The sequence below is a fragment of the Runella sp. genome, from assembly GCF_027484545.1.
GTDB lineage: Bacteria > Bacteroidota > Bacteroidia > Cytophagales > Spirosomataceae > Runella.
In genome coordinates this window covers 1-57,671 of the sequence record NZ_JAIXST010000304.1, presented here as the reverse complement: position 1 = coordinate 57,671, position 57,671 = coordinate 1, and the positions used below count along the sequence as shown (strand labels likewise).

Below are 57,671 nucleotides of genomic sequence, written 5' to 3'. Positions count from 1 at the left end.
CTATTTCAACGGCTTCATTGCCAAGTCAGTTGAACAATGCAACCTTAAGACCGGAATTTACCTCTGAAATAGAGCTTGGTACAGAGTTACAATTCTTGAATAACCGCATTGGTGTGGATTTGGCGTATTTTAATCGTAATTCTACCGATTTGATCGTTACACGTCAATTGCCAAACACTACTGGTTTTAATACTGAAATCACCAATGCCGGTAAAATCACAAATAAAGGCTGGGAATTGGGCTTAACGCTTGTTCCTGTGAAATTGCGTAACGGCTTTACATGGACTTCTTTCGTAGCTTATACCCGCATTCGTTCAAAAGTGGAAGATGCTGGCCCAGGCGGTGAAATCTTCATTGGCGGTACTGGTCTTTCTGCTTTGGGTACTATTTTCCGTAACGGATTGCCTTATGGACAAATTTATGGTTCAGTAAATGCCCGCGACGAAAACGGTAATTTGTTGATTAACCCCAATACTGGTTTGCCAATCCGTGCTGCTGGTTCGACTATTATTGGTGACCCTAATACCAAATATACAGTAGGTTGGACCAACACTATTTCATTCAAAGGCTTCAATTTGAACATTCTGATTGATTACAAAGCGGGCGGAAGCTTGTTCTCTTCTACGGCGGCTTCGTTGTTGTTGCGTGGTCAGTTGAAAAACTCGGAAGATCGCGAAGGTATGCGCGTAATCCCAGGTGTATTGGGAGATCCTACAACTTATAAGCCTTTGTTAGGTGACGACGGCAAGCCAATCAAAAATACTATTGCAATGTCAGCGTTCCAGTACCACTTCTCTGATGGATACGGTGCTTATGGTTCGGATGAGGTAAACATTTACGATGCGTCGGTAATACGTATTCGTGAGGTTTCTTTGGGCTATGAAGTTCCAAAAACATTCCTGAAGAAATACGCGAAAGTATTTGGTGGACTTCGTTTGTCGGCATCAGGTCGTAACTTGTGGTTCTACGCACCAAACATGTTGCCGGGCTTGAACTTTGACCCTGAAATCTTGTCGAACTTCTCGGATTCCAACATTCAGGGATTTGATTTGGGAGCTTCGCCTTCGACTCGTCGTTTTGGTATCAACTTAACTGCAACGTTCTAATTTTAAGTATTGAGTATTAAGTATAAAGTAATGAGTATATAGAAATGAGAAAAATCTCACACTACTCACTACTCTATACTCACTACTCACTACTATCATTAATCACTCAAAAGACACAAACTAATGAATTATAAAAATAGCATTAAAACACTGGCTTTGGGAGGACTTATTGCGATTGCGAGTTCTTGCCAACTGACAGAATTGGATATCAACACTGACCCCAACCGCCCTGCCACGGGTTCGTTGGCGCTGTTATTGCCTGTAGCAGAAAATGCGGCTGTTGGTGCACACCTTGCCGTTAATGATGCAGCAATGGGTTTTGCAGGTCTAAGCACAAGTTCTGATTCTTACAATCTTAGCAATACCTCTTTTCAGGGTACTTGGAATGGTAACTTCAGAGCATTACAGACCATCGAAGAAATGTTGAAAGGCTCGGCCGATGGTAAAAATCCAAGATACCGTGGCATTGCCCTTACGTTGAAAGCATTTTCTGTAGGCCACATGGTTGATATGTTTGGAGACATTCCCTATAGCGAAGCTTGGAAAGGCAACGCTGCCGAGCCCAACAAAACGCCTAAGTTTGACAAGGATTCAGAGATTTACGAAGACTTACTAAAGTTGTGCGACCAAGCCATAGTAGAATTGGCCAAGCCACAGCCTGTAGCGGTACAAAATGACTACATCGGTGGTGGTAATGCTACTACTTGGACGCGTATCGCCAGAACAGTAAAACTTCGTTTGTTGCTTACGTCTCGCAAGGGCCGTGCCAATGGTAACGCAGAACTAAAAGCAGCTTTTGAGGCAGGTGGTTATATTACTACTGCTGCTCAAAACTGGTCTTACTTGTTTTCTAAACAAGTGGCTCCTGAAAGAAACACACACCCTTGGTACGGTACTTACGCAGGTCTTGGTGACCCAGGCTATATCAACCATCAATTGATGGGTGAGATGATTTTGAACAAAGACCCACGTTTGCCATTCTATTTCTACCGTCAAACAAGCCGCGTTTTAGACCAAAACAACCCAACCGACCGTGGTACAACTCCTTTTGGGGGTTCTTACTTGCCTTTACGTGCCACGTTCTTGGATGAATACAAAAGAGTTTTTGGCTTTACGGGTAATTTGCCAGCTTCTGAGATAGCGTACATTGCAGGCTATTTTGGCCGTGACCGCGGAGATGTATCAGGGGCAGCAGCCGATGGCCCGTTGCGTACTACGCCGGGTTGCTATCCTGCGGGTGGGGTTTATTCTGACAAAACTGTTCCTGCGGTAGCATTGACAGGACAGGCGGCCCTCAATACGGGTGGTGATGGTCAATGGCCTATTATTCACAGTTGGAATACGAAGTACTACCAAATTGAGGCAATTTTAGATAATACGGGTGTGACGGGCGATGCCAAGGCATTGTTTGAAGCAGCTATGCGTGAGCAAATTGCGGTGGTAGTAGCACAAGGTTTGAAATCAGATCCAACCCGCGCCAAAGCACCAGCAGCGGCTGATATTACTGCTTACGTGGATGAGTGGTTGAAACTATACGATGCTGCTGCTACAAATGCAGCTAAATTGAACGTAGTAGCCAAGCAAATTTGGTTCTGCTCATGGGGACAGGGAATGGATTTGTGGAATTTCCAGCGCCGTACGGGTTACCCAATCCAAAGCCAATTCAGACAGTTTTCGGTAGGTATTATGACACCCATCTCTAAGCCGCCGCGTCAATACGCTTTGCGTTTGCCTTATCCACAATCGGAAGGTGCATTGAACCCTACGAATGCTCAGAAATACATTTCGGATGTCATTTTTGACCGTGATCCAATCTTCTGGGATAAAGTGAAAGTGAAGTGGGAGTTTTAAGAAAGTGACGAATTTTAAATGGAGAATGTCGAAACACATTTGACATTCTCCGTTCCTCAAAACCTAAAGAAAGATAAACAATGAAAAAAACACTTATATATTCATTATCACTCGCGATTTTCCTTCTGGTTGGTTGTCGTGATGAATCGCTTAACCCCAATAAACCTTGGGAACCGGGTGTTCATGGTTGGGGCGTTTTTGACGGAGTAGCAGAGGCCGGAAAAGCTAACATTGCCGCCAATGCGAAAACTTTTCCGCTTACGGCTCAGGATGCTGCTAAAATTGACTTCAAAATCCGTTGGGTATCGCTGGATAATCAATTGACGGTTAATAAAATTGTAATTAAAGTAGATATGATTGAGTCTTACACGGATCCCGATGGTAACCCTAAGACGGTTTCTTTGGGTAGTGGAGGAAAAGTTGTAAAAACGATTGACGCCCCAACTGCCAATCGTCAGTGGAACTCGTTCAGTATCACTCCTGCGGAGATTTATAATCTCTACAAAGATGCTACAGTAAAATACGATAAAGTAAAAGATGTGAAGGTATTTGAAAACCCAGCACGCCCTCGCCCTGCGGGAGCACGTTTACAGGGAGCAAGAACAGGCGCTGCTGCTGATGCTTTTGTTGTAACTTGGGAATTGACTACCAGCACAGGTCTTGTATTTAAAGTATGGAACGAAGACAGTATCTGTCTTGACCCAACTCCGGTATCACAAGCCAATGCAAACTGCCGTTTGAACTTCATTGTGAGGTAATATTGGTTTTGTCTCTTTTTAAAATAGCAGATTCTTCGGAGTCTGCTATTTTTGTTTTTGGGCGGGTTTTGTTTTATTTTTGGAAAGTGATTGATAATTTAATCAGAAATGGAAGTAAAAGAAGAAGTAAGACGAATGAGTCGAAAAGTGGCTACTTTGGAAGATATCATATGCCTAAAATAATTATTTACCGATTTTTGCAATTCTTTTTTTATTCTTATGATTTACAAGAGCGTTTGCATTTGCACGTTATCAGAGGCAAAAAGGGATATCAAAGGGCTGCTAAGATTTGGATAGAAAATGGAATTGAGGCTTTTGAGCAAGGAGAGTTAACAAATTCAGAAATAAATACTGCTTTGGAAGTTATTAAGGGAAATTTGCCCCAAATCTTAGAGCATATTGAACGTTTTAAGAATGGCGAAAAAGTAGAAATATTAAACATTTACAGCTTATGACGCAATTACAGGGCTATATTGGTATACAACCTACTATCAAAAAAATAGGCTTTACATCACGGGGTAAAATGTCGGTAGAATTTTTAGACGGACGGAAAATTGTAACACCATTAAACCGTTTTCCGTCTATTGAAAAACTATCTGCTCAACAGCGTAAAGCGTGGCAGATTATTGATGGGATTATGTTTTCTTTTGTGGATTGTGACGAAGTTTATCACATATCACAGCTACTTGGTAAAGACGAGTTTGAGAAGTAAATGCGCAAACGCTGTTGGTAGTGTTCTCCCGTTGGTGGTGAGAACACCACCAACCCGTACATAGCTTTGAATAGCAGATTCTTCGGAGTCTGCTATTTATGTTTTAAATTTATCTTTTAACATAATTTATGAAGAGGGCAGTTTTCGTTTTTTGGATAATAACAACAACAGTTTTAGCTCAAAAAAAGCTGACCTTTTATGAACACATCCAGCCCATTATTGCCAAAAATTGCGCAATATGCCATCGTCCGGGAGGTATCGGGCCGTTCAGTTTGCTTACGTACGAAGACGTTGCCAAACGCTCCAAGTTTGTGGCGAAGGTTACCCAAATTAAATACATGCCTCCTTTTCCTGCCGATAGAAGCTTTCAACATTATGCCAATGAACGAGGATTAAAAGAAGAGGAAATTGAACTGATTCAACAGTGGGTAGCGCAGGGAAGTATCGAGGGAAAAAGTGTAAAAAGGAAAAAGGAAAAAGGCGAAGACATAGATGCCCGTATGGACGGCCCCGCCCTCGCCGGCATGACAAAGCGGGCGCCGGATTTGATTCTGAAAATGCAGAATGCGTTTACCGTTCCCAATACAGGGATAGAAGAATTTCGGTATTTTCACGTACCTACGGGGCTGAAAGAAGAGGTGATGGTGGAAGCCATTGAATTTTTGCCGGGCAATCGAAAGGTCGTACATCACAGCCGCGTGATGGTTGATACGAGCGGACACATGGGAGGCTTGGAAGGAATGCATGGCACCGACCCTAAACTGGCCGAATTTCAACGTATTCCGATGGCCGACGAATTTCTGTACGGTTGGGTACCCGGAAATGATCGAATTCAATTTCCCGAAGGAGTGGCAAAGAAAATTAAGGCAAATTCAAATTTGATTTTATACCTGCACTATTCTCCGTCGGCTACTGTCCAGACCGACCAATCGGAGATTAATCTGTATTTTTCTCAAAAGCCCGTAGAACGCGAAGTTAAATCGCTGATTCTCCATGAACAGCACATCACCAACCCACCGTTTCTGATAAAAGCCAATGAGAAATCTACGTTTTATATGAGCACCCAACCCTTGAAGGAAGATATATCGGCTATTTCGGTTTTACCCCACATGCACTTTCTGGGCAAAACCTTCAAAGCTTTTGCCATCACTCCCGACGGTGATTTAGTACCGTTTATCAAAATCGACAATTGGGATTTCAATTGGCAAATGACCTATCAATTTGATTCTTTATTGCACGTTCCGAAAGGCTCAGTTATTTTGGCGGAAGCCACTTATGACAATACCGAAGAAAATCCGTTGAATCCGTTCAAACCTGCTCGCGACACTACTTTTGGGTGGAATACTACGTCCGAAATGATGGAAATGGTGATTTATTACGTTTCATACCTGAAAGGTGATGAAAAGGTAAAACAGGCCCCCAACCCCAAAGGGGGGTAAATCTGATTCACGGATTATACAAAATAGCTTTATCCACTTTGGCAGGCAGAGGCCCGATTGTGCTGATTTTCAACGCTGCAATATTGGCACCCGCCTGCGCACATTCAGCAGGTGATTTGCCATCTAACCAAGCTGTCAGAAATCCTGCCCAATACGAATCCCCGGCGCCCGTCGCGTCTTTGACCTCAATAGGACGGCCCGCAATTTCTACACAGTCTTTTCCGTAATTCGACGAAACAATACTGCCTTTGCCCCCCAAAGTTAAGCAAACCAATTTCGCGCCCATTTCGTGGAAAGCAGCAATAACTTCCTCATTGGTTAGAGCCTCTCCGAAAATTCGTTCGGCATCATCTTCGCTTAGTTTCACAAAAGCCCCATTTTGGCAATAATTCCTGATAACCTGTTGCGCTTGACTGCGATCAGGCCAGATGGAAGGTGCATAATTGGCATCCAAACTTACAATACAGCCGGCAGTTTGTGCCCGCGAAGCGGCCTCTACAATGGCAGTTTGAGCAGGTTCCTGACTCAGTGCAAAACAGGTCGTATGAAAAAAGGATGCATTTTGAAGTAAGTCATCGGAAATATGCTCGGATTGAATCATCCGGTCGGCCGTTCGATAGGCAATAAAATCAGGTGTTCCTTTGGTGCGTGATACGAGTACAATACTAGTTGGGGCAGAAGTGTCCTGGGCAATAAAAGTAGTATCAACACCTGTTTCCGCTACTTTTTCGACCAAATACGCTCCTACATTATCATTCCCGACACAGGCTACCAACGCAGTATTATTTCCCAAGCGTGCCATATTAGCCGCGAGATTGGCGGGACTCCCGCCCTGAAAACGTCTGAAGATTTCTGTATCTGAAAGATTTTGCGTAAATTCAGTTCCAATTAAGTCCGCAAGCAGTTCACCCACAGCGACTAAAGCGTATTTTCGATTCATCATAGGTTTTAGGTAAGAGGTTGCAAGTTAGGAAGGGTTTTGAGATTTGCAAAAAGAGAATTTTGTCATACATTTTAATCGCAATCATTGACTGACTCCTTGCACGATTGTTTCCATTCCATTCACTTTCATTCAAATTACCTACTTATTAATTTCAGCTTTATGTGGCTTTTTTGCCCAAATAAGCCCATAATCCATCTGTGTAGAAAAAGAATCAAGGGAGGGAATCAAGCCTGCATTGTGCAATAATTGTCGATATTCCCAGCGGCCGTAAGCACGGCCTTTGGTTACCCAAAACAACTGCGCTGAATAATCCGTCACGGCCAACGGCCCATCCAACTCATCGTTTAGAAAGGCATCGTGAATCCACAACTCGCCTTCCGGTCGAAGAGAAGCGGCAAAACGATGAGCAAGCACCTGACAGGTTTCCGTAGGCCAATCATGAAACAAACTGGCTGCCAGAAGCAGGTCGGTCTGCGGCAATTCATCCGCTAACATATCACCCGGCATAAATTGTACCCTTTCCTTTACACTGACTGCCCGGGGTAGGCCGCTTTGACAAAAAGTTTCCAATACTTCTTTCGCCACGGTCAACACCGCCGGGCGATCGAATACAGTGGCAGTTGCCTGAGGATTTACCAATAACCACTCGTAGGTAAAGTAGCCTGTTCCACCAGCTACATCCAGCAAATGACCGCTGTGTTTGGGAAGCTTTTCGGCTACCAAAGGTGCTAAACACTGTGCCCGACCAGCCAAGGCCATGGTCAGAAAACGAGCGACTTCCGGATCATCCATCGGAGAAGGCACATCGCCTTCTTTTACATAGGCAATTCCCGTGGGTTCCGGTTGTGGCAGCCCATCGTTACGAAGCCGCTCGGCCATTTCAATGACACCGGGATCATTCTTTTCCAAACCCACATAATCCATGAGCGTTGGGGTAGCTCCGCGCGTCAGATGTCGTCCTATGACAGTCAGGTGAAGTTTTCCGTCCGAATCATAAGCCAATAGCTGCATCGCACACAGTGCTGGAAACAGCACCATGGCCGGACGTTCCCGAAGTCCAAGACGCTGCTGTAAATCAGCGAAGGAAAGAGGCCCGCCTATGAGAGACTCAAAGACATTCAGGTGATGCACGGCCGCAATCAGCAGGCGTGAGCTATACATGGCCCGCGCATGTCGGGTAATAGGGGCCAGGTCAGGAGAAAGAGGAATTGGCATACGTCAGCGATTAAACCGCTAAATTCAGAAATTTATGCAAATTCTTATTGCTTGCGAGGTTAAAGCCTCTAATTATCTTCTTCAAAACAGTGTTTTTTAGTAAGTTTGGATTCTACTAAATCCTAACTCTATGAAATTTCGTCTACACCTGACCTTTCTCTTATTTTCCGTTTTCATTACAATGGCCCGGTCCCAAACAGGACTCAATTTAGACGTCGTTAAATCGTATCCTTTTCCCAACGAACTCACCGCCGCAGCCACTGGCTCCCGCATTGCGTGGGCTTTCAACGAGCAGGGACAACGCAACATCTACGTAGCCGAAGGACCCGATTTCAGCGCCCGCCGCCTGACCAATTATGTACAAGACGACGGTCAGGAATTGAGCAGCGTTGCGCTTTCGCCGGATGGAAAGTGGGTGATTTACGTGCGGGGCGGTGACCATGGCTCCAATTGGGGTGATGAACTGCCTGTCAATCCTACCTTCAGCCCGACCCCTCCCAAAGTACAGATCTGGGCCGTTCCTTTTTCGGGTGGTGAGCCCAAAGCGCTGGGAGAGGGAGAAGAACCGGTCATTTCACCCAAAAGCGATAAAGTGGCCTTTGCAAAAGGCGGACAAATCTACACGGCTCCCATCGACGGCTCGGCATCGCCCGTGATGCTGTTTTCGGCCCGGGGCACCAATGGCTCGCCCGTTTGGTCACCCGATGGAAGTCGTTTGGCATTCCAATCCAACCGCGTTGACCACAGTTTTATTGGAGTTTTCACCGATGCCAAGACCCCAATTAGTTGGATAGACCCTCAGTACAAGCGTGACAGTTCGCCGAGGTGGTCACCCGATGGAAAGAAATTGGTTTTTGTTCGGGCAAATGGCTTAGGAGGCAAACCCGATTCTATCCTCGTTAGAAAACACATTCCGTGGTCGATTGTCACGGCAGAGGTTAGCACCGGGCAGGCAAAAACGCTCTGGACAGCCCCAAAAACACTGAGTGGGTCGGTGCCCAATACGCACGGCGGCACCAACTTACACTGGGCCGCCGACCGCATCGTTTTTCTTTCCTACCAAGACGGATGGCCTCATTTGTATTCGTTGACCGAGCAGGGCGGCAAACCTTTATTGCTCACTCCGGGCAATTTTATGTGTGAACATATCCAACTGAGCGCCGACGGTAAATCATTAGTTTTTGCCGCCAATGCCGGCACTGACCCGTTGGATATTGACCGGCGCCACGTCGTCAAAGTCTCGGTAAGTCAAGCAGATATGAAGGTCATGACTCCCGGCGCAGGTTTGGAGTGGTTTCCTGTTCTTACTGGCGATGGACAGACCTTAGCATTTGTGAGTGCGACGGCACAACGCCCTCCCCTCCCCTGCGTAATGCCAGCCAATGGCGGCACAATCAAGTTACTGGCTACGGACCGTTTACCTGCCAACTATCCCGCAGCCGATTTAGTAACGCCCAAACAGGTCGTGTTCAAATCGTCGGACGGAGTGACGGTGCATTGCCAACTCTTTGAAAAAGCGGGCGGATCGGCCAAAAAACCAGCCATCATTTACGTACACGGCGGGCCACCTCGCCAAATGCTGTTGGGGTGGAATTATTCCGATTATTATGCCAATGCATACGCCATGAACCAATACTTGGCGAGTCGTGGTTTTGTAGTCCTTTCGGTCAACTACCGCTTGGGAATTGGGTACGGTTATGAATTTCACAACGCCAAAAACGGGGGTTCAAACGGTGCATCCGAGTACTTGGATATCAAAGCGGCGGGCGAATGGTTGGCTAAACAAAGCCAAATAGACCCCAAGCGAATCGGTATTTACGGCGGCTCTTACGGCGGCTTTCTAACTGCTCTTGCGTTGGGGCGTGATTCAAAACTGTTTGCCGTGGGGGTTGACATTCACGGTGTACACGACCGCACCGTCGAGCGCGCCCGCAGCCTCGTCCTCCCCGACCAATACGAACGCGCTCCCGATGCGGATCGTGCGTTGGAAGTAGCCTGGAAATCTTCCCCCGTGGCCTACGTCAATACGTGGAAATCGCCCGTGCTCTTTATTCACGGCGACGACGACCGCAACGTACGGTTCAGCCAAAGCACCGACTTGGTTCGTCGTTTGGAAGAATTGGGGGTGCCTATGGAAACGATGGTGATCGTGGATGATACGCACCATTTTATGATGCACGCCAACCAAGTCAAAGTAAACAAAGCCATTGCCGCCTTTTTTGAGAAAAAATTGTAAGGTAATCAGGTACGTAGTACCAAAATAGTTGTAGCAGCAGAATTAAAATCAACAAGCAAATAGGTGCAGCGCACCGAAATAGCTATTTCAGGTGTAGTTATTTCGGTGCGCTGCACCTTTAGTGGCTTGTTCGGGTGTACATTTCTTTGCTACAATTATTGCGCTGCTATGCAGCTTTTCCTGTTACTATTTTTACTTCAGCAAACTATCCAACGCTGAACGATAAATTGGCGAACTGTTCAGGTACAAATGATGCCCGCCGGGAATGGTGGTTAACTTCACTTTGGCAGGACTTTCAGGTGCCGGAGTTGACAAAAGAAGAAGGCTGTTTTTGTAAGGAACTGTAATGTCTTTGGTACCGTGAAAAAGATGGATAGGGCAATGAATATGCGCAAAACAGCTATCCGTTCTGAACTTGTAGCGCGTGAGCCATTCATACGGAAAAATCGGCAATTGAGTGCGCCCCAACGTTGGCATACTGGCGTAAGGCGCCTCTAAAATCAGCAATTTAGGACGGTTATTGGCCGCAATGCGCGACGCCATTCCTGTTCCCAACGAATAACCATACACCACAATAGAGTCTTCTGAAAACTGTTTTTTCAGGAAATCATACAGGTGCTGTGCATCCCGATGAAGGGTGGCTTCGGAGCGCTCGCCAGTGCTTTTGCCGTAACCGCGATAGTCGTACATCAACACGTTGTAGCCCCTGCTCGTAAATCGTTCGGCATATTCACGGCCCCACCGAGCCAAATTGTCGCGATTTCCGTGAAAAAACAACACGACCGGCCCCTTTTGAGAAAGTGAATTACTGTCTTTGCTAAACCACAGGGCATTCAATTTTACGCCTTTTTCGCGTTCAAAATTGATTTCCCGAAACGGCAAGGCAAAGCGATATTCGTAATCGGCGGCTAAGGTTGTGGGTCGAAATAAAGCGAAAGGATGAAACGCCCAAATCAGCAGTGTAGATACAAAATAGGTAAGAAGAACATATTTAAAAAAACGAAGCATATAAAACCGGTTGTTATCCTGACCCATGAACACTCTTTAGACACTTTCAGCACGACAAATTACAAAAAATCAAGTTAAAGCTTTAACTTCGTCATAAATCAAGAAACTTTCTGAAAATCAACGCCGTTATCTATACCCGTTTAACCAATAACGGTTAACTATTAATCCCGAATGAATTCGGGACGGAATCGTAAATGAATTCAACCGCAAAAAAACAGGAAACAGCCGTGTTGGTCGCCGTTACTACTCAACGGCAGACCGCTGCACAAACCAAAGAATACTTGGAAGAGTTGGCTTTTTTGGCCGCTACGCTGGGTGTACAGACCGTAAAGACATTTACTCAAAAACTCGAATATCCTGATAATCGGACGTTTGTGGGCAAAGGAAGACTCGAAGACATCAAAATTTTCGTGACTGACAATCCCGTGGACATGATTATTTTTGATGACGAACTCATCCCCTCGCAGGTGCGCAACCTGGAGGCGGAGTTTAAAGATATAAAAGTACTCGACCGCAGTTTATTGATACTTGACATTTTTGTGATGCGGGCTCAAAGCGCACAGGCCAAAACTCAAGTGGAATTAGCTCAATATCAATACATTTACCCTCGCCTTACCCGTATGTGGACCCACTTGAGCCGCCAAAAAGGGGGCGTCGGGATGCGCGGTCCGGGGGAAAAAGAGTTGGAAACTGACCGTCGTATCGTGCAGGATCGGATTGCTTTTTTGAAGGAAAAACTCGAAAAAATTGACAAACAAAGCGTGACCCGCCGCAAAGAACGTGACCGTTTGGTACGCGTAGCTTTGGTGGGCTATACCAACGTGGGCAAATCCACCCTCATGCGACGCTTGGCCAAAGTGGACGTTTTTGCCGAGAATAAACTCTTTGCCACCGTGGATTCTACCGTGCGCAAAATGGTACTGGAAAACATTCCGTTTTTGCTGACTGATACCGTTGGGTTTATTCGTAAGCTGCCCACTACGCTCATTGAGTCGTTTAAATCTACATTGGACGAAGTACGCGAAGCGGATATTTTGTTGCACGTGGTGGACATTTCGCACCCTTCTTTTGAGGAGCAAATTGAGATTGTCAACCAAACTTTGACCGAAATCAAAGCCGCCGACAAGCCTACCATCTTGGTTTTCAACAAAATAGACGCCTATCATCCCAAAGCGGCAGATTTTGACGAGGTGATTGAGACGCCCGAAGGCGAAATCATCATTGAGCAAACCAAAGAAATGGTATTGGCCAAATTGAAGAAGAGCTACCTGACCGGCAAATCTGACCATGTTGTCTTTATTTCTGCTGAAAACAAGGAAAATTTGGAAGAATTACGGGCTACGCTCTTTGAATTGGTGAAGACCAAACACTTCCAAATCTATCCAAATTGGACCAAGATGAATTTCTTCGACGGAATGCCGCCCAACTTTGATATTGCGGAATAGTTTTCAGAAATTTGCACAAATTCAGATTTCGTAATTCAATGGAACGCCGCCCGATAAGCATTTTCCAAACGCTTGATACGACGGCTGACCAATGTAAAAAATAGACTTCGTAGTTCAACGGATAGAATAAGCGTTTCCTAAACGCTTGATACGGGTTCGATTCCCGTCGAGGTCACATCTTCAAATTATTGTTTCAAAACGCTAAATATGGCTGAGATTACACCTGACTTGCTGATGCTAAGAGTTGCTTTTACATTCAGTAATTTGAGTCGGAGGTTTCGCTGTAGCAATACAATTCATATTTGGAAGCTAACTTAGAATTTTGTTGTTCTTTGATAGTCGCTACATTTGTCTTAAAATCTGAACTAAAACTCACATGTTGGTTTTTCCCATTTTTGTGTTTGTTTTAGACAGCAATCTCCAATTTATTGTGCCTGCCTAAATTCTGGGAAGCATTATAACAAATTTTGGTCTTAAAATTCTTAGAATAAAATGAGCAGAATTAGAATAAAAAATTTTGGTCCAATAAAAGGCGGTTACCAAGAAAATGATGGATGGATTGATATTAATAAAGTTACGGTACTTATTGGCAATCAAGGAAGCGGCAAGAGCACAATTGCAAAGCTCTTCTCAACATTAAGTTGGATTGAAAAAGCTTTAGTGAGGGGAGACTATAATTCAAAGTGGTTTACCCAACGAAAGCGATTTCAAAATGTATATTGTAAATATCATCGTCTTGAAAATTATTTTTCTGACAGCAACAGCGATTACCAGACAGAAATTGAATATCAGGGAGAAGCCTATCATATAGCTTATAAAGCAGGAAATTTAACTGTTAATGAGAATAAAACAGGGAAATATTTGTTACCTCAAATCATGTATGTACCGGCAGAACGTAATTTTATAAGCACTGTAAGGAAACCTGACGTCTTGAAATTTTCCTCTGAATCTTTAGTTGAATTTGTTACTGAATTTGATAATGCTAAAAATCAAATGAGAGGAAATTTAAGTTTGCCTATTAACAATGTAGATATAGAATATGATAAATTAAATGATATTATAAATATTAAGGGAGAAGGCTATAAAATAAGATTAACCGAGTCATCGAGTGGGTATCAATCATTGGTTCCTCTATACCTTGTCAGTAGATATTTAGCTAATAGAATCGAGAGTAGGACGAGAGGCGGTACATATGATAAGGAGGAATCTATGAGCAGTTTTGAATTAAAACGTTTTAGCGAAGCAATTACAAATTTATTTCAAGATGCCAAACTAACTGATGAACAAAAAAGAGTTGCGTTATCTGCAATATCAAAAAGATTTAACAAAAGATGTTTTATCAATATAGTTGAAGAACCGGAACAAAATCTATTTCCTACTTCCCAACAAAAAATACTGAATAGCCTATTGGAGTTTAATAATATGGACGAAGCCAATAAATTAATTATGACGACACATAGTCCATATTTAATTAATTATTTAACACTTTCAGTAAAGGCAAATATGCTGGCAGAAATGATTAAAACGGAAAAAAATCTAAAATTATTAAATGAGATTGTTCCATTATTATCAACTGTGAAGCCAATTGATTTAATTATTTACGAATTGGATGAAAAAGAAGGAAGTATCAAAAAATTAGAAGCATATAATGGTTTACCATCAGATGAAAACGAATTGAATGAAAGACTTGGAGATGGGAATGAACTATTTGCGCAATTATTGGAAATTCAACAAAATTTATGAGCATTAATTTAGCAGTTGAAGTTTGTAAAACTCATTCTAACAGAAAATTATTCGGGCTTTGTGATGATCCGCATCCAGCTAAAAATCCTGCATATATTGATGAGTCTGATGGAAGTAAATGGATTGCTGTTGTAGTGAACGAAGACAGAAATCATGTAATATTTACTGCAATTGATAATTGTATCGCTGTTAGTAGAGAAGATGGAACTATGGATAAACGTTGCGATGGTGTTTTGATTTATGACAGGGTTATAATTTTTATTGAATTGAAAGAAAGAGGAGCATTAGGGAATTCATGGGTAAAAGATGCTGAAAAACAAATACGTACTACAATTGGCAATTTTGGGGATTCAGATGAAGCGGGAGAATACACAACAAAAAAAGCATATATAGCCAATAGTGAACATCCTAAATTTAAGGAGAGCCAGATAAGACGTATGGAACAATTTCTTAATGATACAGGATATGTTTTAAGAATAGAGAATAGGATTATCCTTTAATAATTAAGGAATGGAGTCGTATTTATATGTTTACCAAAGCCTTTGCGCAAACTGTATCCGAAGTCCTCAAATCAGTTAAAGAAATTAGGGATTCATTTTGAGATAAATTACTCATTATTAAAGTAATACACAAAATATTTCTCAAAATCATTGAACATCTTCTTGAATACAAAGCCTCTCAAATGAGCTTTTTAAGAGGCTTTGTATTTGTAAATAGGTGGATTCCTACTAAAGCCTCCTCACTAATTCCCCCCATAATCACTCTTCCTATCACGCCAAACCGAATGCGGATGCGTCGTACCGGGAATATCACGGCTCGGCTGCGCCGAATACTCAATCCAAATACTCGGTCCGTCGATGCGAACGTAATCACCCACTTGGTTCATCGTGCCGCTTCCTGCGTAGGCTACGTAGGTCTCGGGCAATTCGGCCGTGTACTTTTTCATCCATTCCTCGGCCGTTTCCGCATCCAAATCCCGAACGTAGCTTTCCATGGCTTTTTTCACCCATTTTTGCTGCGCACTGCTCAAATCCCCCACCTTTACACCCTGTTTTTCCAAAGGAAACTTTCCGTCCTGATTGGGGCCTAACAGAATATTGTTAAAGGACAAACGCAGCTTGGCCGTCGTTTTCTCCTCTTCCTTCAACGAACCAATCAGGGTGGCAAACGCGTCTTTTTCCTGTTCGAGCGGTTGGTATTTCTTGCCGTTCCATTCAAATACCGAGGGTTCAACCCCTCGGAAGGAAGGCGTCGCACCGATGATTTTTCCGCCTTTGTAGGTATTGGCAAACGCATAATGATGCCCGCCGAATTGCAACTCCCAAAGGTCGGAAGTACTTGGTTTTCCGAGAAAGGCGATAAAGAAATTGCCCGAACTGAACAGCTTCGGATTGTTGGTATGCTGTCCGAAAAAATCATCGGCCGCTAAGTTGCCTTCCATTTCCCCAAATCCTTCCTGCTCCGATTCGTGCGACAAAACCGCCGACATCAGTGCCTTGGCCGCCGCCAATTGCGCCGGATTGAGCAGCCCCAATCGAATCCCCACGCGTGTCGGTCTGAATTCAGGAAAATTGGACCACTTCACCGCGTTGCTTTTGGTATATTCCAATTGAAGTTGAGCGGTTTGCTCGGCATTCAGGGTCGCTTTAAAGGCTTCCGCAAAACAAACTACTTTTGCGGTTCCTTTTTCCTTGGCGCAGTCAGCTGAAACAGGAGCGATTTGGGACACAATTTCGTTCTCATTTTAAGAAGAAAACAAACCTAATAAAGGCAGTAAGATTGCTCCGTAAAATGCAAATGCTTTCATGGTTTTTATCGTTTAATTGGTTTGCCAAGTTTTAGCTATTAGAACCCCTATCCCCAACCCTTGCGGTCCGCCGCCGCGGCCCCTGTGAGGGAAAGGGAGTTCTGACAAGTCCCTCCCTCACAGGACGGTCCGCCGCAGCGGGAGGGATTTAGGGTGGGGTTCATCAGGAAATAAGTTCAGTAATAAAATTCGGTTTTTCCTGAATACGCTCTACCATCCATGCCAACGCCAACAGCATCATGACAACGGCACCCGCCTGTCGGACGAATACATAATAGCGTGTTTTGGAAAGTAAAAGCAGGACGGGAAACACCAACAAAATGAGAAACAATTGCATCAGTTCGATGCCTACATTGAATCCTAAAATACTCAAAATCATCTGCTTGGCAGAAAGCTGCAAATTGGTCAATGTTTCGGCAAACGCTAATCCGTGAATCAGGCCAAAGCCTCCGACAATAAAAACTTCCCACTTGGGGTACAAGGGGCGAAAGGCATGAAAAGCCGACACCAAAATAGTGACGGCAATCAATACTTCAATCGGTTTACTAGGAAAATGCAGCCATTGTACCGAACCTAACAACAGCGTCAGCGAATGCCCAATGGTAAAGGCAGTGACGATTTTAAGTACAGCCCCCCAACCCCCAAAGGGGGAGCCTTTCTTACTCCCCTTTGGGGACGGTCGCAGTGGCGCACCACCGCCGCACGGGATGGGGGGCTGTATTGCTCCCAACAGCAAAGTCAGCAAAAAAAGAATATGATCGGTTCCTGCGGCAATGTGCGAAATCCCCAACGATACCATGTTTTGGAAGCCTTTCCAAGTGCTGCCCTGCTGTAAACTCACCTGAAAAGGATTCAGTTTTCCCTGCACAATATCCCATTCGATGACTCCCACTTGTTGCGTGGTGGTATCTTCGCTCACCAAGCCCCGTTCCCAATCCTGTCGAACGTTTACCAGCACTTTATGACTCGCTACCTGATGCAAAATTACGTCGTAATCAAAGTAGAAATTCCGAAGGTCGTAGTGTTCCGGCGGGGTCATTTCAAACCGAACAATCAATTCTTTGTAATCGCCCGTCAGTTCGTTTTTGGTTTCAATGACTTTCATTTCACCCAACGTCACCATCCACGGTTTTCCTTCAAAACTGCGGGGACGAATGTGCTGCTTCAGATACATCCGAAGGGCATCGCCCAGTCGTTCTACCAATCGTTCCGAACGGTCATTAACGCTCATCCCGATAGCCGATTGCAGTTCTCCCAGCGGCAGCATGATTTCGCCCGAAATGGACTTTTCGTGCACATTCAGTATTACCATGGAGTTGGGCATCGGATGCGCAAACAGCCCCCCCTGCCCCCAAAGGGGGAGTAAAAACAGGCATAGCCAAAAGAGTCTGAAACATGCTCTAAAGAGCGCAGTTCCCCCTTCGGGACGGTCCGCCGCGCGGGTTAGGGGGCCGTTAATTTCCACCATAATCGGCTTTTCTGTCTCTCCAAACGGAGTGCGGGTGATTGGCATTTTTCACAATAATACCGCCTTGCATCGAAAACTCAATCCATACACTCGGTCCATCAATCAAGACATAATCCCCTTTTTCGGTAAGTGCTGTAGTGCCATAATACGAAATGTAGGTTTCATCAATTTCTGATTTGTACTTGGCATACGCCGCAGCCGACGCTTTATTGTCCAGATCGTCGGTATACGTTTTAATGGCCGCCAATACCAAGTCCTTCTGAGTTGATGTCAGATTTCCTACTTTTACTCCTGTTTTTGTCGTTGGGAAACTGCCGTCTTTTTGTGGCCCTACAATCAAATCATTTTGAGCCGCCGAACGCTTGGCAGTGGTGAGTTCGGTCGAACCCAGCCCTTTCAGCATCGCCGAAAGGGTATTCAATTCCTGTACAATAGGTTGATAAGTAACGGTTTTCCATGCAAAACTTGGGAAGGGTTCTGTAGAACGGAAGGAACCCCCGTCATTTTTCCGCCATTGTACGTTTGAATGATGGTTCCGTGGTGACCGCCGATTTGCAAACACCACAATCCCGTAGCACTTGGTGTGCCAATAAACGCAATGTAGTAGTTGCCTGAGCCATAGTCTGAACCACCGCCGATAGAATTCAAGTAATCGTCAGCCGCCAAAATGCCTACGTATTCTGCATTTCCTTCGTCTGCTCCTGACCCCGTAGCCGCTTTCAGCAAATTATAGAAAGCCGTCCATTGAGCAGTACTGAAAGTAGTGGATTGCAACCCTACTCTGCCTTTGTATAACCCTTCGGGCAAATTGGACCACTTCTGTGCGTGGGCTTTGTTGTACGAGTCTTGCAGGGAAGTTAGCTGTGTAGAAGAAAGCGTTGCTTTAAATGCATCGGCCGTAGCCACGATGTTGGCAATATCCGTATCAAAGGCCCAAGCCGTTCCGCCCGTAGAGGTAGCGGCCGCACTGACGGTCAACGAAAGTGTACAACTCTGCCCTCCCAGAGAAATGGCAAAAGAGGCCGTTCCGGCGGCCGAAGGTGTTCCCGTGATGGGATACGTCACCGAGCCAGCGCCCGAAGCCAACGTTCCTGCGGCCAACGTAGCGGTCAATCCTGTCACACCCGTGGAAGAAATGGCCGAACCGGCCGAATAGGCCACTGCATTCCCACCCGTGTAAGGCACGGTGGCCGTACCCGTAAAAGCTGTTCCGGCCGCAGGTGTTCCTGAATACGTAGCTGACGAACATGTTAACGCCGAAACCGTAGCCGACGAAGGCGTGGGCGTATCGGTAGATTCATTACAACCGACCAAAAGTACAAGGACTATGGCGACTGTGCTTGCGAGAAAATGGTTTACTTTCATAATCATTTAGTTTTAGTAATTGCTTACGTAGCTATATGACGCTGAAAAAGAAGTATATGTTGAGACAAACCTCTTCTTTGAAAGTGAAAAGGAAAAAAAGGCAGGTGAATCGTCGTTTCAGCTTTTTTCGTACCACCGTTTGAAAGCCGTTACTTTTTCTTTGCTGACAATAATGTCAAAGGGAGCGGCGGGTTGAGTACGGATGACGATTCGGCTGTTGGCGTAGGAACTGATTTCTGTTACACATTCCCAGGAAAGAATAAATTGCCGATTGGCCCTGGTAAATTCTTCTGGATTTAACTGAGTTTCCAATTCTTCTAATTTAAAATCAATCACAAACTTTCGTCCGTCGTGCAACTGCCCGTATACCAAGCCGTTATCAATAAAAAAGTACGCAAACTCCGTTGTTTTAACGGGAAGTAATTTATCCCGAAAACGCACCAAAAAACTCTTCCGATACGCTTTCGGTGTAAAGGTATGTTGTCGAATCAGTTCGTTCAGCGCTTCCCGATTGAACAGTTGTTGGTTATTAAATTTTTCGATGGCAAATCGCACGGATTCTGCGTCAATCGGTTTCAGCAAATAATCAACACTGTTCAACTTAAAAGCCCGAATCGCGTATTCGTCAAACGCCGTGGTAAAAATAATCGGAGCTTTGATTTGAATCTGTTCGTAAATTTCAAAGGACAGGCCGTCAGCTAACTGAACATCGGAAAAAATAAGATCAGGGCTTTCGTGGGTTATAAACCATTTTATTGCCTCCGTCACGGTTTCAATGACTACCATAATTTGGTGCGTTATCCCCAATTGATTCAGCAAAAATTTCAACTGATTGGCCGCTGCCACTTCGTCTTCAATGATGACTATGTTCATGCAATCAGAGGTAAAATAACGCTGAATTCTCCATTCTGCCGAATTTCAATTTCGCGGTCGGTTAACAATCGAAATCGTTCGTTGAGATTCGCCAATCCAATACCCGTCCCTTCGGAGTTAGGCTTGAGGTTGAGCGAATTACTGATGTTGATTCTGTTACGTTCGGCATCCGTGACAATGTTGATTTGCAAAGGACTGCCCGAAGAAATGATGTTATGCTTCACTGCATTTTCTACCAACAACTGAATTGACAGCGGCGGAATTCTAAATTTCTCGGGATGTTCGATCGCACGGTGGACATTCTAATTATCCCCAAACCGCATTTGAAGCAAAAAAATAAAACTGTCGGTCAATGCCATTTCTTCTTTGAGCGACACGAACGATTGCTCTTGCATACTGAGCGAATACCGCAGTACCTGCGACAGTTTTTGCAGATACAGTTGGCTTTTGTTTTTGTCTTCGTTGATCAGCCAACTCAGGGTATTCAACGAATTAAATAAAAAATGAGGGTTCAGTTGATTGCGGAGCGCCGTGAGTTGAATCTGTAGATTATCGTTTTTCAACTGCTCGTTTTCAATCAGTATCTCATTTTTTCGCTCGTTTTCCGTGAGAAATCGACTGAAAAAATAAGCAATTCCTGCCAGCAACCCTCCCCGCATGACAACCGAAGGAATCATTCTGACCGGCAAATCGATAACAATCATATTAAAGGCCGATAAGATGACCGCAAAACCCACAAAAAGAAGAAATCCATCTGACCATTGCTTTTTTGTACTCAGATTACGCTTTGAACTTCGATAAATGAAGTTAATAAATAGGAAAGAATACGTCATGCAAAGAACAATCTGCATAAAGACATCTAATTGCGCCAGCGATGACTTGCTTAAAAGAGGTAAATTCAGAAAAATGATGGGGAAGTTCACAAACAAAGCCCCGAAAAGCGATACTCCCCAAATGAAGTGGCGTACAGCAGGATTTTTAGCCATTTGATATCTAATAAAAAATTAGTCAAAGGTATTCGTTTGGGTGAATCAGTCAAGCAGAATCAAAGTAAAAAGGAAATAATTGGGCTTCAACGGGAATAAACAAAAAGAGGCTGCCCTTGGGAGGCAGCCTCGAATTCTTTCAAAGAATTGATGCTATGGATTAGCCAATTTCAATCAAACGGGGAGTTTTTTTGGCTTCTTCTTTTTTGGGAAGTTCGATGCTCAGAACTCCATCCGTGTAAGCAGCGCCGATTTTCTCGCCATCTATGCTGTTGGGCAACGTAAAGGTCCGACGGAAGCTATTGAAACTAAACTCTTTACGAGTGTATTTTTCGGTCGTTTCTTCGATTTTCTGTTCTTTTTGCGCCGAAATCGTCAAGACGTTGTTCTCCAAATTGATTTTAAAATCTTCCTTTTTCAAGCCCGGAGCAGCTACTTCAAGGCGGAAGCCACCCTCGTGCTCAGCAATGTTGACGGCAGGAACACCGTAATTGGTTAAAGTGGCAGGGGCAAAAATGTCATTGAAATCTTTGCCAAATACACTGCCTAATAGAGTAGGAAAATTTCCGTTGGTTTTTACTAAAGTTGCCATGGTCGTTATTGTTTTAAGGTTTTGTTTTAAATCTTTGCGCGGATTCTCTTTTATTTGTTCTACCGCTGCAACGTCTCTAAAAATAAAACTTTTGTACCACCAGGAAATAACAGCAAACAAAATGACAAAATGTCTTGTTTTTGTAATTTTTACAGGTTTTTAAATGACAAAATGTCTTTTTTTCGTAAATACAGCAATTTAACCCCCTAACCTATGTTTTCTACTACATTCGTTGAAGCAGCCCGCCAAGGCAAAAACAAGTTTCTTTTATACGCAGGTGTATCTCTTTTGGTCATCGTTGCCAATATGATTGGCTCCCTTCCCGGCGCGTGGGTAATGATTGATCAGAAAGCAAACCGCTTACATCTGCCTGTTTATGGCGTGATAACCATTCTATTAATGGGCTTTGTGGTTTCACTGATTGCCTTGTGGCTTTGTGTAAAATACATTCATCAGCGCAATCCCCTGACGATGATTTCGCCAACCGCCGTTGTTAATTGGGAACGAGTACTCAAATCCGGAGGGCTGTGGCTGTTTTGCTCGGTAGTGGTGGAACTTGTCACCTATTTGCTTTTCCCGGACAAATACCGTCTAAGTCTTAATTGGGCGGATTTTTTACCTTCGTTGGTGATAGGATTGTTATTGATTCCCCTTCAAACCTCGTTTGAAGAACTATTTTTCAGAGGCTATTTGATGCAGGGAATCGGCTCTTGGAATTTGTGGGCAGGAATTGCCATTACTTCTGTCCTATTTGGATTGGCACACAGTTTCAACGACGAAGTAGAAGCCGTTGGGTCGTTGGGAATCGCGATGATCTATTACATCGGCGTGGGGCTTTTCTTCTCTCTATTAGCCGTTTATGACAAAACCCTCGAACTTCCGCTCGGCATTCATGCCGCCAACAATATCTACGCTTTTCTGATTGTAGGCTATCCAAGCAGCTCCATGCCCAGCGCCACGATTTGGATGACCACCGAACTCAATTTCCCTTTAATGATCGGACAGTGGGTAGTAGCATTGGTTATTTACCTCTTACTCGCCCCACGTTTTTTGGGGCTTAAAAGCTAACTGTTTCCACCACTGAGTAACAGTGAGTTATGCACATCGGACCGCCGATGCGGAGTTCCACTAAGTAAAAAACTCAGTGACAAACTCCGTGAAACTCTGTGGTTTAAAATCTATTTTAGGAGCAGGGAAGCAATCACTTTTACCAATTGACCCCACTTTCACCCAATCCCAATTTCTTGGTAAACTGAGAAGACAACTTGGATTTGCTTGAAATATAACGCACGCTGGCACCTATAAAAGGCGCAATACCGGGGTTTTGAGTCCCTAAGTTTTCCCGAGCGGAGTTGAACGTTCGTAGCTGACGGAAGGTACCCAATCCTGCTTCTAACGAAACATTAAAGACGCCCAACAAATGAGCATTGGCCGCTACGGAGAATTTTACGTGTTGGTAATTACTGCGATGAAGCGATTTCTCAACGATCGTTACCTCCTGAAAACCACCGCTATAACCATCAAACGCTCCAATCATATCTATATTAAACCACTGATTCACTTTGTAGTTTACATCTGCCCGGAAAGGAAGCAATGCTGACACACGCCACTCTTTACCTAGACGTTTATTAATACCGAAAACGGGAATTAAGCGCAGTTTCTGATTAAATATCAGTACTGTTCCGTAGGCAATTTGTGTATGTAGTCCCAATATCCGCATCCGGGCAGCACCACCCCAAAAGAAAGGTTGCGGTATAAAAAAAGTCTCGTTCGATTCCGTCAATCCCAAGCCACCACCATAAATCCAAAGTCGGTCGCGCAAACTGGCTTGCAACATCAACGCCCCCACCGAAATAGTCTTGTAGCTGGCGGGATCAATGGTTCCGTTCAGCGTAGGATTAATTTGGGAAGCATTGGCCAACATCAGAAAATGCCGCGCCCGAAGGTCAAATTTTTTGCGCAAATTAAACGATACATCCACTTCACTGCGCAAAGGAATTAACGCATTGAACGAAGTACGGGAAAGACCGTAACGCTGGTTATTGCCCATGTTGGCATCCGCCATAAAATCAGCGCGGAGGGTAGCATTGGGATAAAAAAGGCGACTTAAGGCAAAGTGCTGAGCACGAACTTGAGAAACAATTACTATTAAAAAAAGAGGAACGCACAGACGGAAGTTAGTCATAAAAAAACCTATTTAGTGGAATTAACGCGCAAAAATGCGCGATATTGCGAAAAAAATGCAATCATTTGTTTCTCATACTAAACCCTCATACAGTTTTATAAAAATAATAGCTCCCCCATTGGGGGTGGGGGGCTTTTTATACACATGAACCTAACCAATAAAATAGTCTGGATTACGGGAGCCTCGTCAGGAATCGGCGAAGCATTAGCTCACGAGTTTGCCAAAGAGGGTGCCAAATTAGTGCTTTCAGCACGAAGAATTGAAGAATTGGAGCGCGTAAAAAAAAGCCTGAACCTGCCCGACAACTCCGTTCTGACATTACCTATTGACATGCTTCATGCGGAAGAATTTGCCGCAAAAACACAAACAGTACTTGATTTTTTTGGCAAAATAGACGTATTGGTTCCCAATGCAGGCATCAGTCAGCGTGAAAAGTTTTTAGACGTTGCTCCTCCTGATTTCAAAAAATTGATGGATACCAACTTTACCAGTGTGGTACTGCTCACTCGGGAAGTACTTCCACTGATGGTGGCCCAAAAATCAGGAGGTATATTAGTGACAAGCAGCGTAAGCGGTAAAATCGGAACCTCTTACCGTTCGTTTTATTGTGCTTCCAAACACGCCGTTCAGGGCTTTTTTGATTCACTTCGCGGCGAAGTATGGCGCGACGGTGTTCAGGTCACGGTGGCTTGTCCCGGCTACATCAAAACCAATATTTCATTGAATGCCATTGGCAAAGACGGCAAACCGTTTGGCAAAATGGACCAAAACCAAGCCAAAGGAATTCCCGCTGAGGTCTGCGCCCGAAAAATGGTCAACGCCCTTAAATCAGGCAAACACGAAATAATCATTGCAGGTTTTATGGAAACGCTCGGAACCTATCTCAAACGTTTCGCCCCGGCGCTTTTGTGGCAATTCACCAAAAACTACAACATCAAAGCGGTAGAGGAATAAGCAGACTTTGCGGTCCGCCGCCGCGGCAAGTTTACTCCTAAAGTGACATTTAAACTTGGAAAGTCTTATTCTGCTTCAAAACTTACCAATTCAACAGCGCCGACACCGCGTCATCTCCTACGGCAGCATTGGCGGGGCGTGGGTGTTCGGCATTAAATACCGCTAACTCTTTACGGTCGAGCACTTTGGCAAAACTTTCATCAATGCTTCCATCTGCTTTGGTGGCTTTCGACAAGTCCAATTTAAGGTGCTTGGCTAAAAACGTATAGGCGGCAATGCGCTTGGAAGGGCCATAATCGTGCTTTTCAGTAGGAAGATGTACGTTTTCGACCAAATTCTCTTTGCCGTATAGGGCGTAGATTTTTTGTAAGTGCGGGTATTCCACGTTTGGGTTATTTTTGGTCCAATCTGCCCCGTCGGAGACGATAAGCATGGGACGAGGAGCAGCTAAAGCTGCAATTTCAACGTTGTTGGTCTGAAAATCGCCTTTTTTGTGAACCGGCATTCCGCTTTCACACACACAGCCGCCAAAAAAATGAGCGGAAACCATCACGACCGGCACCGTCACTTTGATACGTGGATCGAGGGCGGTTAACATAAAGGTCTGCGTTCCTCCACCGGATTCGCCCGTTACACCCACTCGATTTTTATCAATATCAGGCTGCGCCAACAAGAAATCCAAGGCACGAATGCTATTCAACACCTGCAATTTAAACGCTTTCAGAATTTTGTGCTGACTCTGTTGGGCATCGCTGTAGCCAAGCATATCATACGCAAATACCACCGCACCCATACGGGCTAAACTCGCGCAGCGAAGTTGAACGTATTCCAAATAACGGGCATCCGAATTTTCTATATGTCCATGCGTACACAATATTGCGGCAAAGGGCCCCTTCTGATTGAGCGGGCGATAAATATTGCCCGTCAAATAATAGCCTTCCACCGTTTCAAACGCCACGTTTTCTACCGTATATCCATTCATTTCGCGACGGCTGTGTATGATCGGTTTTGAAGCGGGACGGGCAGGCAGTTTTTTCAGTTCCCCTCCTTCCAAAATTCGATTGCGAATTTGCTCGGCACGCGCTTCCCATTCCTTTTTGGAAGTAGGGACGTGTTTTGCCAAAAACTCTTTTCCCTGTGGCTCAGTGAAATAAGCCCCTTGACAAAGCTCAGGAGCAAATTGAGAAAAAGAAAGTTGAGAAAAAATACAGGCAGTTATTAATAAGAGAATACGTTTCATAAGATAGCAAGGATGTATTACTACCCAAAAGCCCTCAATGCCTCCATCCTACCGTTTTGATAACTTAGATGCAGGCATACCACTACAATAATGGCCATTTTCAACAACCGTTACAATCGTATCCACTGTACCTAAAAACCCTAACTTTTGCTGAGAAGTAATTCCATTTTGGTATCCACCTTTCCCGAAACAGCGAGAATCTGCTCATTGGGAAAAGATGTTGCATCTCCATCAAAATCACCGATGTGGCCGTAGTGTGAGCCAAGTGTGAGTTTTGGTTTCATTGGTAATCCCTGTTTTAGTGTGAAACTATCCGAAAAAAAGCCGCTATTCTTTTCATTTTGGACTTTACAAATAGTTTTTTGAAATATCATTTTGTAAAGTTCATATCTTTGAAAAAAAACTATCAATTATTAGCACATTTTCCAAATTTAAGTAGTATTTTTAAGTATAAGATTATGATATTATGCTATTTTTGTGAAAATTAGTTTCTATAATTATTATTTTTAATATAAAATAAGTATTTATTAAAAATTTCAGTTTTCATTTATATTGAAAAATATTTTACTTTTTCAAGAATTACCAGAAAGTAAACCAGTGCATATTACGTTTTCAAATTAGGGATATTCATAACTGTATTTTTTATGACCTACAACGGCATTCAACTCCTTATTGGCGAGTGCCTAACAAAAATTAACCCCGTTGCGCATTATGTACAAACCCTCACTGGGCTTTGCCTATTTCATAAAAAAACCTTTTCGCTCGAAACGGGCCTCAACCTGCAAGGCGAAGAGTATTATATTAACGTTTATCCCGTCAAAGTAGAAGGCGGATTTGTATTTATTGGAGTCTGAAAAATAGTGTCGAGTACAGAGTGCAGAATGTCGAATAACTAAGTATTACTTGACATTCTGCATTCGACATTTGACATTCAAAACTATGCCACTACGCGTCCCGAAACGATTTACCCGTCTGTACATTACTGCCCTATCGTTGGTTGCTTTTCTGACGATACTGGGACAGATCTTGATCCAAACTACCCTCGAAGACGAACTTCATGACCCATGGCTGGTCAATTATGCCGGCAGGCAGCGTTTTCATAGTCAACTCATTGCCAAAACAGCCCTTCTGCTTACTCAACGCCCCGATTTAACAAATAAAGAAATTCAACTTCAGGAACTGAAACGGGTTTTGGCCGATTGGGAAGACCATCAAAACCAACTTCGCACGGGCGATTTGCGCGACATAAAAGCAAAATCGGTCAACAGCGACACGATTCAATCCATGTTTGAAGACATTGATCCTCATTTTCAAGTCATTGCAAAAAATACACATTCGGTATTGAAATGGATTGAAAAGGCCGATACTTCTCAAAAAATAGATAAAGATCTAAAAAATATCTTTGCCCACGAGCTAACGTTCCTGCAAAAAATGAACCGTATTGTATTTCAATACGACAAAGAAGCCAAAGAAAAAGTAACTAAATTGAGGGGCATAGAGTTAGGACTGATGGCATTAACTCTATTTATTTTACTAATGGAAGGGCTGTTTATCTTTAGGCATGCGGTACAAAAACTGCGCGAAACACTTATTCAGTTGATTGAAGCCCGTGAAAAAACGTACAAGGCCAATCAAGAACTTCAAACGGCCTACCAACAACTTCGATTAGCCCAATCGCAATTGCTAGAAACCACGCAATTACGCCATCATCAGGAATTAAAAGAGCATAAAATACACGCTTCAGCGCTTTTGCAGGGTCAGGAAGAAGAACGCCGACGTCTCTCCAAAGAGATGCACGACGGAGTTGGACAGATGCTTACTGGACTTAAGCTGATGACCGAAAACTTTGCCAATACCAAGTCCTGGACTGACTACGACCGTCAAAATGCCCTAAACCTTCGTCAGTTGGTTGGACAAACTATTCAGGAAGTACGAAGTATTTCTAACAATTTGATGCCTACTGTGTTAAATGATTTTGGCATCAAATCCGCTTTAAAACAATTAGTGGATTCTACTGCCCGAAACTGTGCCGCTCATTTAACCTTTGCTTCCAATCTCAACGACGAGCGTTTTGACCAAAGAATCGAAATTGGTCTGTATCGAATTGCCCAGGAAGCGATTCACAATGCCGTAAAACACGCCGACGCCTCCGAAATCAGTTTGGGAATTTTGCAAAAAAACGCTGAAATTAGCCTTACAATTAAAGACAACGGAAAAGGGTTTCGACTCAACAAGAAAAAATTTACTCCTACTTCCCCTTCCCACGGATTGCATAATATTCAGGAACGTGCTCATTTGCTCGATGGAACTTTAAAAATCAATTCAGCGATTGGTCGCGGAACAGAAATAGCTGTACAAATACCCAATGATACTAAACTGACAAGATGAAAAAAATTCAAGTAATGCTCGTAGACGACCACACCATTGTACGGAATGGTTTGCGCTCTATTTTAGAAAACACCGATGAAGTGGATGTCATTGGAGAAGCTTCTACGGGAGAAGAAGCCCTCGAAAAAATACCGTTACTCAAACCACAAATCATGCTTGTGGATATTTCCATGCCAGGTATTTCGGGCATCGAATTGGTGAGAAAAGTGGTAAAACAGTGGAGTACCATTCGTCCGATTATCCTTTCCATGCACAACGATGATGCCTATATTCTTAAATCTGTGGAGGCAGGAGCCTATGGATATTTGCTCAAAGACGCCACCCGCGAAGAAATTCTGACGGCATTGCACACCGTAAAGGCCGGCGAGAAATATTTTAATTCATCCGTAGCTGCCGTGATTGTCAACGGGTATTTATCACAGGTTCACAAAGTAGAGAAAGCATCCGAATCACGTAAAACGCTGCTTTCTAAGAAAGAAAAAGAAGTTCTTCGGCTATTGGTTGAAGGAAAAAGCAGCCGTCAAATCGCCGACCAATTGGATTTAAGCGTCCGCACCGTAGACAACCACCGCGCCAACATGATGCGTCGTCTTCAGGTACACAATGCAGCCGAATTAGTAAAGTTGGCATTAGAAGAAAAGTTGCTGTAAGTTTGTAAAACGGTCAAGTTGACCGTTTTACAAACCAAAGTATGGAAATAGCTGGGTACGCCGGAGCTTTTTTTATGGGTTTATCATTAGGATTGATTGGCAGCGGTGGTTCCATTCTCACCGTTCCAATCTTGGTGTACCTATTTTCCATTGACGCTCTTTTAGCCATTACTTATTCTCTTTTTGTAGTCGGTCTGACCAGTTTGGTAGGAGCGGTTGCCCGAGCAAGTTCGGGCTACATTCACTGGCCTACTACGCTTGCTTTTGGTATACCGTCGGTCATTAGTGTTTTCTTATCTCGCTCTTATCTGCTGCCACTTATTCCCAATACTATTTTTAATTCCGACGGATTCACCCTTACCCGTTCCGTATTTTTGCTTCTTTCATTTGCTGTTCTAATGTTAGTAGCCTCCTTTTCCATGATTCGAGGTCAAAGCGAACATGCCGATGAGGAGGTACTTAGTTCACCTCGGACTCAAAGTCTCTATTCCATTCTTATTGGTATTTCAGTAGGAAGCATCACTGGAATACTGGGAGCGGGAGGTGGTTTTTTGATTATTCCGGCGTTGGTTTTAAAGGCAAAACTTCCCATGAGACAAGCCGTAGGCACGTCTTTAATTATCATCGCTACTAACTCATTGATGGGATTTTGGCGTGATTATGAACTGCATGAGCTCATCAATTGGCGTTTTCTGTTGTATTTTTCAACCATCGCCATTGTTGGTATTCTAACCGGCAGTGCCTTATCACGCCAAATAAGCGGTGATAAATTGAAACCTATTTTTGGTTATTTTGTGCTCACTATGGGCTTTTATATCATAGTAAAAGAATTATTTTTATCATAAACAACTCCAAATCATGAAAATCCTATTGACTGTTTTCGCAATAGCGCTTACTTTTACATTAAGCCATTCGGTGCAGGCGCAGGAAAATTTAGCTCCTTCTGCTTTCGTTGCCAAACTCAAAACCACACCTAACGCCCAACTGTTAGATGTGCGCACTCCTAAAGAATGGACTGCGGGAAAAATTGAATCCTCCAAGTGTGTAAACTTTATGGATGCCGATTTTAAACAACAGGTAGAGAAACTTGACAAAGACAAACCTGTATTCGTTTATTGCGCCGCCGGAGGCCGCAGTACCAAAGCTTCACAAATCCTGAAAGAAGCAGGCTTCAAGGTCATCTACAATTTACAGGGAGGCGGTTACGCTGATTTAGCGAAAGAAGGAATAAAATAACAAGTCCGAAAGATAGAGTACTGAGTAAAAAAATAACGTATTTTTCTACATTTACTTCTTTTTCCATACTCCATTATTCCGTTTTTCACTAACTAGCGATAAAAATCTTCGGCCTTATTTTGGTGTTCACGTCAAAATCCTATAATTTTGCACTCCCATTTTTGTGGGGTGGTATAACCATTTTTGAAAAACCAGTTTAAAATGCCAACGATTTCACAATTAGTACGCAAAGGACGTGAACAAATGACGTGGAAATCTAAGTCTCCGGCCTTAGATTCTTGCCCACAACGTCGCGGTGTATGCACGCGTGTATATACTACGACCCCGAAGAAGCCAAACTCGGCTTTGCGCAAAGTTGCGCGTGTACGTTTATCAAACATGAAAGAGGTCAACGCTTACATCCCCGGCGAAGGTCACAACCTTCAGGAGCACTCAATCGTATTGGTGCGTGGCGGTCGTGTAAAAGACCTTCCGGGTGTACGTTATCACGTAGTTCGTGGTGCGCTTGATACTGCCGGTGTAAACGGTCGTAAACAAAGCCGCTCACTTTACGGTGCAAAACGTCCGAAACCGGGACAAGTAGTAGCAGTAGGTAAAGGTGGCAAAGGTGCACCTCCGGCTAAGAAGAAGAAGTAAGAGTAAGAAGTCCTTTTTGTTTGCGTAATACAGTACAATAGCATAAAAGGGTAGTAATGCCGAAAGAATATTTGGCATGAATCAGTTAAAATCGGTCACCGGACCGAATAAAACGAAACCTACATTGATTAACAACTCAGTACAATGAGAAAAGCAAAACCGAAAAAAAGATACCTGTTGCCTGACCCTAAATACAGGGACGTTATGGTAACTAAGTTTGTAAACAACCTGATGATGCAGGGCAAGAAAAGCATTGCGTATGATATTTTCTACGGTGCTTTGGAAATTGCCGAAAAACGCCTTAACGAAAGCGGTCTTGAAATCTGGCGCAAAGCATTGAACAACGTAATGCCTGCGGTAGAGGTAAAAAGCCGTCGTGTAGGTGGTGCTAACTTTCAGGTGCCTACTGAAGTTCGTCCCGATCGCAAAATCGCATTGGGTATGAAATGGATGATTAAATATGCTCGTTTACGCGGTGAAAAAACCATGCGTGACCGTTTAGCCGCTGAAATCGTTGCCGCTTCAAAAGGTGAAGGTGCTTCAGTGAAAAAGAAAGATGATACGCACCGTATGGCAGAAGCCAACAAGGCGTTCTCTCACTTCCGTTTTTAGTCTAACGGTAAAAAATAGATTTCAAAAAGAGCTGACTCGTACGGGTCGGCTCTTTTTTTATGGGTAATTGTATAGCTTCCTGTTTAATCCTTAACTTAGCAAAAACAAAGACCGAACTTATGAAGTTGCTATTAGACATACCAGACCACAAAGCCAATTTTATGCTCGAGCTCATCAAAAGTTTTCGATTTGTAAAATCTCAAACGATTACTCCAGCAAAAGCACAGGAAATCAGTACTATGATTGAAGCCATCGAAGAAGTAAAATTGGCCAAGCAAGGAAAAGTAAAACTCGAAAAAGCGGAGGATTTACTTAATGAGCTTTGAGATTGAAACTACTTTAAGGAAAAACTCAAAACCTGCCATTCGTTTTCCTCAGGGATATTATCATTATAATTTTTATCAAGGCAATACTCAAAAATCCCACTTTTGAAGCGCACAATTCCCCCAAAAAAGTTGCCGCCTAATTGTTCGATTTTTAAAGCTAACGCTTTTGCTTTTCCTTCTGTATTGAGCGTAAAACCGCCTTTGGTATCAAAAATGCCTACCTTCCCATTTTTGAGTTTTATAATCCAATCAGGATAAAACAAAGCCTCCGTTTGGGCAGGTGTCGTATATTTGAAGCCATAGTATTCTTGCCCAATGCCATTTTTGAACCACCAATCCGCGCAGTCTGCGTTGCCTTCCAAAAACTTGATAAATTTAAGCTCATTTTCGCGTCCATTGTACTGACGTAAAACATAGGCTTTCTCCAATACACAAAGTTTTTGGGGAATTGCTTCGTAGTCTTCCGTGTAACTATAAGCTGACAAAATACTGAAAGTGAATTGTTTCTGTGCCTCTTCCCCTTTTTTCTTTTCTGCTAAGAATTGATTCAAAATAGGCCTATAATCTTTGAGTGCCTGCGTAATGGCAGGCCGTAGAACACTATTGGTTTCTCGGCCAACATCAGTAATAAATATTTGATAATAAGCGTGTTTAGTCCACTCACCACGCTTAAACCATACATTCAATGCCGATTTGAGCGTAGCCCAAGCCCGCGCAATGTTGCTGTATTTCGCATCAGGGTCTTCTTGTTCTTTGAGTAATTGCCAACACAGAAAATTGAATGTCTTATCTAAATCGTTGGCTGAAAGTGCGTGCGTAGCATTATCTTGTCCTTTTTTCAAAATCTCGTTACGGATATTGTCAAAATCGTCGTAAACAGCATTCACAATCAATTGATAATTGACATGGGCAACAGTATCTACCCCTTTTTGAATCAATTTTTGTCTAAATACATCGCCTACTTCATTAGGTAAAAGTTCAAAATACGTATTCATCGAATTCTGAAACGACTGTTGAAAAGCAGCAGCATTGGCCAAATCACCGTAGTCAGTTCGTGAAAGATAATCAGATTGTAAAGCTAAACCATTGAACAAGGACACAGAATCATGTAAATGCGGTTTTATGACAGAATGCAGTGTCGCAGGTTTATTTCCGCCCGTTTTACCATCGGGCATTTCCACTTTATTCCGTTCGTAGTTGGTAAACAAATAACCTATTCGCAACGCAGGGGTATTACGATAATCTTCTTGGCGGTCGGGCTCAGCAGTCCGCAAAATACGTCCTAACACCTGCGTATGAAAAATAGGGGTTTTAATTTCTCGAAACATCACCAACACACTCGCCCGTGGACAGTCCCACCCCGTTCCGGCCGCTTGCTTGAACAGCATAAACTCTACCGGATTGTCGTTGTCGGCGATATATTCGAGATTGTGTTTCTTCTTATCAAACCACAGTGCTATTTTATTTTCTGGTACATTGAGTTCATGCGTCAGGTAATTCAGTACGATTTCTTCTTTCGTTTTTTCGCCCCGTTCTTTAAGCTCTGCATCATCATTAGGCAACTGTATCAAGACCAGTGGATTGATACTATTTTTCCCCAGCGATTCGTATTGATTTTTAAGAGAATTACGCTTATCTGCGGCCAAACGCACCAGCAACTTGTCCATGTCCTCGTCGGGGTATTGTTGCAAATCTTCTTCGGTTTGAGCAACAATTTTCTCTTTGATAAGCCCTGCCATTACCACATCACTACGTTTTACTGAAACATAGGCAGCTTTGCCTTCCTCTATGTCGTCGGCTGTCGGAATTTCTTCTCGCTTGGGGGTAGCGGTTATTTTTACGATAATTTTTGGATTAATTTGCTTGAGCAGGTCTTGCGAAAGTACTGTATCCGCATTTTTATGCGACTCGTCAATGATAACCGCTATTTGCCTTCCTGCTGAATGAGTAGCTTCGATAACATCCTCAAAATAGTAACCTGATTCTTTCCGCACTTGGTTTTCATTAGGTCGTCGTAGTTTTAGGCGGCGCGTAGCAGCGTCATTCTTGACCACTTTTTGCCAGTTCAAAAACAAAATATCATTGGATTTCAGAATACCCTGTTGCACATCTTGCACCGTCAAAAGGCTATTTTTGAGGGTATTATTGAAATAAGCACGAAACTTATCGCGGCTCTGCATGGCCAAATCGTCCGAAAATGTAATCCAAACAAAACACACATCTGCTATCCAATCGGGTTGGGTGTGAAGCTGATGGACAAAATGCGCCACCATAAAAGTTTTACCGCTACCCGTAGGCGACTTAAACAGCAACGGCAATTCCCGCTCGGGGCTACGCCAAAGTTTTTTGAACTTGCCAATTAGTTCGTCAATGGCTTTTTGTTGGAACGATAAAGGGGAAAATTTGCTCATAATATACCACATTATCAAGCCTTTTTAGGCCCAACAACGTTTTTAGTTTTGATTGATACTTCGGTAAATCTTTAAAATGGGTTCAGGAATAGACTTGACCCGGACGTTGGGTTGAGGTTCAAAATATTCGTCAAATTCGCCCTCGCTCCAACTGAATACATACACGGACGTTTCTTCTTTCGAGTATTCCCGAATCAATGCACAAAACATCTCAAAAGCCCCTAAATCTTCCTGAAAATAGATGCCTGTATAACTACGAGGCGAAAAAGCAACTGCCGTAGAAACATCGCCAAAATCTAAAGTGGGTTCGGTGTCAGATTGAGCCGTTGGGATGGGTTGCGTAGGATCAAAATCGGCAGGATAGTTACTAAAAATCTGGTAAGCGTCGGTGCTTACTATCTCGTAAAGTGTATTTTCGGCCAAGGCAAGCAACTCGCCGGCATGGTGGGCGAGGGTGAGCAGGTCTTCGTCGTTGGCGCGTTGGGCGTGATTTTTACCCACAAACCCCACTCGGTAGTAGTTGAGCGAGTTGCCTAACGGGGCTACGACTTGCCCCTTGGCGTTGGTATAGCCCTGCATTATACGACGATTACGCTCGTAGCAAACCTCTTCGCAGATGTTGTTTTCGTTGTTAGTGACCAAAATACACTGCCGTTGCCCGCCATCTTCCGCATTTAAGGCCATCGTAGCGTGTAAGGTCGTACCCGAACCGGCGAAGAAATCGAGGACGGTGGAGTTTTTTTGAGAAGCTAATTGAAAAACTCTCTTGACAAGCCCGATTGGTTTTGGGTTATTGAATACTTTATCAGTTTTGAAGATATTCTGTAATAATTTCGTCCCATTAGTTGTCGTTTCAATGTCATTCCAAATAGATGTAAGAACACCTCCTTTATTTTCTGCCTCCGTTAAAAAGCGTTTTAATTGTGGTTTTGTCTTACCTTTTTTACCAAAAACAATCCGATTATCTGCTAAGAAGTTTCTATATTCATCTTCACCAGTTCGCCAACACCTTCCTTTTGGAGGCCAAAATACCTTTCCTGTATTAGGATTAACAATCCCGTAAGTCAAATTGGGTCTTAAGTTAGGTGCATCAAATGGATCCGCTACCCAACTCCCGCGTGGGTCATTATCAGGGTTACTAAATTTTTCTCCAGTATATGCTGGAACTCTAAAATCATCTTTTCTTAAGGTTTCAAGGCATTTTGCAAGTACAAGTGTATGGTTATGTGAAAGAGAAATAAACGTATCATTTGAAACTGATTTGCGCGATTGCCAAATAACATCAATAATAAAATTCCTTTCCTCAAATACCTCATCACACAATAATTTCAATTGAGCCACTTCATTATCATCAATTGAAATAAAAATTACACCCTTATCACTGAGGAGTTTCTGGGCCAGTTGGAGGCGTTTGTGCATAAACGAAAGCCAATAGCTGTGCCGCAAAGGGCTTTCTTTAGGTACGGGCGTACCGTCGGGGTATTCTTTCAACAGGCGCTTATCACGATAGCGAAAGCCATCATTGCCCGTGTTGTAAGGCGGGTCAATGTAGATAACATCAATTTTGCCTTCATGGGTGTAGCAGAGGCACTGGAGAGCGTGGTAGTTTTCGCCTTCTATCAGCACATGGGTAGGTTTGCCGTCGGGCGTGTGAAGGGCGTATTCTTTTACTTCTTTCAGAATCGGAAGGGCATTTTCGGCTTCGGGGCCAAAGTCTTCGGGAACATCCAGCCAATGCAGGCCAAAACGCCCTTCTTCGGCGGCGCGTTTGAGCTGAAAAGCCAAACGTTCGTTTTGTTGGCTGAGTTGGTAGTTTTGAGCTTTAAGTTGATCTATTTGAGCGTGCAGTTCTTCTATCGTCATACCTCGTGGGGCTTAGGGTGAGCGCCTTCGAGGTTCGAAGAAAGGCAAAAAAAAGGGACGTGAACCTCCGCTGCGCGTATTGGCCCTCAGGAAGGTGTGTCCAGCACCTATGCAGAAGCAGAATACAAAACAGCAAGAGGACACGCCCTTGCGAGCGCGTCCTGCTTCACTGTTTCCCTCTGCTTTAAAATTTTGGACACTTTACCTGAGAGGAAACCGTTAGCAACGCTATATTTTCATAAAATACTATTTTGTCAAATCATCCATTTTTGGTTTGGGGCGCAAGATAGCGTACAAAGAAAGAATAGCCAAGAAAAACACCCAAGCAAAGTGTAACCTTTGGCATTATTAGAAGTACTGGATTATTAACAACCATTCTTAACCCCTACAGCCTGACAAATAAAGGAAAACGATATTTAACATTCTTTAATATAAATCTTTCTGAATAATTTTGACAATAAACTAAATCTTTAGTACGTTTACAGAATAATAGCCATTTCCTACATCTCAAACATTTTCAACCTAAACAGCCATGCTAAAACTTCTCCTCGGAGCATTTCTATGCTTTTGTATGTCCTTGGCCTATGCCCAAACTCCTACCCGTTTTCAAATTCAAGGTATTACTGCCGACACAGCATCCGCACCACTTGGATCTGCTACAGTGATGCTGTTGCAACGAAAAGACTCTTCGTTGGTCAATTTCACCCGTTCCAATGACAAAGGGGCATTCTCAATACGAAATGTCAAACGAGGCGATTATTTACTAAAGGTCTCCTATGTCGGTTTTATCCCTTTCCAGCAGGATATTGTCTTTTCGGACAAAGAAGTAATTGACTTGGGAACGTTGAAAATGAAAGCCATCACCAAAGAACTCTTTGAGGTAGTCATTAAAACCGCCCGGGCTCCGTTGAGTATCAAAGGAGACACCATTGAATACAACGCCGCTTCATTTAAAGTACCGCCCGGCTCAACGGTAGAGGACTTGCTCCGCAAACTGCCCGGTGTGCAGGTGGACCAAGACGGCAACATCAACGCGCAAGGCCAACAGGTACAGAAAGTCACCGTAGATGGAAAGCGTTTTTTTGGAAATGACCCCAAAATGGCCACCAAAAACCTTCCTGCGGATGCTATCTCAAAAGTGCAGATTTTTAATGATAAGTCTGAACAATCGAAAGTAACGGGCGTAGAAGATGGGAAGAAAGAGAAGACGGTCAATCTCGAACTAAAAGATGGTTTTAAGAAAGGTGGCTTTGGAAAAATTACCGCAGGGGGAGGTTTGGACGGTAACGGCAGTGCTGGTCCACGCGGAGAAATCAAAGGCAACTACAATAAGTTTGACGATAAAAACCAGTTTTCGATTATTGGGTTGACCAACAACACCAACCAAACGGGAATGTCATGGGATGATTATCAGGACTTCAGAGGGAGCAGTTCTTTAAATCAATGGAACGATAACGGCGATTTCGGCTTCGGAGGCGGTGGAGGTATTATTATCTCTATTGGAGGTGGTGGAGATGACGACGGTGGAATCAGCATTCCCGTAGGCGGAGGCAATGGTCGTGGCTATTCCAACAATATTGCCGGGGGTATTAACTACAACTACAATACTAAAAAAGTAAAAACCAATGCCAGCTACTATTACAACTCTAATCGTCAGGTGTTAGACGCGGTCCGTAATAGAGAGACTTTTCTACAAAACGGCACTTTCAAAACAGCAGAAGAAAGCAGCCAAATCAACTTTTTGGGGAACCACCGTTTGGCTTTCCGCCATGATCAGACCATTGACTCGCTCAATACACTCCTTTTTACAAACAACAGTCGTTACAACGTAGGCGATACCCGTTTGGGAAGTTTGCAGCAGTTATTCAAAAACAACACGTTTAAATCAAACGAAACTACAATTAATAACGGCACGAATGTTAATAAAATAGAAACTGCCAATACGCTGATTTACCGTTTGATGTTCAAACAAAAAAAAGGTCGAAGTTTTGCGGTCAGCGCTTCGTATAATTTTACCAACAATGACGGTATAGCCGACCAGCGTTCCGTCAATTTGTTCTACAATGCCACAGACCCTAACGATGTCCTTCGTCGGGTACTTGACTTAACTAATAATACGGGCAGTACTGTAAGCCAAATAAAGTCCAGTTTGCTTTTTGTAGAGCCCTTTGCCAAACGTTTCTTCTGGGAAAGCTTTTTGAACCTAAGCCATCGTTCCGACAATGTAGACCGTGATGTTTTTGACTTGGCTAAAGACAGCGGCAAACGTTCGCCCGTAGACAGCTTGAGCAGTTTCTATAAAAACAACTACAACTATGCCCGTGTCGGAAGCAGTATTCGTTATTCGTTCAAAGGTTTAAATTTTTCAGCAGGTTTGGCGGTACAAAGTTTCCAGATTGACGGACAATTTGCCCGTGGACAGGAACCAACCTCATTTCTGAACATAAACCGTACGTTTACAACGTGGCTTCCCAACGCCTCGTTGAATTATGATTTGAAAAACAATCGATACTTATGGTCGGCCTATAATGTGAATGTAAATCAGCCCTCTACCCGAGATTTACAGCCGATAATTGACAACAGCAATCCACTATTTATTCGTCAGGGAAATCCGGATTTGTTGCCTTCCACCAATCACAATGTCAATTTTGGGTACAATATGTTTAATCCGGCAAGTTTTATGAATATAAATGTTAACCTGTTTTATTCCTACAATGTAAATCAGGTCATTTATAATCAACAGGTTGACCCAAATACGCTGATTACGGTTACCAAACCAATCAATATATCAGGTGGTCAAAGTTTAGGTTCATACGTTGGATTCGGGTTTCCGTTGAAAAAAACGAAAGCCACCATGAATCTTAATTTCAACCCTAATTTCAGCAAAAACCTGACGCCCATCAACGGTGTCATGAACCAAACCAATACCAATAGCTACCGTTTCGGTACTCGCCTTGATTTGACCCCGGGCGATAACTTTACATTCTTTGCCAATGCCAATTGGAGCATCAGCGATACCAAATATTCTATCAATACTACTCAAAATCAACAGATTGTCAATCATACCTACGGAGGTACGATGAACATTCGATTACCTAAGGATTTCTTCATTAATTCTAATTTTAATTACCAAATCTACATCAATAAGCGTTTTGGGTTTAATCAACAAGTACCTGTTTTAAATGCATCGATTTACAAAATTCTGGGTAAGGCTAAAAAAGCGGAGGTACGGCTTTCACTCTACGATGCTTTCAATAGGAATTTAGGAGTTAGCCAATTTGCCAATCAAAACTACGTCTCACAGGAGCGCGTACAGACATTGGCTCGCTACTATATGCTGAGCTTTACGTACAACATGCGCGGTATGAATACCAACATTAAACGCAGAGGAGGATTCTTTTAACCCCACTTAACCCTCCCTAAACGGGGAGGGTTATAATTAAACTCATATTTACAATCATGAAAAAAATAATCACTTACTGCTTATTGCTTGCATCCTACTGCTCTTTTGCTCAACAGACTGAAGGATTTGTCACCTTTGAGTACAAATACTATTGGACTAAAGTAAACTCTCGTCTGACCTTTCTAAGCAAAGAAGAGAAGGATCGTATGAAACTCACTTGGGGAAATTATGAAGACGGTCCGGGAACAAAGATGAAGCTAATTTTTAACGACAAGCAGAGCATTTATACTTACTTCAGTGACCAAGGTCAATCAGAAGACGGACGCTATTCATGGCGACAAAGCGATTATGTAATTTATCGCAACTTTGACCAACAGAAACTGGTTGAAAACCACGAAATGCTCGGTAAGACATATCTTGTCGAAGACTCGCTTATGACCTATAATTGGCGCATACAAAACCAAATTAAAGATGTAGCAGGCTACGTGTGTATGAAGGCCGAAACATTTGACCCCATCAAAAACCAAAAAATTACGGCTTGGTTTGCTCAGGACATTCCTGTATCGGCAGGTCCGGAGCGTTATTTTGGGTTACCGGGACTGATTCTGGAACTGGACGTCAACGACGGTGATGTAGTCGTAACTGCCCAGAAAGTAGAACTTAAAAACGTAGATAAAGAATTGGTTTTGCCAAAGATGAAAGGCAAGAAAATTAAGAACACAGATTACGACCAACTCCTTCAAAAACATATCGCCGAAAGTATTAAAGCCCAGCGAAATCCCTATTGGTCACTGCGTTATTAGCAGAAAAGAACCTATATAAAAAAAGTCAGCAGGCAACCTGCTGACTTTTTTTATATGCTAAGAAATCCGTTCCTGATTAGTTTTTCTTCACAGGAGCAGGCGTTGTAGCAGCCGGTTTAGTAGCTGGTTGCGTTGCAGGTGTTGTAGCTGCTTTTTGTCCTTGTTGTAATTGTTGAACTGCGGCATCGGCAGCAGCTTTTTGTTGTTTTTCAATTTCAACAGGATCAACACCCAATTTCTTCAAAATCAAGTTGCTTACGTTCAAATCTTCTGAACCTGCAAACAAAATGATAGGCGTTGTGTTGGCACCTGCATCCATATTGAAGATGTAAGTATAACCGCTTTCTTTACCTACTGCATCAATTGCGCCCTGAATTTTAACCATGACAGGTTGCAATAATTGTTGTTGTTTCTTTTGTAAAGATTCTTGAGAAGTACGTTGGAAATCCTGGAAATCTGTTTGAAGACGTGTTAATTCTTTTTCTTTATCAGCACGAATAATTTCAGACCATTTGCTTAAATTTGCCTGATAAGCTTTGTATTTGTCTTCAAATTCTTTCGATTTTTCCTGCATAGCTTTCTCAATCTGCTGCTGTTGAATCTGGAGTTCGTTCTCGATTTTCTTGTAATCAGGTAACAAAGTCATTACATAATCCACATTCGTCCAGCCGATTTTAGGCGTAGCCGCAGCCTGCTGTGCTTGGCTTTCTATTCCAATCAAAGTTCCAATGGCAAGTAAGGCTACAATCAATTTGCTTTTCATTTTTATCTACTGTTTTGGTTTGGTTGTTTTATTGTTGGGGGTATTAGTTACGGATGGTTTAGTTGCAGGCGCAGGCGTATTAACGCCCCCTGCATTCGTTTTATTGCTTTTTTCTTTGTCTTCATTTCCTCCTAAGCCTAACTCATCCATTACATAGTCTGTATAATCATGCACGGGATTGGAGTAAATAACGACAAAATCACTTGATTTGTCAATCAACATATCCAATCTCCTTTGCCGACACACTCGTTCTACGGCTTTGTAGACTTGATCGGTAATAGGCTTAACAATTTCTTTTTTCTTTTGAAACAGTAAACCTTCAAAACCAAAAATCTTATTGTTATACTCCCTTGCTTCGCGCTCTTTATCATTGATTTCCTGTTGACGTTTGCGTTTCATCTCATCGGTCAACAAAACTTCTTCGGCTTGATACAGGCGTTGAAGTCGGTCTATTTCAGCGTATTTGTCTTGAATTTCTTTCGCCCAGCGTTCAGAAAATTTGTCTAATTCGGATTGCGCTTTTTGGTAATCAGGCATTTTTCCCGTTACGTACTCCATATCCATATAGCCCCATTTTTGGGCTGATAATGAGTGTGTTATCAAAACAAGTTGCAAAAGTAGTAAAAGCCAACGGGTTTTCATATTTTTTAATCATTAGTAGTTAGTCATCGGTCGCCGGTATGGCTGTTAAATAGAACGACCGTAGACCATTAACGAATCTGTTGTCCAATCGTAAAGTGGAATTGAGGCCCGCTGCGTTTCGTTTGACCCGGTAGCGCGTCAAAACCATACGCCCAGTCAATACCAATCAAACCGAAAGCAGGCATAAATATCCGTGCTCCAACTCCAGCGGAACGTTTTAACTCAAAAGGATTATAATCTTTGTATTTCTTTTGCGGTTTATCCGTTCCCCAGTTGTTTCCTGCTTCGGCAAAAACCAACCCAAAGATAGTAGCGGATGGATTAAGTGAAAGAGGATAACGAAGTTCCATTACATATTTACTGTAAGCTACTCCACCTAAACTAGAAGCAACACCAGTAGCAGTAGTAGTACTTTGAGAAGCATCTGTACTGCTCAGTCGGTTATAGATAGGTACGAGTGAACGGTCAGCATAACCACGTAAACCGATGATATCCTGAGCCAAAGCAAACATACCATAACCTGCCAAACCAGAACCACCCAATACAAAACGCTCAAAAGGACTGATTGACAAATTCTGATTGTATCGTCCTAAGAAACCTAAGTGAGCTCGGGTACTTAGCACCAATTTCCCCGCTACAGTTTGGAACCAACTGGCATCGAACATCCATTTGTGGTATTCAACCCATTTGTATTGTGCTTCCTTAGTAGCGAAGCTGGTTTTTCCCGTAAGGGCCGAATAAGGCGGAGTAAATGTACCGCTCAAGGTAAACGAAGAACCACCACGCGGGAACTGAGGGTTATCAATTGTATTACGTGATAAGGTTAAATTGAATGTTAAGTTGTTGGAAACCCCATTCGGATACCCAATTCCGAATAAGTCAAGGCTATCCATTTTGTAGCGTTGATATGACAAAGCGCTGCTCAATACAAAATAGCGATCCGGTATTTTAAGACGTTTTCCAAGTGAAATAGTTGCTCCTGAGTTTTGGTAAGAACCTAAGAATTTCATCCCACTGCTTGACTGCGTATAATAATTGGAATAATCCACTGTACGGTATACTGTATGGCTCAAATTCACACCAAACGTGACAGGCTTCTTGCCCCCGAGCCAAGGCTCAGTAAAACTAATTGTATAGGTCTGGTACTGACGACCACTGGCTTGGAAACGAATCGCCATTTTCTGTCCGTCCCCTGAAGGAAGCGGTTTCCATGCTTTTAGGTTCGTAATATTTTTGGTAGAAAAGTTATTGAACACCAACCCTAAGGTACCTACAAAACCGATATATCCTCCCCAGCCACCGGAAAGCTCAATCTGGTCGCTGGGCTTCTCTTCAACCGTGTATTCTATATCAACCGTTCCGTCCTCAGGATGTGGAATAGGGTTAATTCCAATTTTTTCAGCATCAAAATAGCCTAACTGCGACAACTGACGTTGCGTATTGATAATCTCTGTTTTACTGAATTTTTGGCCAGGCAAGGTAAACAACTCGCGCAACACCACGTGATCACTGGTTTTGGTGTTCCCGTTCAGAATGATTTTGTTGATAGTCGCCTGCTTTCCTTCAAAAATTCGCATCTCAATATCAATGGAATCTCCTTCAATTGATTTTTCGATGGGGCGGCAGTTGTAATACAAATAGCCGTCGTCCATATACAACGAACTTACATCCTGTCCTGGGTTAGCTTCAAGACGCTTTTGGATTTCTTCCGGATTGTATATATCTCCTTTTTTAAGGCCGAAAACTTTATCTAATTGCTCTTTGGTATACAGATAATTACCATCCCAAGTTACATTACGAATGTAGTAACGAAGACCCTCATCAATATTCATGACAAGATCAATGGTTTTCTCATCACTGTTATGAATAATCGAATCGGAAGCGATGACAGCATCCCGGAAACCATTTTTATTATAAAGCTCAATCAGCTTTCCTTTGTCTTCCTCGTATTTCTTAGGGATAAACTTAGACGGAGTAAACAAACGTCCAAAGCGCATTTGCTTTGTATTTTTAAGTTTATTCCGAACTTTTCCTTCCAATAATTCATTTCTGCCATTGAAAACAATCTGACGAATTTTCACTTTAGCGCCCTTGGTAACCGCCACCTTTAGGGTCGCATTTCCTCGTACAGTATCCGAAATTTGGGTGATTTGTACTTTTGTATTCAGGAAGCCTTTGTCAACAAAGTACCGTTTCACCGCCAATTGGGTGTTTTTAATCATTGTATTTGAAATGATACGGCCTTTGGGCAATTTGATTTTGTCGTTGAGTGACTCTTTCTCTCCCTTTCTTATTCCATCAAACACCACTTTAAAAAGTCGCGATTGCTCTCTGATGCGTAATTCTAACCAAATTTGTTCGCCTTCGATTTTACGATACAGGATTTCGACATCTTCCAGAATTTTTTGATCCATCAATTTCTTGATAGCTCCGTTGACCGCATCGCCAGGAACTTTGATTTTATCTCCTACTTTCAACCCCGACATTGATATCATAGAGTTGGGATCCAAAAAGTGATTTCCGGTCACGACAATATCGGCTAATACATACTCTTTGGGAGTAGCATAGCTAATTGGGTTTTCAGCAGGAGCAGTTGCAGACGCACCATTGCGCTGACCTAAGCCCAGTTGCTGTGCCGCAGCAGACACTCCGATTGCTACTAAAAACGCCGAAAAATTTACTACGCGGATGAGATGGTTGAATTTTTTCATAGGTACACGGTTCTTTCCCACAGGTATAACGGTAAAAGAAGGGGTTTATTTCGCTTCGGTCAGAATCTGTTCGCTGGTTTTACCAAAACGTCTTTCGCGTTGTTGGAACGCTAAAATAGCTTGTTCGAGGTGATTACGACGAAAGTCGGGCCAAAATACCTCATCATAAAAATAGAGTTCGGCGTAAGCCAATTGCCATAATAGAAAATTACTGATTCGATGATCCCCTCCCGTACGCAGCATCAAATCCACTTCGGGGCGGTCTTTCGTTGAAAGTTTAGCATTCAGTAAGTTTTCATTAATATCTTCGGGACGGAGGCGTCCTGCCTGTACTTCACGAGCTAATGCCTGAGTAGCCTGCAAAATATCCCATTTTCCACTATAACCAAGTGCTAAAATCAAGTTAAGACCCGTATTGTGTTTGGTCTTTTCCATGGCTTCATGCAACTCTTTTTGACACGATTTAGGCAGACTGTCCGTATCACCGATGGTATCCAATTTGACGTTGTTCTTTTGCAAAGTAGGAAGTTCATCTGCAATGGTATGCACCAACAGTTCCATCAAAGCTCTCACTTCTGCTTCCGGACGGCCCCAGTTTTCAGTCGAAAAGGCGTATAATGTCAGATATTTGACTCCTAATTCCGCACAGCCCTCAGTGGCTTCACGGACAGCTTTAATGGCATTTCGATGTCCGAAAACCCGCATCGCACCCCGCTGCTTGGCCCAACGACCATTTCCATCCATAATAATGGCGATGTGTTGGGGTAGTTTATTACGGTCTATTTGTTCTTTCATTCGCACGTAAAAATGGGTTGCAAATTTAGGGAAATTATCAGGGAATCAAAAAGATAAAGTAGAGGCACACCCCACTAAACCTTCTTCATCTTCCACTTTCCGCGTCTAAAAAGCACTATTCCGACTACGGCTAACAACGATTCGCTGATAGCAATGGAAATATAGACCCCGTCAGGGCCAAAATTCAATTGTTTTGCCAATAAATACGCCAAAGGAATTTCGATTGCCCAAAAACAAACTAAATTCATCAACGTGGGGGTTAAGGTATCTCCTGCTCCATTGAAAGATTGGCTGATGACCATGCCATAAGCAAAAAATAAATAACCCAAACAAACAATGCGCAAACAACTGACTCCTGTAGCAATGGTAACAGGGTCGGTATTGAACCATGCAATAATCGAACCTGCAAAGACAAAAAATACGATGGCTACGATGGCCAAAAACAGAAAATTAAAAAAAGCTGCCCGCCAAACCGAAGTCTCGGCACGTTCAGGCTGGTCAGCACCTAAGTTTTGCCCTACCAGCGTTGCGGCAGCGTTAGCCATTCCCCAGGAAGGGAGAATAGTGAAAATAATCACTCGAATCGCAATGGTGTAGCCTGCCACAGTCTGAGGTCCAAAATCTGATAAAATCCGAGTAAGAAATACCCAACTGGCTGATCCTATCAAAAACTGCCCCGTTCCACCCGCTGCTACACTCAGAAGATTGCGAATAATGTCAAAATCGGCCCGCATTTGAGTAGCCAATACCCGTACAGCGCCTTTGCCTTTCGCAAGTGCATACAGCTGATAACACACCCCTGCCGTGCGCCCAATCGATGTAGCAACCGCAGAACCTGCTACTCCCAATTCGGGAAAAGGCCCCAAACCAAAAATAAAGACCGGACAAAGCACGATATTGAATCCGTTGGCAATCCAAAGCGAGCGCATCGCCACGGCAGCGTCTCCTCCACCCCGTAAAACACCGCTCAGAGTGTACAGCAAAATAATAGCGGGACTGCTGGCGAAAATAATCCGCGTAAAACCGGCGCCCGATTGGATGAGTGTCTCACTGCCCCCCATTGCCCGCAAAATCGTTTCGGCTCCAAAGAAACCTGCCGTCCCCACGGTTATTCCTAAAACTAAAGACACTAAAATCACCTGAGCCGCCGCATGACCCGCTTCTGCCAATTGCTTTTCTCCTACCCGTCGTGCTACAATGGCGGTAGCTGCCGTGCTGAGACCGATGGCAACTGAATATACCAAAGTTAAAACCGATTCAGTCAGCCCAACGGTGGCTACTGCGTCGGTACTTACTTTTGATACAAAAAATATATCCACTACCGCAAACAACGACTCCATGACCATCTCTAAAATCATGGGTACTGACAACAAAAAAATGGCGCGGTTGATACTTCCGGAGGTATATTCCTGTTCTTCGCCTTTGATGGCTTGGAGTAATAAATCGAAGAATTTTCGCATGGCTATTAGGTTAGAGTTTTTATGTCCCAAACAGAGATTCGCTTGTCATCACTGGCCGAAACCAGCTGATTATTAAAATTTGTCCATAACAGTTTATTGATTGAAGTACCGTGCCCGGCGTGGCGTGCGCGGTCAATTACTTTAAGAAGTCGAAAGGTAGTAGCATCCCAAATTTTAATGGATTTGTCCATACTGCACGAAGCAAACAAGTGTGAATCAGGGCTGTATACTACATGATTAATGGCAAATAAATGAGCCACGACGTCTTTATACAAACTGTATTCTTCAGAAACATTCCAGATTTTTAAGTGCGCATCTCTACTTCCCGAAAGCAAATACTTGCCATCTGGCGAATATTGTAGTGAAAAAACCGAATTGGTATGGGATACAAGCGTTTGCCGAAGTTCCAAGTCATCCACTCCAAATACTCGAATGAGATTGTCGCTGTATCCCACCGCAACTTCTCTCGTTTGTGGATTGACAGCAATACAGCGAGCACTTTGGGTAGAAGCTTTCAAATATTTGCGAACGGCAAACTCTTCCTTATTCATCACCAAAACCACCCCATCTGAAAGGGCCACAAATGCCTGATTTTCAAAAAACAGGATGTCAAACAAAGCAGCGGAAGTCAATTGGACAGAAGAAATGATTTGTTTGTTTTGTGGGTCAATCACCTGAATTCCCTCGTAATTCTGGCCTAACCACAAATGATTCTGCTCCGGGTCGTACGCCAAAGCATAAACGGAGGCAGGAACTTGGGCAATTACTTCTCCCCAATCAGGGCGCGTTAAATCCCACTGCACAATCAAACCATCGCCTCCCGCTGAAAAAAAACGATTCGACACTTCAGAAGGCTGTATCGCATACACACAGTCGCGATGACCGGAGAACGTATCTATTTTCTGAACTTGAAGCATAAAACGTAGAAACAGACTTATTTTTGTGCAAAGTTAAACCATAACATTGCTTATATGCCTATCGTTCGTCGGTGGAGTGTTTTTGATGAATGCGACATTTTGATTTGGGAGATAACCGACCAAAGAGAAGAACTGCAAAAAGGCCTCGTGGCAAACCCCGAAGAATGGGAAGAATATCAAAGCATTTCGCACCCGCAAAAACAATTGGAATGGCTCAACGGACGGCGTGCCATGCAAACATTGATTGAAAGCAAAGATTGGAAGTACGAAGGAATGGTCAAGGATGACTACGGAAAACCCTATTTAAAAAATAAAATAGCCGAAATTTCACTCACCCATACGGCACATTACATCGTAGTAGCAACCCATCCAAACTCATCAATTGGCGTTGATTTAGAGCGAGTTGCTCCAAAATTAGCTCGTGTTGCCCCTAAATTTTTGTCTGATTCAGAAATCCAATATGCGGGCGATAATTTAAAAAGACTCTGTACGTATTGGTGCGCGAAAGAAGCCATTTATAAACTTCACGGCACCCGTCAACTGAGCTTTAAAGAAGAAATCCCTATCAGTTCATTTTCGGACGATGCCATTTTTTTGATGGGTTTTATCCATCACTTACATACTCCTATACAGCAAAGTCATCAACTCCACCGTTTTGAAATTGATGACTTTCTGGGCATTGTTGCTGTCTGATTTACTGTTCCAACGGCTCGCTCAATATAACTGCCATTCTTTCCACTTCTTTTACTTTGTCGGTGTCTCCCGTTTTTTCAAAAGCCAATGTCAAGTTACGAAGTACCCGTTTGAGAATATCCAAATTACTGCAAGGCTGATAAAATGTTTCGTTGGATTTCAAATTAAGCTGCGCAATATAGTGGTCAATGTCCGACCGCATAAATACGAGTCCTTTGTTGAACACATTGATGTAAAACTGCACAGCATCTTTTTTGTAGGTCAACACAAACAGATTGGGTAAATTGACACCATAAACGGGCATATTGAGTCGTTGCGCAATAATCATATAGATGCAGCACAAAGAAATCGGATTTCCTTTTTTGGTTTCCAACACCACATTAATCATAGAATTGCTTGCCGAGTGAAAATTTTTGGTGTTTGAACCAAGCTTTAATTTCGAAAAAAACACATGATTTAATGCCCTGATCTGGTCGATAGGATGCATATCCAACTTGAATTCAAGCCAGGTTTCGTAATAAAATTGCTCAAAATCACCTCGCAATTTTTCCAATGATAAGTCAGGATACTGATAAGTGGCTACCACCCACAGTCCTTCCAACAAATCAATCGCGCCACCGTTGTACCAATTGGTCAACCGCTCAATGGTAAGTTCGTACTGAAGTTCATGAATCAACTCCTCAATCCGGCGTTGAACGTTCGGGTTAAACCCTGCGCTTTCCCACTCATTCTCTAAAAATGGAATGATTTTCCCCCCTTGCTGCCGAATTTCGCTTTCAATCAAACGAGACACCTCTCTGTCGTCATCGTCTAAGAGCGAAACCAAGGCTTTGATTTCTTGTTCTGTCATGGGTCAAAGTCAGTGAAACTCGCTTTAAAGAAAAACAATTTTTTTTCAGCACCCAAATTTTATAGTTTTGTCTCTCAATTTTCTACACACTGAATGAAAATATTGGTCACGGGCGGAGCCGGGTTCATCGGCTCTCACACAGTCGTCGAACTGCATCAAGCGGGTTTTGAACCCATTATCATTGACAATTTCAGCAATTCGGAAGAGAAGGTCTTAACCAGACTTGAAAGCATCATTGGTAAACCAACGGTATGCTACAAAGCTGATTGTAACGATGAAGCAACGCTGCGCAGCATTTTCAAAAAAGAGCAATTAGACGGCGTTATCCATTTTGCAGCGAGCAAGGCGGTCGGAGAATCTGTTGAAAAACCGCTAATGTACTACCAAAATAATATTGGCTCTACCTTGCTTCTGTTAAAAATCATGCAGGAATTTGGGGTAAAAAACTTTGTTTTTTCTTCTTCCTGTACGGTCTATGGTCAACCTGATTTTCTTCCCGTAACCGAAGAAACGCCTCGTCAGGAAGCTGCCTCTCCGTATGGAAACACGAAGCGCATCTGTGAAGATATTATTCGCGATGTAGTGACATCCAAAGCAGAATTAAAGGCCATTTCATTACGTTACTTTAATCCCATCGGTGCCCACGAATCAGCAGAAATCGGTGAATTACCCCGCGGTGTTCCGAGCAATTTGGTTCCTTACATCACACAGGCAGCTACAGGATTACGCGAAAAGCTGACCATTTTCGGTAATGATTATAATACAGTCGACGGAACCTGTATCCGTGATTTTATCCACGTAGTTGATTTGGCCAAGGCACACGTAAAGGCACTGAAATTATTGGCTACCATTGAAGGCGACACCTACTATGATGTGTTTAATGTGGGTACGGGTGAAGGTGTTACTATTTTACGATTGATTGAGACTTTTGAAAAAGTAAATAATGTAAAACTCAATTACAGCATCGGGCCTCGTCGGGCAGGTGATATTGAGCAAATTTATGCCCAGGTAGATAAATCACAGCAGGTGATGGGTTGGAGTGCGGAAAAAACACTGGAAGATTCGTTGAGAGATGCTTGGCGGTGGCAGCAAAGATTGGCAGAAGGGAACACTAAAGAGGCAGTTTAAAAGTTAGAAATTCTATGAAAAAAATACTCATCACCGGTGGAGCAGGATTTATTGGCTCTCACGTTGTTCGACGATTTGTAACCAACTACCCAAATTATCATATTTTTAATTTGGACGCTCTTACGTATGCCGGCAACTTGGCTAACTTAACCGATATTGAAGAGCAGCCAAACTATACGTTTGTCAAAGGTGATATTACGGATGCTGCTTTTATTGAGGAACTTTTTACAGAACATGATTTTACTGGCGTTGTTCACTTAGCGGCCGAATCGCACGTGGATCGGTCTATTTCTGACCCCATGGCATTTGTGTTAACCAACGTAATTGGAACGGTCAATTTATTGAATGCTGCCCGAATTACTTGGAAAGGCAAAGAAGAAGGACGTCGTTTTTACCATGTCTCGACGGATGAAGTATATGGAGAATTACATGACCCGAACGAGTTTTTTTTAGAAACTACCAAATACGACCCTCGTTCACCTTATTCAGCTTCCAAGGCATCGTCAGATCACTTTGTAAGAGCCTACAACAATACCTACAAACTACCCGTAGTAATTTCCAATTGCTCTAACAACTACGGTCCGAATCACTTTCCTGAAAAGTTGATTCCGCTTATTATTAACAACATTGGAAATAATAAACCGCTGCCGGTCTATGGCAAAGGAGAAAATGTGCGCGATTGGCTCTACGTAGAAGACCACGCACGAGCTATTGATTTGATTTTCCACGAGGGCGTCAATGGAGAAACCTACAACATCGGCGGTTGCAACGAGTGGAAAAACATTGATTTAGTGCATTTGCTTTGCAATATCATGGATGAAAAACTCGGCCGTGCGCAAGGCACTTCAGCTCAATTGATTACCTACGTCACCGACCGTGCAGGCCATGATCTTCGCTATGCGATTGATGCTACCAAACTAATGAATGAATTGGGTTGGAAACCTTCGATAACTTTTGAAGAAGGATTGACAAAAACAGTCCAATGGTATTTGGATAATCAAAAATGGCTGGATGATGTTACTTCCGGAAATTATCAAAAGTATTACGAAGGAATGTACACCGACCGTTAGTTGAACGAATCTATTTTACAAAATCCCTGATGTGTCAGTAAGCGATTCATCAGGGGTTTTTCATTTTAACTAACAGCCCAATCGCCGTTTCTTTTAATGCAGAGCTCTTTCTTTGACAATTCCTCCACGGGCGTCGTCTATGCCATGCTGAACCACAAACGCAAGTGGGTCTATTTCAGCAATGGCATCACGTAACCTGCTTACTTCCAAACGGGTTACCACTGAATACAACACTTTAGTTTCCTGGGCCTGAAGACCGCGCTTACCGAAGCCTTTTTCGCTGTTGAGTACGGTTACTCCTTTGTTAAGTTTTTCCGAAATCATTTCTCTGATTTCTTCATGATGATCAGACACAATCAGTACCGCAGTGTACTCTTCGATACCGTGAATGATAAAATCAACGGTTTTAGAGGCCGTAAAGTAAGTTAACATCGAATAGAGCGCAATGTCAACTCCTAAAAAATAAGCCGCCGCTGAAAAAATAAAAATATTCATTCCCAAAATAATATCTCCTACTCTGATGGCAGAGTTGCGACGACTGATAAGCAAAGCAGCAACTTCAGTTCCGTCCAAAACAGCCCCGCCCCGCATGGCCAATCCGATGCCTGCGCCAATAAAAAATCCACCAAAAACCGAAGTAAGTAATAGGTCAGGTGTAACGTCAGGAAACTCTACCAAGGCCAGGCAAAGCGCTAAACCCGCAATAGCGCAGGTGCTTTTGATAGCAAACGCCAAGCCGATTTGACGATAGCCCATTACGATAAACGGCAAATTGATGATTGGAATGAGAACAGCCAAGGGAATTTGTAAGGTAGAAGACAATAACATGGATATTCCGGTAACGCCGCCGTCAATAAAATGGCTGGAAAGCAAAAATCCTTTCAGCCCCAATCCTGCACTAAAAATACCGGCGATAATAAGCACGGCATCCTTTACTAAGGAACGTTTTGTAATGCCCTGTATAGGTTTCATAGCTTGAAAATGATAGAAATTAAGTGGTGGCTCTATAAATTCTAACGCAGGATATAGAATATCGTTTCGTTGTTCCCAAAAAAGCTATTAAAGATAAGCAGTAATTGTTGTTGAAACCGAAGTAGGGTTTTACATTTGGGGTAACCTAACCCTTCATAGTATGAATTGGCTTTTTTCACTTCTCTACCGCCTTGCAGGCTGGAGTACCCGTGGCTATGTCCCCAAAGGTTTAAAGAAAGCCATTTGGGTCGTAGCCCCTCATTGGAACAATTGGGATTTTTTCGTAGGATTAGGCGTAAGAGCCGTTATAGGAATTTATATTGGCTATTTAGGAAAAAGTACGCTGTTTAAATGGTATTCCGCTTGGTTTTTTCGAGGGTTGGGAGGCTACCCCGTCAATCGTACTCAATCCACCAATCTGGTTGATTCGGTAGCGGAGACTTTTCAAAAAAATGAATCCATTCATATTGCTGTTGCCCCCGAAGGAACTCGCAGCAATGTTTCTAAACTCAAGACCGGTTTTTATTTCATGGCACTGAAAGCCCAAGTTCCTATTGTGTTAGTGGGTTTTGATCTTACCCGAAAGTGCGTTGTTTTTGGAGATGTGATTTATCCCACCGGCAATTATGTCAAAGACATGAAACCTGTTTATGACTTCTATTTAACCATTCAAAGCCCTAAGAAAGAATGGCTCCAGAATTATGAACAGACAGGTGAAATTCCGTTACCAAAATAAAGTGTAAACTTGTTGCGCGGGATGGTTTGGATTATCTCTGTTTCAAAAACTCTATAATTCGCTCACTTGCACAACCGTCACCGTACGGATTATTGGCTGTAGACATTTGATGATAAAGTGTGGGATTATTCCATAACTCATTTATTGACTGCACAATAGAAACACGGTTGGCTCCAACGAGCTTTACCGTACCTGCTTCCACAGCTTCGGGCCGCTCGGTGGTATCACGCATCACCAATACAGGTTTTCCCAAACTTGGAGCCTCTTCCTGTACGCCGCCCGAATCGGTCAGAATTACCCAACTTTGTTTCATTGCATACACAAAATCAGCATAATCCATGGGAGCAGGCAAATGAACGTTCGGCAGATTACCCAAGAGTTCATAAACGGGTTGTTGAACATTAGGGTTGAGGTGAACGGGATACACTATTTCCAATGCCGGATTTTGCTCAGCCAATTCACGTAATGCTTCACAGATTTGAATAAATCCATCCCCAAAGTTTTCCCGCCGATGGCCCGTTACGAGTAAAGTCTTCCGTTGAGAAGCAAAAACCGTTTTTATCGAATCCTCTATCTTTTCAGAAAACTGAGCCACTCGTTTGCTTACGTAAAGCAGCGCATCAATCACTGTATTGCCTGTTTTGACAATGGATTCAGGTTTTACACCTTCGTGCAAAAGGGCCTGTACATTTCGGTCGGTGGGAGCAAAAAAACAGTTGGCCAAACGGTCGGTGATAAGTCGGTTGGCTTCTTCCGGAAAAGGCGATTGAAGATTTCCCGTCCGCAATCCAGCCTCTACGTGGCCTATTTGAATGCCTGCATAAAATGCGGCCATCGAAGTAGCCATACAGGTAGTAGTATCTCCATGAACCAAGACCAAATCAGGGCGATAGGATTGAAATAACTCCCTCATGGCCGTCAAAATTCGACAGGTAACATCGGTCAAATCCTGCCCGGCCTGCATGATATTGAGGTCAAAATCAGGCGTAAGCTCAAACAACTCCAGTACTTGGTCAAGCATCTGACGATGTTGGCCTGTTACGCACAGTTTGTGTTCAAAATAAGAATCCTGTTGCAATCTGCGCACTAAAACTGCCATTTTGATGGCTTCAGGGCGGGTACCAAAAACGGTCAGAATTTTCATATTCCTTCGGGCTTCCAACCGATTTTTATAATTTGACCATCCCGTTCAACGACGGGTCTTTTGATAGCTGAAGTATTTTCGAGCAGGAACGCAAGGGCGCTGTCGGCATCCTGAATAGTCGCTTTTTGTTCCTCCGAGAGATTTTTAAATGTAGTTCCCGCGCGGTTGAGGAGGGTTGTCCAATTCGTTTGGCCCAGCCAATTTTCAAGTTTTTCGCGGGTAATTCCCTGTTTTTTGTAATCGTGAAATTGATAATTTGTTCCGTTGGCTTTGAACCAATTCAACGTCTTCTTAACCGTATCGCAGTTAGGGATTCCGTAAACAATAAGCATAATTTTCAGTCGGGTTCAAAAAGCCCAAAAGTAGAGAACTTTTTTTAGTCTAGATGTTTTTAGGTGGAGAAATACACCAAAGACTAAGCAAACTCTCTTTGTATCTGTGAGATATGCTGTGCATCATACGCGTTGGTTTGCCACTGTTCGAGGCGTTTGTCCATGACTGAAAACCACAAGGGGGGTACCGTAGCCATCAGTATCATGAGTGGATACCCAAAAGGCAATTGCGGGCTTTCGTCAAAATGCCGCAATACCTGATACGGCCGCGAAGCATACGCGTGATGGTCGGAATGACGTTGAAGTTGAAAAAGCACCAGATTACTGAATAAATGATTGGCATTCCACGAATGCAGTGGATTGACGCGTTCGTACTTGCCGGGAGCAATTTCACGGCGCATAATCCCATAATGCTCAATGTAGTTCACGCTTTCCAGCAACAAAATGGCCACCGTACTTTGCCCAAAGAAAAATGGTAGTACTTCCCACGCAAAACGCCCAATCATCAGGCTTCCCAAAGCGGTCAATGCACCGCCAAAAACCAGAGGCAGCACAACCGCCCAAATCATGTTATTTTTTGCACTCCAAAAAGGAGCTTTATTTCTTTCAAGCAAGCGTTTTTCAATCGCCAGAGCACTTAGAAAACTACCCGTAATGCTCTGCCACCAAAACGCATAGATCGATTGTCCTTTACGCGCTGTGGCCGGGTCTTGGGGCGTAGCAACCCATACGTGATGGCCGCGGTTATGTTCAATAAAAAAGTGCACATAGCATACCGTCATCAACGTGAGTTTTGCGTGAAATTGTGCCACTTTACTACTCCGATGTCCCAATTCATGGGCTACGTTGATCATGGTTCCTGAAAAAATCCCTAACGACAATACATACCCTATCCATTGAAACAGTGTCATTTCATAGGTTAAAATGGCTATCACCGCCAAACACAACTGAAACAGGTGTACATACACCAACGAATAAACGACAGTGTCAAAAAAACGATCGTTCATCAGCCGTTCAAAATCTTCTTTGGAAACGTTGTTTTTATCTTTCCCCAGAAGCGCATCCACCAACGGCACCAAACCATAAGCAAACACAACTGTTGTCCAGGTAAATTGCCCATGGGTGAGAAGAAACACTCCATTCGAAAGCAAAATCATGAGGTAGATGGACAAAAAGCCGAATTTTTTAAAGGGGTTCATGAGGGTATTCGATTAGCCTGCCTAAGATATTTTTTGTTGCTCAAAGTTAATATAAATCAGCATCCTGACCTCAAACTTTTTGACTTTGACCACAAACTCAACTTCATTGGTCACAAACCTTTGCGAAAGCGCCCATCACAATATTGTTTTGTATCACTCAACCAGCGAGCCTGTTGACAGCCCTGAAAACGTTTACAATCCTTTGAAAACATAACCTGTACAACCTTTATGAGATTATTATTTCTGTTTTTCCTGATTTTTTTAGGCACATTTATCAAAAGCAACGCCCAGCAAGATTCGGTCATCATTCCCGATCCGGATGAATTTCAACGACATTCTCATTTTTACATTGGAGCGCCGTTTATCAACTTTAACGGAACTCACTATCCACACCTGAAACAAGCATTTAACAGTCAGGGCATTGGCTACTTAACAGTCCAATTCAATACCATTGCTTCCTACGGCGGCGCTTTACAGCGAGGTCGTTATAAGTTTGGGGCGGAAGCCATCTATGGGCTTCCGAGTACCGATACCAAAAAGCAAACCAAAGTCACGGGGAGTTATATTGCTTACTCGCTGAATGCCGGCTACACCGTTATTTTTGAGCGAAATCGGCAATATTTTATCAACATAGGCATAGGTAGGATCGAATCCGCCGTCAGTGTGTATTCAACCGATGCCTCCCAGGCAGTTGCTTTCAACAATCTTCTTTCGACATCCATCGTTGGGCAATCGCCCGCGTTAGTACACAAAAATACCTTTTTTGAGATTTCACTGGAACGAACCATTCGGCTTACCCGCCCCGTCAGCCTAAACCCGGTCTTTCGGATAGGCTACCGCATGGGTCTGAACACTGTACCGTGGAAAACAGACAATAATATCCGTCTTTCCAACGCTCCCGTTGACCGAATGCATCAGGTATTTATCCAAAGCATCTTCGTCATCAGCAAAAGCCATAAACGGAAGTCAAAAATCTGATCTATAGTTATGAAACTCCGAACAATTATGTTGCTCTGGCTTTGCTTTCCAGGTTTTGGAGAGGAGCCTCCTCCCACCGAACGGGGAGTAATGGTACTCTACCGAAGAAAAGACTATTTCGGATCAGACTTTACCATAAAAATCAATAATCAATTGATTACCCAAAAATTCAGCAACAATGAATACTTTCGACTCGAAGTTCCTGTCGGAAAAGTGAAAATTGATACCGAAGGCGGTTTTATTACGGATAAGAAAAGTATGTTATTTTCGGTCAAATCCAACGAAACTGTCTTTCTCAAGGGCATTGTAGATTATGATTATCTAAGCAACGCCCTGTATTTTAAACGCACTGATAGTGAACAGGCGGCAAAGGAAATAAGCAAAACAAAATTGGACGAAACCGCCATCAAAAAAATCGAATGAAACGTTTTTCAAACTCATTCAGTCGTTTCATATTTCTATTAGTTGCGGTAGTTTTCATCAGCTACCTGAGTTATCTGTTGTACGGTAGTCTGAAAGCACAATTCGGAGAAAATTGGGAGAGTTTTGGTGGCTTTTTCAAATTTCTGTTGAGTTATGTGCTATTGATTGCGGGAGTTTGGCTACTCGGGTGGCTCAACTACCAAGGCCCTTTTCGATGGTGGTTTTTATCTTCTGAAAAAAAGTGGTGGTATTGGACTTGGATTGTAGGAGTCGCATGGCTTCTTTTTGAACTTCTCCAACTTCGCCAAGGCCATGACAGTGAGTTTGTTGATGAAAACAGTTTAGTTACCCTTGTCTTGATGGGAATCATTATTGGCTTTGGCTACATCGCCGATGCTTTTCGGGTGAGAAGGGAGCAATTAGTGTTGCAGCAACAAAAAACGGAAGCTGAATTGAGTGCCTTAAAATCGCAAATCAATCCTCACTTTTTGTTCAATACCCTCAATACGATTTACAACGAAGCCGCTGCCGCTGAAAATGACACGGTGGCCGATTTGGTCCAACAACTCGCTGGTATCATGCGCTTTACGTTACAGGAATCAGC

The 57,671-nt window shown here is 43.1% G+C and carries 54 protein-coding genes, 1 tRNA gene and 1 pseudogene (1 of these 56 running past the window's edge); 30 read left to right on the top strand and 26 right to left on the bottom strand.

What is annotated here, in order from left to right:
• From Q0081_RS27245 to Q0081_RS27220, 6 genes are all read left to right on the top strand, one after another.
• Window positions 1-1,106 carry the final stretch of a SusC/RagA family TonB-linked outer membrane protein gene (locus tag Q0081_RS27245; protein ID WP_298361022.1) on the top strand. Its footprint begins 2,185 nt before the window's first position, so only the last 1,106 of its 3,291 coding nucleotides appear in the window; the start codon falls outside the window, past its left edge; the stop codon is at window positions 1,104-1,106.
• 123 nt (window positions 1,107-1,229) lie between these two features.
• Window positions 1,230-2,957: a SusD/RagB family nutrient-binding outer membrane lipoprotein gene (locus tag Q0081_RS27240; RefSeq protein ID WP_298361020.1), complete on the top strand. Its 1,728-nt coding sequence runs from the start codon at window positions 1,230-1,232 to the stop codon at window positions 2,955-2,957.
• An 80-nt stretch (window positions 2,958-3,037) separates the two neighbouring features.
• Window positions 3,038-3,715, top strand: coding sequence for a hypothetical protein (locus Q0081_RS27235; RefSeq protein ID WP_298361018.1), 678 nt, complete (start codon window positions 3,038-3,040; stop codon window positions 3,713-3,715).
• Between the two features lie 8 nt (window positions 3,716-3,723).
• A complete protein-coding gene (locus tag Q0081_RS27230; protein ID WP_298361017.1) occupies window positions 3,724-4,170 on the top strand; it encodes a DUF4160 domain-containing protein in 447 nt (148 codons plus the stop codon).
• The gene (locus tag Q0081_RS27225; protein ID WP_298361015.1) at window positions 4,167-4,427 is read left to right on the top strand and encodes a DUF2442 domain-containing protein; all 261 of its coding nucleotides are present in this window, start codon (window positions 4,167-4,169) and stop codon (window positions 4,425-4,427) included. Before Q0081_RS27230 ends, Q0081_RS27225 begins: the two co-directional genes overlap by 4 nt.
• A gap of 128 nt (window positions 4,428-4,555) precedes the next feature.
• On the top strand, window positions 4,556-5,866 hold the full coding sequence (locus Q0081_RS27220; protein ID WP_298361013.1) for a hypothetical protein: 1,311 nt from the start codon (window positions 4,556-4,558) through the stop codon (window positions 5,864-5,866).
• 7 nt (window positions 5,867-5,873) lie between these two features.
• Here the strand turns inward: Q0081_RS27220 and Q0081_RS27215 are convergent, their stop codons facing one another.
• Both Q0081_RS27215 and Q0081_RS27210 read right to left on the bottom strand, forming a co-directional pair.
• Window positions 5,874-6,809: a carbohydrate kinase family protein gene (locus Q0081_RS27215; protein ID WP_298361011.1), complete on the bottom strand. Its 936-nt coding sequence runs from the start codon at window positions 6,807-6,809 to the stop codon at window positions 5,874-5,876.
• A gap of 138 nt (window positions 6,810-6,947) precedes the next feature.
• Window positions 6,948-8,024 (bottom strand): methyltransferase, encoded by a 1,077-nt coding sequence (locus Q0081_RS27210; RefSeq protein WP_298361009.1) that lies wholly within the window; start codon window positions 8,022-8,024, stop codon window positions 6,948-6,950.
• Between the two features lie 130 nt (window positions 8,025-8,154).
• Between Q0081_RS27210 and Q0081_RS27205 the strand changes: the two genes are divergently transcribed.
• Window positions 8,155-10,260, top strand: a complete 2,106-nt coding sequence (locus tag Q0081_RS27205; protein ID WP_298361007.1) for a prolyl oligopeptidase family serine peptidase — start codon at window positions 8,155-8,157, stop codon at window positions 10,258-10,260.
• 192 nt (window positions 10,261-10,452) lie between these two features.
• Here the strand turns inward: Q0081_RS27205 and Q0081_RS27200 are convergent, their stop codons facing one another.
• Complete coding sequence (locus Q0081_RS27200; RefSeq protein ID WP_298361005.1) at window positions 10,453-11,268, bottom strand: alpha/beta hydrolase; 816 nt, start codon at window positions 11,266-11,268, stop codon at window positions 10,453-10,455.
• Between the two features lie 194 nt (window positions 11,269-11,462).
• On the opposite strand from Q0081_RS27200, the gene hflX reads away from it, so the two are divergent.
• The 4 genes from hflX to Q0081_RS27180 all read left to right on the top strand — a co-directional run bounded on the left by hflX (window position 11,463) and on the right by Q0081_RS27180 (window position 14,956).
• Window positions 11,463-12,713: a GTPase HflX gene (gene hflX, locus Q0081_RS27195; protein ID WP_298361003.1), complete on the top strand. Its 1,251-nt coding sequence runs from the start codon at window positions 11,463-11,465 to the stop codon at window positions 12,711-12,713.
• Window positions 12,714-12,816: 103 nt separating this feature from the next.
• Window positions 12,817-12,888, top strand: a tRNA-Arg gene (locus tag Q0081_RS27190).
• A gap of 317 nt (window positions 12,889-13,205) precedes the next feature.
• The gene (locus Q0081_RS27185; protein ID WP_298361001.1) at window positions 13,206-14,456 is read left to right on the top strand and encodes an AAA family ATPase; all 1,251 of its coding nucleotides are present in this window, start codon (window positions 13,206-13,208) and stop codon (window positions 14,454-14,456) included.
• Window positions 14,453-14,956, top strand: coding sequence for a hypothetical protein (locus tag Q0081_RS27180; protein ID WP_298360999.1), 504 nt, complete (start codon window positions 14,453-14,455; stop codon window positions 14,954-14,956). Before Q0081_RS27185 ends, Q0081_RS27180 begins: the two co-directional genes overlap by 4 nt.
• Before the next feature lie 242 nt (window positions 14,957-15,198).
• On the opposite strand, the gene Q0081_RS27175 is transcribed toward Q0081_RS27180, so the two are convergent.
• The 7 genes and pseudogenes from Q0081_RS27175 to Q0081_RS27145 all read right to left on the bottom strand — a co-directional run bounded on the left by Q0081_RS27175 (window position 15,199) and on the right by Q0081_RS27145 (window position 21,547).
• The gene (locus Q0081_RS27175; RefSeq protein WP_298360998.1) at window positions 15,199-16,185 is read right to left on the bottom strand and encodes a DUF3500 domain-containing protein; all 987 of its coding nucleotides are present in this window, start codon (window positions 16,183-16,185) and stop codon (window positions 15,199-15,201) included.
• 241 nt (window positions 16,186-16,426) lie between these two features.
• Entirely contained in the window at window positions 16,427-17,776 is a 1,350-nt protein-coding gene (locus tag Q0081_RS27170) for a HupE/UreJ family protein (protein ID WP_298360996.1), read from the bottom strand.
• Window positions 17,718-19,096: pseudogene (locus tag Q0081_RS27165) on the bottom strand (DUF3500 domain-containing protein). The gene Q0081_RS27170 and the pseudogene Q0081_RS27165 overlap by 59 nt, the downstream one beginning before the upstream one ends.
• 117 nt (window positions 19,097-19,213) lie before the next feature.
• Complete coding sequence (locus tag Q0081_RS27160; RefSeq protein ID WP_298360994.1) at window positions 19,214-19,969, bottom strand: LytTR family DNA-binding domain-containing protein; 756 nt, start codon at window positions 19,967-19,969, stop codon at window positions 19,214-19,216.
• Window positions 19,966-20,193 carry a hypothetical protein gene (locus Q0081_RS27155; protein ID WP_298360992.1) on the bottom strand — a complete coding sequence of 76 codons (228 nt, stop codon included), beginning with the start codon at window positions 20,191-20,193 and terminating at the stop codon, window positions 19,966-19,968. The genes Q0081_RS27160 and Q0081_RS27155 overlap by 4 nt, the downstream gene beginning before the upstream one ends.
• Before the next feature lie 78 nt (window positions 20,194-20,271).
• The gene (locus Q0081_RS27150) at window positions 20,272-20,955 is read right to left on the bottom strand and encodes a sensor histidine kinase (protein ID WP_298360990.1); all 684 of its coding nucleotides are present in this window, start codon (window positions 20,953-20,955) and stop codon (window positions 20,272-20,274) included.
• 160 nt (window positions 20,956-21,115) lie between these two features.
• Window positions 21,116-21,547, bottom strand: a complete 432-nt coding sequence (locus Q0081_RS27145; RefSeq protein WP_298360988.1) for an Hsp20/alpha crystallin family protein — start codon at window positions 21,545-21,547, stop codon at window positions 21,116-21,118.
• Between the two features lie 213 nt (window positions 21,548-21,760).
• On the opposite strand from Q0081_RS27145, the gene Q0081_RS27140 reads away from it, so the two are divergent.
• Entirely contained in the window at window positions 21,761-22,615 is an 855-nt protein-coding gene (locus Q0081_RS27140; protein ID WP_298360985.1) for a CPBP family intramembrane glutamic endopeptidase, read from the top strand.
• 139 nt (window positions 22,616-22,754) lie between these two features.
• On the opposite strand, the gene Q0081_RS27135 is transcribed toward Q0081_RS27140, so the two are convergent.
• Window positions 22,755-23,732 (bottom strand): hypothetical protein, encoded by a 978-nt coding sequence (locus Q0081_RS27135; protein ID WP_298360983.1) that lies wholly within the window; start codon window positions 23,730-23,732, stop codon window positions 22,755-22,757.
• 144 nt (window positions 23,733-23,876) lie between these two features.
• On the opposite strand from Q0081_RS27135, the gene Q0081_RS27130 reads away from it, so the two are divergent.
• Window positions 23,877-24,686, top strand: coding sequence for an SDR family oxidoreductase (locus tag Q0081_RS27130; RefSeq protein WP_298360981.1), 810 nt, complete (start codon window positions 23,877-23,879; stop codon window positions 24,684-24,686).
• Between the two features lie 82 nt (window positions 24,687-24,768).
• On the opposite strand, the gene Q0081_RS27125 is transcribed toward Q0081_RS27130, so the two are convergent.
• Together Q0081_RS27125 and Q0081_RS27120 are read right to left on the bottom strand one after the other, a co-directional pair.
• Entirely contained in the window at window positions 24,769-25,926 is a 1,158-nt protein-coding gene (locus Q0081_RS27125) for a S9 family peptidase (protein WP_298360980.1), read from the bottom strand.
• A 140-nt stretch (window positions 25,927-26,066) separates the two neighbouring features.
• Window positions 26,067-26,210 carry a hypothetical protein gene (locus tag Q0081_RS27120; RefSeq protein ID WP_298360978.1) on the bottom strand — a complete coding sequence of 48 codons (144 nt, stop codon included), beginning with the start codon at window positions 26,208-26,210 and terminating at the stop codon, window positions 26,067-26,069.
• A gap of 360 nt (window positions 26,211-26,570) precedes the next feature.
• Between Q0081_RS27120 and Q0081_RS31715 the strand changes: the two genes are divergently transcribed.
• The 8 genes from Q0081_RS31715 to Q0081_RS27080 all read left to right on the top strand — a co-directional run bounded on the left by Q0081_RS31715 (window position 26,571) and on the right by Q0081_RS27080 (window position 31,774).
• On the top strand, window positions 26,571-26,780 hold the full coding sequence (locus Q0081_RS31715) for a hypothetical protein (protein ID WP_310586535.1): 210 nt from the start codon (window positions 26,571-26,573) through the stop codon (window positions 26,778-26,780).
• An 85-nt stretch (window positions 26,781-26,865) separates the two neighbouring features.
• Window positions 26,866-28,314, top strand: a complete 1,449-nt coding sequence (locus Q0081_RS27110; RefSeq protein WP_298360976.1) for a histidine kinase — start codon at window positions 26,866-26,868, stop codon at window positions 28,312-28,314.
• The gene (locus Q0081_RS27105; RefSeq protein ID WP_298360973.1) at window positions 28,311-28,964 is read left to right on the top strand and encodes a response regulator transcription factor; all 654 of its coding nucleotides are present in this window, start codon (window positions 28,311-28,313) and stop codon (window positions 28,962-28,964) included. The genes Q0081_RS27110 and Q0081_RS27105 overlap by 4 nt, the downstream gene beginning before the upstream one ends.
• A 41-nt stretch (window positions 28,965-29,005) precedes the next feature.
• Window positions 29,006-29,809 (top strand): sulfite exporter TauE/SafE family protein, encoded by an 804-nt coding sequence (locus tag Q0081_RS27100; RefSeq protein ID WP_298360971.1) that lies wholly within the window; start codon window positions 29,006-29,008, stop codon window positions 29,807-29,809.
• A gap of 13 nt (window positions 29,810-29,822) precedes the next feature.
• The gene (locus Q0081_RS27095; RefSeq protein ID WP_298360969.1) at window positions 29,823-30,200 is read left to right on the top strand and encodes a rhodanese-like domain-containing protein; all 378 of its coding nucleotides are present in this window, start codon (window positions 29,823-29,825) and stop codon (window positions 30,198-30,200) included.
• 201 nt (window positions 30,201-30,401) lie between these two features.
• The gene (rpsL, locus tag Q0081_RS27090) at window positions 30,402-30,836 is read left to right on the top strand and encodes a 30S ribosomal protein S12 (RefSeq protein WP_298360966.1); all 435 of its coding nucleotides are present in this window, start codon (window positions 30,402-30,404) and stop codon (window positions 30,834-30,836) included.
• Window positions 30,837-30,980: 144 nt separating this feature from the next.
• Window positions 30,981-31,448 (top strand): 30S ribosomal protein S7, encoded by a 468-nt coding sequence (rpsG, locus tag Q0081_RS27085; RefSeq protein ID WP_298360964.1) that lies wholly within the window; start codon window positions 30,981-30,983, stop codon window positions 31,446-31,448.
• 119 nt (window positions 31,449-31,567) lie between these two features.
• Window positions 31,568-31,774 carry a hypothetical protein gene (locus Q0081_RS27080; protein ID WP_298360962.1) on the top strand — a complete coding sequence of 69 codons (207 nt, stop codon included), beginning with the start codon at window positions 31,568-31,570 and terminating at the stop codon, window positions 31,772-31,774.
• An 8-nt stretch (window positions 31,775-31,782) separates the two neighbouring features.
• Here Q0081_RS27080 and Q0081_RS27075 read toward each other — a convergent pair whose 3' ends face one another.
• Both Q0081_RS27075 and Q0081_RS27070 read right to left on the bottom strand, forming a co-directional pair.
• The gene (locus Q0081_RS27075) at window positions 31,783-34,185 is read right to left on the bottom strand and encodes a DEAD/DEAH box helicase (RefSeq protein WP_298360960.1); all 2,403 of its coding nucleotides are present in this window, start codon (window positions 34,183-34,185) and stop codon (window positions 31,783-31,785) included.
• 42 nt (window positions 34,186-34,227) lie between these two features.
• Window positions 34,228-36,048, bottom strand: coding sequence for a DNA methyltransferase (locus Q0081_RS27070; protein ID WP_298360958.1), 1,821 nt, complete (start codon window positions 36,046-36,048; stop codon window positions 34,228-34,230).
• Between the two features lie 532 nt (window positions 36,049-36,580).
• Here Q0081_RS27070 and Q0081_RS27065 point away from each other — a divergent pair.
• Complete coding sequence (locus Q0081_RS27065) at window positions 36,581-39,451, top strand: outer membrane beta-barrel family protein (protein WP_298360956.1); 2,871 nt, start codon at window positions 36,581-36,583, stop codon at window positions 39,449-39,451.
• 56 nt (window positions 39,452-39,507) lie between these two features.
• Entirely contained in the window at window positions 39,508-40,254 is a 747-nt protein-coding gene (locus tag Q0081_RS27060) for a GLPGLI family protein (RefSeq protein WP_298360954.1), read from the top strand.
• A 76-nt stretch (window positions 40,255-40,330) separates the two neighbouring features.
• Here Q0081_RS27060 and Q0081_RS27055 read toward each other — a convergent pair whose 3' ends face one another.
• The 6 genes from Q0081_RS27055 to Q0081_RS27030 all read right to left on the bottom strand — a co-directional run bounded on the left by Q0081_RS27055 (window position 40,331) and on the right by Q0081_RS27030 (window position 47,542).
• Window positions 40,331-41,017, bottom strand: a complete 687-nt coding sequence (locus Q0081_RS27055; RefSeq protein ID WP_298360952.1) for an OmpH family outer membrane protein — start codon at window positions 41,015-41,017, stop codon at window positions 40,331-40,333.
• A 6-nt stretch (window positions 41,018-41,023) separates the two neighbouring features.
• Window positions 41,024-41,659: an OmpH family outer membrane protein gene (locus Q0081_RS27050; RefSeq protein ID WP_298360950.1), complete on the bottom strand. Its 636-nt coding sequence runs from the start codon at window positions 41,657-41,659 to the stop codon at window positions 41,024-41,026.
• Between the two features lie 68 nt (window positions 41,660-41,727).
• Complete coding sequence (bamA, locus tag Q0081_RS27045) at window positions 41,728-44,370, bottom strand: outer membrane protein assembly factor BamA (RefSeq protein WP_298360948.1); 2,643 nt, start codon at window positions 44,368-44,370, stop codon at window positions 41,728-41,730.
• 45 nt (window positions 44,371-44,415) lie between these two features.
• Complete coding sequence (locus Q0081_RS27040; protein ID WP_298360946.1) at window positions 44,416-45,165, bottom strand: isoprenyl transferase; 750 nt, start codon at window positions 45,163-45,165, stop codon at window positions 44,416-44,418.
• Between the two features lie 74 nt (window positions 45,166-45,239).
• Window positions 45,240-46,625 carry an MATE family efflux transporter gene (locus Q0081_RS27035; RefSeq protein ID WP_298360944.1) on the bottom strand — a complete coding sequence of 462 codons (1,386 nt, stop codon included), beginning with the start codon at window positions 46,623-46,625 and terminating at the stop codon, window positions 45,240-45,242.
• A 5-nt stretch (window positions 46,626-46,630) separates the two neighbouring features.
• Window positions 46,631-47,542, bottom strand: coding sequence for a WD40 repeat domain-containing protein (locus Q0081_RS27030; RefSeq protein WP_298360942.1), 912 nt, complete (start codon window positions 47,540-47,542; stop codon window positions 46,631-46,633).
• A 54-nt stretch (window positions 47,543-47,596) separates the two neighbouring features.
• Between Q0081_RS27030 and Q0081_RS27025 the strand changes: the two genes are divergently transcribed.
• Window positions 47,597-48,235 (top strand): 4'-phosphopantetheinyl transferase superfamily protein, encoded by a 639-nt coding sequence (locus Q0081_RS27025; protein ID WP_298360939.1) that lies wholly within the window; start codon window positions 47,597-47,599, stop codon window positions 48,233-48,235.
• A gap of 1 nt (window position 48,236) precedes the next feature.
• Here Q0081_RS27025 and Q0081_RS27020 read toward each other — a convergent pair whose 3' ends face one another.
• Window positions 48,237-49,085, bottom strand: coding sequence for a transglutaminase-like domain-containing protein (locus Q0081_RS27020; protein WP_298360937.1), 849 nt, complete (start codon window positions 49,083-49,085; stop codon window positions 48,237-48,239).
• Between the two features lie 93 nt (window positions 49,086-49,178).
• On the opposite strand from Q0081_RS27020, the gene galE reads away from it, so the two are divergent.
• The gene (gene galE / locus Q0081_RS27015; protein ID WP_298360935.1) at window positions 49,179-50,213 is read left to right on the top strand and encodes a UDP-glucose 4-epimerase GalE; all 1,035 of its coding nucleotides are present in this window, start codon (window positions 49,179-49,181) and stop codon (window positions 50,211-50,213) included.
• 14 nt (window positions 50,214-50,227) lie between these two features.
• Window positions 50,228-51,283 (top strand): dTDP-glucose 4,6-dehydratase, encoded by a 1,056-nt coding sequence (gene rfbB / locus Q0081_RS27010; RefSeq protein WP_298360933.1) that lies wholly within the window; start codon window positions 50,228-50,230, stop codon window positions 51,281-51,283.
• A 93-nt stretch (window positions 51,284-51,376) separates the two neighbouring features.
• Here the strand turns inward: rfbB and Q0081_RS27005 are convergent, their stop codons facing one another.
• Window positions 51,377-52,255: a YitT family protein gene (locus Q0081_RS27005; protein WP_298360931.1), complete on the bottom strand. Its 879-nt coding sequence runs from the start codon at window positions 52,253-52,255 to the stop codon at window positions 51,377-51,379.
• A 160-nt stretch (window positions 52,256-52,415) separates the two neighbouring features.
• Between Q0081_RS27005 and Q0081_RS27000 the strand changes: the two genes are divergently transcribed.
• The gene (locus Q0081_RS27000; protein ID WP_298360929.1) at window positions 52,416-52,991 is read left to right on the top strand and encodes a 1-acyl-sn-glycerol-3-phosphate acyltransferase; all 576 of its coding nucleotides are present in this window, start codon (window positions 52,416-52,418) and stop codon (window positions 52,989-52,991) included.
• Window positions 52,992-53,022: 31 nt separating this feature from the next.
• Here Q0081_RS27000 and wecB read toward each other — a convergent pair whose 3' ends face one another.
• The 3 genes from wecB to Q0081_RS26985 all read right to left on the bottom strand — a co-directional run bounded on the left by wecB (window position 53,023) and on the right by Q0081_RS26985 (window position 55,666).
• On the bottom strand, window positions 53,023-54,135 hold the full coding sequence (gene wecB / locus Q0081_RS26995) for a non-hydrolyzing UDP-N-acetylglucosamine 2-epimerase (protein ID WP_298360927.1): 1,113 nt from the start codon (window positions 54,133-54,135) through the stop codon (window positions 53,023-53,025).
• Window positions 54,132-54,467 (bottom strand): arsenate reductase, encoded by a 336-nt coding sequence (locus tag Q0081_RS26990; RefSeq protein ID WP_298360926.1) that lies wholly within the window; start codon window positions 54,465-54,467, stop codon window positions 54,132-54,134. The genes wecB and Q0081_RS26990 overlap by 4 nt, the downstream gene beginning before the upstream one ends.
• Window positions 54,468-54,550: 83 nt before the next feature.
• Window positions 54,551-55,666, bottom strand: coding sequence for an alkane 1-monooxygenase (locus tag Q0081_RS26985; RefSeq protein ID WP_298360924.1), 1,116 nt, complete (start codon window positions 55,664-55,666; stop codon window positions 54,551-54,553).
• Between the two features lie 228 nt (window positions 55,667-55,894).
• Here Q0081_RS26985 and Q0081_RS26980 point away from each other — a divergent pair, with 228 nt between their 5' ends.
• The 3 genes from Q0081_RS26980 to Q0081_RS26970 form a co-directional block, all read left to right on the top strand.
• Window positions 55,895-56,644 (top strand): hypothetical protein, encoded by a 750-nt coding sequence (locus Q0081_RS26980; RefSeq protein ID WP_298360922.1) that lies wholly within the window; start codon window positions 55,895-55,897, stop codon window positions 56,642-56,644.
• A 9-nt stretch (window positions 56,645-56,653) separates the two neighbouring features.
• The gene (locus Q0081_RS26975; protein WP_298360920.1) at window positions 56,654-57,067 is read left to right on the top strand and encodes a hypothetical protein; all 414 of its coding nucleotides are present in this window, start codon (window positions 56,654-56,656) and stop codon (window positions 57,065-57,067) included.
• Window positions 57,064-57,671: histidine kinase (locus Q0081_RS26970; protein WP_298360918.1), on the top strand; the 608-nt coding region annotated here is incomplete at its 3' end. The genes Q0081_RS26975 and Q0081_RS26970, both read left to right, overlap by 4 nt.

What these genes read in the sequence shown, in the direction of transcription:
- Q0081_RS27125 (WP_298360980.1), bottom strand. Translation starts at nt 25,926, where the DNA reads ATGAAACGTATTCTCTTATTAATAACTGCCTGTATTTTTTCTCAACTT.
- Q0081_RS27075 (WP_298360960.1), bottom strand. Translation starts at nt 34,185, where the DNA reads ATGAGCAAATTTTCCCCTTTATCGTTCCAACAAAAAGCCATTGACGAA.
- Q0081_RS27020 (WP_298360937.1), bottom strand. Translation starts at nt 49,085, where the DNA reads ATGACAGAACAAGAAATCAAAGCCTTGGTTTCGCTCTTAGACGATGAC.
- Q0081_RS26990 (WP_298360926.1), bottom strand. Translation starts at nt 54,467, where the DNA reads ATGCTTATTGTTTACGGAATCCCTAACTGCGATACGGTTAAGAAGACG.
- rpsL (WP_298360966.1), top strand. Translation starts at nt 30,402, where the DNA reads ATGCCAACGATTTCACAATTAGTACGCAAAGGACGTGAACAAATGACG.
- Q0081_RS26980 (WP_298360922.1), top strand. Translation starts at nt 55,895, where the DNA reads ATGAGATTATTATTTCTGTTTTTCCTGATTTTTTTAGGCACATTTATC.
- Q0081_RS27060 (WP_298360954.1), top strand. Translation starts at nt 39,508, where the DNA reads ATGAAAAAAATAATCACTTACTGCTTATTGCTTGCATCCTACTGCTCT.
- Q0081_RS31715 (WP_310586535.1), top strand. Translation starts at nt 26,571, where the DNA reads ATGACCTACAACGGCATTCAACTCCTTATTGGCGAGTGCCTAACAAAA.
- Q0081_RS27065 (WP_298360956.1), top strand. Translation starts at nt 36,581, where the DNA reads ATGCTAAAACTTCTCCTCGGAGCATTTCTATGCTTTTGTATGTCCTTG.
- Q0081_RS27040 (WP_298360946.1), bottom strand. Translation starts at nt 45,165, where the DNA reads ATGAAAGAACAAATAGACCGTAATAAACTACCCCAACACATCGCCATT.
- Q0081_RS26975 (WP_298360920.1), top strand. Translation starts at nt 56,654, where the DNA reads ATGAAACTCCGAACAATTATGTTGCTCTGGCTTTGCTTTCCAGGTTTT.
- Q0081_RS27120 (WP_298360978.1), bottom strand. Translation starts at nt 26,210, where the DNA reads ATGAAACCAAAACTCACACTTGGCTCACACTACGGCCACATCGGTGAT.
- rpsG (WP_298360964.1), top strand. Translation starts at nt 30,981, where the DNA reads ATGAGAAAAGCAAAACCGAAAAAAAGATACCTGTTGCCTGACCCTAAA.
- Q0081_RS27240 (WP_298361020.1), top strand. Translation starts at nt 1,230, where the DNA reads ATGAATTATAAAAATAGCATTAAAACACTGGCTTTGGGAGGACTTATT.
- Q0081_RS27035 (WP_298360944.1), bottom strand. Translation starts at nt 46,625, where the DNA reads ATGCGAAAATTCTTCGATTTATTACTCCAAGCCATCAAAGGCGAAGAA.
- Q0081_RS27095 (WP_298360969.1), top strand. Translation starts at nt 29,823, where the DNA reads ATGAAAATCCTATTGACTGTTTTCGCAATAGCGCTTACTTTTACATTA.
- Q0081_RS27205 (WP_298361007.1), top strand. Translation starts at nt 8,155, where the DNA reads ATGAAATTTCGTCTACACCTGACCTTTCTCTTATTTTCCGTTTTCATT.
- Q0081_RS27025 (WP_298360939.1), top strand. Translation starts at nt 47,597, where the DNA reads ATGCCTATCGTTCGTCGGTGGAGTGTTTTTGATGAATGCGACATTTTG.
- hflX (WP_298361003.1), top strand. Translation starts at nt 11,463, where the DNA reads ATGAATTCAACCGCAAAAAAACAGGAAACAGCCGTGTTGGTCGCCGTT.
- Q0081_RS27210 (WP_298361009.1), bottom strand. Translation starts at nt 8,024, where the DNA reads ATGCCAATTCCTCTTTCTCCTGACCTGGCCCCTATTACCCGACATGCG.
- Q0081_RS27070 (WP_298360958.1), bottom strand. Translation starts at nt 36,048, where the DNA reads ATGACGATAGAAGAACTGCACGCTCAAATAGATCAACTTAAAGCTCAA.
- Q0081_RS27130 (WP_298360981.1), top strand. Translation starts at nt 23,877, where the DNA reads ATGAACCTAACCAATAAAATAGTCTGGATTACGGGAGCCTCGTCAGGA.
- Q0081_RS27110 (WP_298360976.1), top strand. Translation starts at nt 26,866, where the DNA reads ATGCCACTACGCGTCCCGAAACGATTTACCCGTCTGTACATTACTGCC.
- Q0081_RS27180 (WP_298360999.1), top strand. Translation starts at nt 14,453, where the DNA reads ATGAGCATTAATTTAGCAGTTGAAGTTTGTAAAACTCATTCTAACAGA.
- bamA (WP_298360948.1), bottom strand. Translation starts at nt 44,370, where the DNA reads ATGAAAAAATTCAACCATCTCATCCGCGTAGTAAATTTTTCGGCGTTT.
- Q0081_RS27150 (WP_298360990.1), bottom strand. Translation starts at nt 20,955, where the DNA reads ATGGCTAAAAATCCTGCTGTACGCCACTTCATTTGGGGAGTATCGCTT.
- Q0081_RS27100 (WP_298360971.1), top strand. Translation starts at nt 29,006, where the DNA reads ATGGAAATAGCTGGGTACGCCGGAGCTTTTTTTATGGGTTTATCATTA.
- Q0081_RS27135 (WP_298360983.1), bottom strand. Translation starts at nt 23,732, where the DNA reads ATGACTAACTTCCGTCTGTGCGTTCCTCTTTTTTTAATAGTAATTGTT.
- Q0081_RS27055 (WP_298360952.1), bottom strand. Translation starts at nt 41,017, where the DNA reads ATGAAAAGCAAATTGATTGTAGCCTTACTTGCCATTGGAACTTTGATT.
- wecB (WP_298360927.1), bottom strand. Translation starts at nt 54,135, where the DNA reads ATGAAAATTCTGACCGTTTTTGGTACCCGCCCTGAAGCCATCAAAATG.
- rfbB (WP_298360933.1), top strand. Translation starts at nt 50,228, where the DNA reads ATGAAAAAAATACTCATCACCGGTGGAGCAGGATTTATTGGCTCTCAC.
- Q0081_RS27005 (WP_298360931.1), bottom strand. Translation starts at nt 52,255, where the DNA reads ATGAAACCTATACAGGGCATTACAAAACGTTCCTTAGTAAAGGATGCC.
- Q0081_RS27200 (WP_298361005.1), bottom strand. Translation starts at nt 11,268, where the DNA reads ATGCTTCGTTTTTTTAAATATGTTCTTCTTACCTATTTTGTATCTACA.
- Q0081_RS27170 (WP_298360996.1), bottom strand. Translation starts at nt 17,776, where the DNA reads ATGCCAATCACCCGCACTCCGTTTGGAGAGACAGAAAAGCCGATTATG.
- Q0081_RS27105 (WP_298360973.1), top strand. Translation starts at nt 28,311, where the DNA reads ATGAAAAAAATTCAAGTAATGCTCGTAGACGACCACACCATTGTACGG.
- Q0081_RS27225 (WP_298361015.1), top strand. Translation starts at nt 4,167, where the DNA reads ATGACGCAATTACAGGGCTATATTGGTATACAACCTACTATCAAAAAA.
- Q0081_RS27185 (WP_298361001.1), top strand. Translation starts at nt 13,206, where the DNA reads ATGAGCAGAATTAGAATAAAAAATTTTGGTCCAATAAAAGGCGGTTAC.
- Q0081_RS26985 (WP_298360924.1), bottom strand. Translation starts at nt 55,666, where the DNA reads ATGAACCCCTTTAAAAAATTCGGCTTTTTGTCCATCTACCTCATGATT.
- Q0081_RS27030 (WP_298360942.1), bottom strand. Translation starts at nt 47,542, where the DNA reads ATGCTTCAAGTTCAGAAAATAGATACGTTCTCCGGTCATCGCGACTGT.
- Q0081_RS27160 (WP_298360994.1), bottom strand. Translation starts at nt 19,969, where the DNA reads ATGAACATAGTCATCATTGAAGACGAAGTGGCAGCGGCCAATCAGTTG.
- Q0081_RS27220 (WP_298361013.1), top strand. Translation starts at nt 4,556, where the DNA reads ATGAAGAGGGCAGTTTTCGTTTTTTGGATAATAACAACAACAGTTTTA.
- Q0081_RS27080 (WP_298360962.1), top strand. Translation starts at nt 31,568, where the DNA reads ATGAAGTTGCTATTAGACATACCAGACCACAAAGCCAATTTTATGCTC.
- Q0081_RS27215 (WP_298361011.1), bottom strand. Translation starts at nt 6,809, where the DNA reads ATGATGAATCGAAAATACGCTTTAGTCGCTGTGGGTGAACTGCTTGCG.
- Q0081_RS27000 (WP_298360929.1), top strand. Translation starts at nt 52,416, where the DNA reads ATGAATTGGCTTTTTTCACTTCTCTACCGCCTTGCAGGCTGGAGTACC.
- Q0081_RS27145 (WP_298360988.1), bottom strand. Translation starts at nt 21,547, where the DNA reads ATGGCAACTTTAGTAAAAACCAACGGAAATTTTCCTACTCTATTAGGC.
- Q0081_RS27235 (WP_298361018.1), top strand. Translation starts at nt 3,038, where the DNA reads ATGAAAAAAACACTTATATATTCATTATCACTCGCGATTTTCCTTCTG.
- galE (WP_298360935.1), top strand. Translation starts at nt 49,179, where the DNA reads ATGAAAATATTGGTCACGGGCGGAGCCGGGTTCATCGGCTCTCACACA.
- Q0081_RS27140 (WP_298360985.1), top strand. Translation starts at nt 21,761, where the DNA reads ATGTTTTCTACTACATTCGTTGAAGCAGCCCGCCAAGGCAAAAACAAG.
- Q0081_RS27050 (WP_298360950.1), bottom strand. Translation starts at nt 41,659, where the DNA reads ATGAAAACCCGTTGGCTTTTACTACTTTTGCAACTTGTTTTGATAACA.